The sequence below is a fragment of the Candidatus Woesearchaeota archaeon genome (assembly GCA_030651375.1).
In the GTDB taxonomy this organism is placed as follows: Archaea; Nanobdellota; Nanobdellia; order Woesearchaeales; family UBA12501; genus JAUSFM01.
The window spans coordinates 1-55,537 of record JAUSFM010000011.1 but is presented as its reverse complement, the minus strand read 5'-3'; the positions used below and the strand labels follow the sequence as shown (position 1 = coordinate 55,537).

The window sequence follows — 55,537 nt, the reverse complement described above, 5'->3', positions numbered from 1 at the left end:
ACATAACTTCATAGAAAATCATTCTACAACTGATGAAGTACCCTCTGAAAGAGCTGGAGTTAATTTAGAATTAGGAGAAAACAGATGGCTGGATTTGATTAGGAAAGCATCTCTTAACTCTTGAACCTTTCAATTTTTTCTTCGGTTACTTTTGCCCTTTATATTTTGGATCAAAGTCCACTGTCCATTCAATTCCGTATTTGTCTCTAAACATTCCAAAATAGGAACCCCAAGGACTGTCTGCTATGGGCATTTCAATTGTCCCGCCTGCCGAAAGTCCGTTGAATAATTTATCTGCTTCTTCTTTGCTTTCTGCACTAATTGAAATTTTTGATCTATTTTCGTTTTCGTTTACCCGTCCCATACTTTCTGGAACGTCATTGGCCATTAAAACGTTTTTGCCAATAGGCAAAGCAATGCGCATTATTTTATTTGCTTCATTTTCTGCTACGGGGAATTCAGGGCTTGATAAGTCTTTTAAACGTATGATTTTTTCGAACTCTCCGCCAAATACTGATTTGTAAAACGTAAATGCTTCTTCGGCATTTCCGTTGAAGTTAATGTAAGGATTGATTGTTGCCATAATGTTATCTTTGAAAATTAAAGCTTATATATTTTTCGTTCCGAAACGATATTTCTAGTTTTTTTACCTGACGATAACTTAACAGCTTTTTTTTCGTTATCTTTATATACCTCTCCCTCTCCCATTCTTTAATGAAAATAACCTGCCTTGGCGTTGGCGAAGCGTGGGACATCATCCCCAACAATTCGTATCTTGTTTCTTCCAAGAGCCGCAAGACAACTATGCTTCTCGACTGTGGATTTTCGATTCCACCGGCGCTGTGGAAACACGACGCTGACCCAAGTTTGCTTGACGCTATTTTTATCAGCCATCCACATGCTGATCATTACTTTGGACTTCCTGCACTGCTGGGCAGAATGTGGCAGGATGGCCGGACAAAACCCCTAGCGATTTTCTGCGGCAAGGGAATGAAACAACAAATCGCTGCGCTTCTCGAAGCCGGCTACAAAGGGCTCGCCGCAATAATCACCTTTCCGATAACATTCACTGAAGTTTCGCCCGGACAAAAAATTACATTCCAAGAATTCAAGCTTGCCTTCGCCCCAACCATTCATCCGGTGCCAAATCTCGCCGTCAAAATTGAATGCGAGAAAAAGGTGCTCTGTTACAGCGGCGACGGGCAGTACACGGAACAATCTGAACTGTTGTACCAGCATGCTGATCTGGTTATTCACGAATCATTCACCTGGGACGCGGATGTTGAGGGCCATGGGAAAATGAAAGAGCTGCTGGTGATGGCAAAACGCGCCAAAATAAAAAAAATTGCGTTCACGCATATCCGCCGCGATGTGCGCAAACAACTTGCCATGATTAAAAATAGCATCAAGGAAAACCAGCCCAGTGTCCCTGTTTTGTTTCCTGAAGTGGGCGATATGATTGAAGTTTGAATTCTAAAACTGTAAGAACTCCATACATTTACCAACATCTGCTTCTGCAACCACAAAAATCGTGTCCGTCCAGCAGCTCATGGTCTCGCAGATGTTCACGCCGTGGTCGCTGAAGAGCGCATACAGGTGCGCCATGACTCCAGGGGTGCTTTCCATGCGTTCCGAACTTTTGAGAACAATCATTGCAAGGTCTTTTGAAACCCGTATCAAGTCATGCTCGAACAGTTTCTTCAGCTCGTCAAGATATTTTTCTGTGGTAATGATAGTGAACGATGATGTTGCCTCGAGTGCGTAAAACGTGTCTGCCTTTTTCCGAATCTTTTTCTCGATGTCAATCAGGTTCTCAACATAAATCTGCTTGTCAACGATAACAACCACTATTTTATTCTTTATCTCAAGCTGGCTGTGCTTGAGCAGCGTTTTGATAGCTTCTTCAGCGCTTTTTTCTTTGCGTATTTTTTCCGCAGCGCGCCGGCAGGCGATGAGCACCGCTTCCATACGCACACGCTTGAGCCCTCTGTCTTTGATAATGCTGCGGGCAAGGCGCGAAAAGTTGACAACACCTTTTTTCAGGCAGTCGCGGATGCTGGCGTGCTCGCGCAAATAGTCTTCCGTAAGCTTGGTAACACTTGCCATGGCTCCTCAAAACATACTCAATTATATATATTTTTCGTTTTTGTTCTATTTCAAACAAATCTGTTTATTTTGTTTGAAATCAATCGGTACCTTTTTAAAACAAGGTGCGCATCCGATTGTTTTTCACCATGGCACAAACTACGGCACCAGAAACTATCGATAGAATTATCAGCCGTATCGGCATCCAGTCAACCACCTACTGGAAACGCATGCTTGAGACATTGCCTCCCCATGAAATAGGCGTTGTCAAGGCAAGCGGAAAACTTCTTGCGAATTCACATCTTAACCAGCTTGCTGCCGAACTTGCGAGCCTTGCTTCACAAACTGGATTTTATCTTCCTGTGCTTCTGGGAGGAGGCGTTGATTATGACGCGCTTCCAGCATATGTAGGGTCACGAAAAGTCAATGGCCTCCGTGTGACATCGGATGAGCTCATTGCCCAAATGCTTCCCATTGTATGGGCAAATCAAGTGCGCGTTGCTGATGCGCTTCGTGGTGCAGGCATTGATGCGTTGGCTATCCCGCTCGATGCCGTTCGGGTGAAACGGCACGCATTAGAATATGACCGTACACTCGGAGCTGATGTTGATTTGGGCTATGTCGGCGATGTTGTTAGTATCGACACCAAGCCAATCATCACTGCAATCTACGAACAAAAAATTCCAGTCATTTCACACCTCGGGTTATGTCCCGATGACAGAAAATTGTACAATATCAACGCAACGACACTTGCGGCTGAGCTCGTCAAGGTGCTCGGCGCAAAAAAACTGATTATCCTCGGCGATAAGCCGGTGCAGGATGGCGAACAGGTGGTTCGCACCTTTTTTTCGCACCGCATTTTTGAGCAGATGGTTGCTGACGGCAGAATTAGCGGCGGCATGGTGACCAATATTGAAGAAGCTTTTGGATTGCTTAAATCGTTGGGCCCTGACCACAGCGTACAAATCACGACGCTGAAATATCAAAATGGCGGTCAGGGAAGCGACACAACCAGCCAGCTCGAATCCACCGGCCTGCTTGAAGAACTGCTTGGTGAGGGCAGCGGCACAAAAATAATGATTCCCTCACCGGTTGTTGCGTATCCATTGCTTGCATCTGCAGTTGACATGGAGCAGCTGCGTACCATGATTAATGCCGCTTTCATGCACCAGCAGCGAAAAGCCCTGCGTGCTGACTATTTTGCCATGCTGGCGGACAAAGACCCGACGATTTATCTTGATGCAGGAAAACGTGGCGGCGCCGTGACCTATCCTCTTCCTGCATTTACTGGCTGTGAATATCTTTGCAAACTCTTTACTCGGCCGGATTACGAAGGCCTTGGTGTCGCGGCGAGTATCATGGAAGCGGTTGTTCTCCAGCGAGGGGCAGTCGCATGGCGGTCCTCACAACCATCACGATTATATGAAAGTGTCATTCGTTCGTATGGTGGATTTGAAGAAAAAAGCGGAAACTACACCGTCTACGGCGTCGGCATTCCCGACGACAAAAAAGCAGATGTTATCCTGCGCGTGGTCTCGATTCCGGCTACGCTGCAAAAAGTGGAGGGAACACCATGAGCGAACAATCAACAAACAAAGTCGTTCTCGCCTACAGCGGCGGGCTCGATACATCCGTTATTTTGAAATGGCTGATTGAACAGGGGCATCAGGTTGTTGCCGGCATAATTGATGTCGGGCAGGATGAGAATTTTGCAGCGGCAGAAGCAAAAGCGCGCGCCATTGGCGCAGCGGATGTGCATATTGTTGACGCACGCCGTGAATTTGTCACCGATTTTGTATTTCCTGCGCTGCAAGCAAACGCAGTGTATGAAGGTCGCTATCTCATGGGAACATCACTCGCACGGCCGATGATTGCAAAACATCTTGCAGAGATTGCGAAACAGGAAGGAACAAACGTGCTTGCCCACGGCGCCACCGGAAAAGGAAATGACCAAGTGCGATTTGAGCTTGCATGGTATTCAATGGTTCCCGGCGTGCGCATTATTTCACCGTGGAAAACGCCTGCATTTCTCGCGGAGTTTCAGGGACGCCCTGACATGATTGCGTATGCGCAACGCCATAATATCCCGGTCAAAGCAACCACCGCCCAACCCTGGAGTGAAGACGATAATATTTTTCACATCAGCCACGAAGCAGGCATTCTTGAGGATCCGTCACGCGAAGCGCCCGAAGAAGTGTATTCCCGATCCATGTCGCCAGAAAAAGCACCCGACCTTGCAGTGCGTATTCAAATCATGTTTGAAAAAGGAATTCCTGTGCGTGTTGTTCATTCATCTGCGGTTGACATCTCAGAGGTTCATCCATCAAAGGTTGTTGATATTCGTAACGACCCCGTTGCACTGCTCAAATATCTTAACCTCGTCGGCGGCGCGCATGGCATCGGCAGATTGGACATGGTTGAAAACCGGTTCGTCGGCATCAAATCGCGCGGCGTCTATGAAACACCCGGCGGCACCATTCTGCACGCGGCGCACCGCGACCTCGAAGGAATCACTATGGACCGCGAAGTGATGCGCATTCGCGACACGCTTATTCCGGAAATCGCAGGAAAAATCTACAACGGTTTTTGGTTCAGTCCGGAGATGCACCTTCTTTTCGGCATGGTTCGTTCCAGCCAAGAGTATGTCACCGGCACCGTAACGATGAAACTCTACAAAGGAAACGCCATGCCAGTTGCGCGTGCATCACCATGGTCTCTCTACGATGCGGCAAAATCAAGCATGGATGTTGCCGGCGGATACGACCAAACCGATGCAGCAGGATTCATCCGCGTCAACGCGAACCGTCTCACGGTAAGTGCCCAACGAGACCAAGCATATACCCACAAAGAAACCAGCAGACTTCTTGGGCAAGCAGGGGCACGGACGGCCGAAACGACCAGAAGAAATCGATAAATCCCCTCTAAAAACTATTTATTTTCTCTACTTCTTCATCTTCCGTTCCGTCTCCGCAATTAACATCGTCGTCTTGAGCACTGTGTCCGGATTCAGAGAAATTGATTGGATGCCACATTCAACGACAAACTGCGCAAAATCAGGATGGTCAGACGGCGCTTGGCCGCAGATGCCGATGTATTTTTTCTTCCGGTTCGCGATGTCAATGACATGGTGAATCAGCCACAGCACTGCTTCGTCCCGCTCGTCGTAGATATGCGATACGAGCGACGAGTCTCGGTCAACCGCGAGTGTAAACTGTGTTAAGTCATTGCTGCCAATCGAAAATCCGTCGAATAAATCAAGGAATTTTTCAGCCAGCAAGACATTGGAAGGCACTTCGCACATGCAAATAATTTTTAATCCGTTAGCGCCCTGTTTGAGCCCATTCTTTTTCAGCTCGGCAATAATCGCATGCGCCTCGTTCAGCGTTCGGCACATGGGAATCATCACTTCAAGATTGGTCAGCCCCATTTCTTCGCGCACTTTTTTCACTGCTTTGCATTCAAGTGCAAATGCCTGCTGATAATTTCCCGTATAGTATCGTGATGCGCCGCGCCAGCCGAGCATGGGGTTTTCTTCCTTTGGTTCATAGAGCTGACCGCCGACCAGATTCGCATATTCATTCGATTTGAAATCGCTGAACCGCAGAATAACTGGTTTTGGATAGAACGCTGCGGTAATCCTTGCAATGCCTTCTGCCAGTTTGTCGACGAAAAATGCGGCTTTGTCATGATAGCCGGGCGTGAGGTCATTGATCTGTTTTTTCAGGTGCTCATCTTTTATTGTGTTGAAATGCAGAAGCGCCAGCGGATGGATTTTGATGGTGGAGTTGATAATAAATTCCTCACGGGCAAGGCCGATTCCATCATTCGGAATAAACGAAGAGGTAAACGCAATCTCCGGATTTGCAAGGTTCATCATAATTTTTGTTTTTGTCTTCGGCAGTTTCTTCAGGTCGTGTTTTTTGATTTCAATTGGCAGGATGCCTTCATACACCATACCCTCATCTCCTTCGGCGCACGATACGGTCACCGGCTGTTTGTCCTTGATAATCTCAGTTCCTTTGTCTGTGCCGACAATGCAGGGAATACCGAGTTCTCGTGATACGATCGCTGCGTGGCATGTTCTTCCACCACGATTCGTTACAATTGCTGATGCAATTTTCATGACCGGTTCCCAATCCGGATCCGTCATATCAGTGATAAGCACTTCACCTTTTTTGAACTGATTGATGTCCTTTGCTTCTTTGATGACTCGTGCAGGGCCCTGGCCGATTTTTTGTCCAACCGCACTCCCTTTGAGAATTATTTTCCCTTTCTTTTTCAGCACATACTCTTCCATTATCGTTGGGTCTCTCTGGCTCATCACGGTTTCAGGCCGTGCCTGCACGATAAAGAGCTGGCCGCTTTTTCCATCCTTTGCCCATTCAATATCCATAGGCTTGAAGTGGCCCGCTTTTGCCGAGTAATGGTCTTCAATAATGCATCCCCACTCCGCAAGCAGCAGAACTTCTTTGTCGGTGAGCACGAGTTTTTTTCGATCTTCCAGAGGGGTTGGAACATTTTTTGTCGTCGATTTAATGCCCTGCATATCATAGAGCATCTTGATACTTTTCTCGCCGCAGGTCTTGCTGATAATTGATGAGAATCCTTGTTTCAGCGTCGGCTTGAATACATAAAACTGGTCGGGGTTTACGGCTCCCTGCACCACATTTTCTCCCAAGCCATACGCGCCGGTGATAAACACGGCGTCCTTGAATCCGCTTTCAGTGTCAATGGTAAACAGCACGCCGCTGCACGCGAGGTCACTTCTCACCATTTTCTGCACGCCGATTGACAAGGCGACTTTGAAATGGTCAAATCCTTGGTCAACGCGGTAGGAAATTGCGCGGTTGGTAAACAGCGAGGCAAAGCAATTTTTACATGCGTCGATGAGATGGCTGACACCGCGAATGTTCAGATAGGTTTCCTGTTGTCCTGCAAAACTTGCCGTCGGAAGGTCTTCTGCCGTCGCGCTGCTGCGCACCGCCACATCAGTGTCTTTGCCGTATTCCTTGCAGAGTTTCTGGTACGCTTCACTCATTGCCTTCAGAAGTTCCGGCGGAAATTCTGCAGCGCGGACGAGATTGCGCAGTTGGTGGCCTTTTTCCGCCAGTTGTCTCGTGTCTCTTGTGTTGAGCCCGGAAAGAATGCTGCGCATTTCATGTTCAATGCCCGCGTGTTTGATAATCAGGCGGTACGCGTGTGCGGTAATCGCAAATCCGTTTGGTATGCGCACACCTTTTTTTGTCAGATTTTGGTACATATCACCCAACGAAGCATTTTTGCCGCCGACAAAGGGCACGTCTTCTATCTGCACTTCATCAAACCAGAGAATAAGCTCTTGTTCACGATCCCTCTTTTTTCCAAACAACATACTGCTCTTTAGCGTGTTGTGCTATATAAATATTTACTCTGAACTATTTGTTCCGGTTGTCGTTGCATTTCCCGGGAACTGTGCTCTGATGGTTTCTTTTGTTTCCTCAATAGTGTTTCGTGTTGTCTTGAAAAATCCGATTGCCTTGCCAATAGGTGCAGGCACACTGCCAGCAACAGCGCTGGTGACTGTGGTCTTGATAGTTCCGAGTCGTGTATCATCTCCCAATCCGATGGTAAACGCAACAATCATCCCTACCATAAGCACAAATCCAATGAGTGCCATTGATGCGGCGATGCGCGTAACCGATTGGAATGTTTTAACGAGCACAAACAGCCCGCCAATAATCAGGGCTGCAAAAAAAAGAAACATGAGCGTGCTCATATCCATCCCGTCCGTACACTCAAGTACATCAATGCTGCACCAGCAACCAGCAGTGTTCCCCACACTTGCCGGTTCCACTCAAATATTTTTTTGCCATCAAAATTGCCAAATGGTATCAAGTTAAATAGCGCAAGCATCGCGTTAATCGCCAGCCCAATTCGCAGTGCGTACAGGTTTGTTGCCTGCAGCGCCGCAAAAAACAGAAGCGCCAAGAGCACATTAATCAGCGGCCCGGCAAGTGAAATTTTTCCGTTTTGCTCTCGTGAAACGCGCCCCTGAATCATCACCGCTCCCGGCGCGGCGAAAATAAATCCGAAAAACGAAAAAAAGATTGCAAGGAGCAGCATCGTGTCAAATGAGCGGAATTCCGCAAATAGGCCATACCTCTGTGCCACAATTTTATGGCCCATTTCATGCAGGAGAAACCCAACACCGACGGTAAACGCTGCAGTAATAAGGACGGTAAAAAAGTGGGGCGTGAGGCTCAATCCATGATTAAGCAGAATGCCAAAGGCAAGTGAAATCGCCGCCCATGCTTTGACAAGATCGAGCACTTCACGATTTGAAGTAGTGAAAAACCGATGTACACGTTGGCGGTGTGTTGAGAGGTATGCCATGCGTTCACACTTATTCGTATTTCCGTTGCCGGTGGCCGGGCATCTTGGGAACTTGATTGATGTTGACTGCCGTGCCCGTTCTCACTTCAAACATAACATCCATTTTTGGCTTGAGCTGAAACCGCGGCTTTTGGCCAACCTCATATTTTTTTCCCTTGCCGTAAATAAGAATTTCTTCACCTTGAAGCTGTACAACGCCTCGTTGTTTTGGCATACTGTTCACCTCACGTATCTCCTGTCTATCCTGCTGTATTCTAATAGCTTGTTTGTATATAAATTTTTTCATCCTTCCTTGCGTATCTTCGCCACAAAAAACCCTTCGCTGTCATTGTCCTGCGGCCAGATGCGCAGGCATTTTTTTACGTCGTGATTGTACGTTTCTCCGTTCCACACAAGAAATGGCTCTGATCGTTTAATGTCCAATGCTATTTTCTCGAGCCGAGCGTTCGGGTACTGGCTCAGCAGCCATGAAACAACGCCCTCATTTTCTTCTGGCTCGCAGGTGCACGTCGAATACACCATCGTGCCGCCTTGTTTCAGTTTTTCAAATCCGACACCCACAAGCTGTTTTTGAATCACTGCCATCCTTTTGACCAGCCCCGGGCTCCAGTCTTGCAGTGCACGGTAGGATTTGCGTATCGTGCCCGTGCCTGAACAGGGCGCATCGACGAGCACACGGTCAAATTCAATCGGTATTCGCCTAAATGATTGGCCGTTCATTTTTGTGATGAGCGTATTCGTCAGTCCGCACCGCTGTACATTGATGCCAAGCGATGAAAGGCGCTGTGTTTCAGTATCATTTGCGACAATGGCACCGCTGTTTTCCATATACTGCGCTATCTGTGTTGTTTTTGAGCCCGGGGCCGCGCACATGTCAAGCACCACGTCACCGTGCTGTGGGTCAAGCACCACGGGCGGAATCATTGAAGCGGCTTCCTGCACATACACATACCCGAGTACGTGCTCCGGCAGATTGCCTATATCCCGGCGCTTCCTCAGTTCACCTTCGGCGTTTATTTTTCCGCGGTGCTCGATCCAGAAACCTTCCTTGCACCATGGCACTGGTGTGAGAATCCATTCCTTTTCAAGCCGTTTTTGTATCTCTTTCACCGATGCCTTGATCGTATTCACCCGAATTGCCTTTCTGATAAATTGCATGGAACAGTGCATAAACTCGTCATAGTTAGTCAACTGTTTGTATCGCTCAATAAACAGCGGTTTTGGCTCGATACGAAGTGCAGGGTGTGTCATGGTGTTATGCGTGCTCTTTTGTTTTGTTTTTTGATGTAATAGGGATCTTCTCTTTTTTGACGAGGTAGACGAGCTCGTTTTCATACGTCAGCGTCGTGAATGAATATCCCAGGCGGCGCAGCATTTTCTGGAACCATGCCCGACGCGGCACGTTCATTTTTTTTCCGGCGATAGTCATGGTGGAAAAACTTGCGGCAAGCCAATGGTATTTCGTGTTTTTGATGAGGTCTTCAACAGTTTTCTTTTTCAGCAGGTCAAACAGCTTTAATGCGAACAGCAGGTCATATTTTTTTCGGTACAGCACTTCCCGCTGTTCTTTTTTTTCCAAATCAATGCTGTGCGCCTCAAGCTTTGTCTGGTGTGTTGTTTTTTTGAAATAGTTCCTAATAAATGCAATATCCTTTTCATACAGCTCAACCGCTGCATAGTTTTTTGGGGAATGGCCCATCCACCGAAGCGCAAGCGGATTAAAGCCGCAGCCAATATCAAGTATGCTTTCTGCTTTTCCTACGGCCCTGAAAATATCTTTGAAAAACTGTTTGTAGTGCGGCAGCCGTTCCCTCGTTGAGGCGTGCAACCCCAGAAGCGTTGGCAGGATTTGTTCAACCGATTCGCCGGTTTCTGTTTTTGTATCGCGGATATGGCGTTCAAACACCGTCTGTGCGGATTCGGTGTCTCCGTGCTGAAATAATCCATACGATGAGCGAAGCCCTGCACGGATTTTTTTAACCAGCGCACGTATTTCGGCACTGCGCTCAATCAAATCGAATTTTTTCGCTGAAGCGGCTGTTTCGCGCGTTTTTTTGTCAAGAAGCAAGCACTGCCTGATTTTTTCCGTGCAGAAGGCCTCATCAACATTTTTGAATTCTTTTTTTTCTTTTATCTTTTTAGCGAGTGCGCGAATGATATCGTCGGAAATCGTGGCGTTGTAGATAATCATACGCTCTAAAAATCGCTGTTTCTTCATAAACTTTTCTTTTTTTTCAGCAAACCATTTTCAAAAACGCAATATTTATAAAGAAAAAATCATATATAGTATAATTAACACATTGTATTATCACAATGCTGTGATCGAAATAAAAGAGGTGATTTTTTTGGCGCGACGAAAAGCAAGCAGAAAATCAACGCGGCGAGCAACAACGCGAAAATCAACACGACGAAAATCGTCAAAGCGTAAATCAACACGAAAACGACGATAAGTTAGTGTTTTATTCTTTTGTTTTTTTATTTTTTTTCTTATTCTTTTTCGTATGCTCAAAATTCAGATAACGAGCGCTGCGGCATGTGCTTCTTTTTCCGTTCTTTCTTTTCTTTCTTCGGTGCTTCTTTTTTCTCCTTCTTTTCTTTCGTTTCTCCCATACCTTCTGCTTTTTCCAATTGGGGAATGCCATATACCCCGTCATAGCCGGGAGTGACCGATACTGCTCCCTCTCGGTTCTTAATGATTGCATCGACAATTTTTTGGTGCGTGTGTTTCTCTAATTCTTCTCGTGAGGCGTTAAAAATGATATTGTACTCTGTTGAAAATGCTTTCTGCAGTTTATAAAACTCAGCAAATACTGTTTTTGTTGCCAAACCCTTGCCAATCACCGCAGCGAGAATCTCTGAAAGCGGCATGAGTGAGTGAAAGGGCGGCGCATTTTTCCGAATAAACCCTTCGGGGCGGTCTGCTAACTCTTCAACACGGTACTGCACACCAATCGTCATTTGTCGCTTGCATTTCGGACAGATACCCTTATTTTTTCTTGTTTCTGCTGGCTTCATGCAGACGTTGCACGCGCGGTGGCCGTCGAAGTGGTACTTGCCATAGTTTGGGTCAACTTCGATGGTTCCAGCAAGCCCATCGCCGGTTCTGATGGCTTTGAGAATTTTTTCGTAGCTGATTGTTTCCGGCATGCCGTCAATAAGTGTTGCTTCCCTGCCGAGGCGCCATGGCCAAAAGCTATGCGCGTCTGAAAACGAAACAATCTGAAAGTTGTCGAGCTGGCTGAGCCTCCAATTCATTGGTGGATTGCTGCTCAACCCGGTTTCGATGGCGTGAATATGCTTGGTGTATTCGCCGAAGCATTCCTTGATTGAATCAAAGCCGGAATTCGAGCCGAACAAGCTGAACCACGGCGTCCATGCATGCGCCGGGATGATTTCAATATCCTTGCTGATTTCCCGCAGTTCTTCAACGAATTGGATGCAACTCATGCCAAAGATTGGCCTACCGTCGTAATCAACGCGGCCATGTTTTTTCAGCTGTTCGGTAATCTGTTCAGCCACCTCGATGCTCGGCGCAAGAACCACATTGTGCACTTTTCTTCCCTTGTTTGCGTGCGTGTAAATCAAGGAAATTTCTGTTGACAAAATAAATTTGAAGCCAGTTTTTGATTCGAGAACGCCGCCGTTGCCCGTGGTATTTTCACTCAGGCTTGTTTTGATTTCCTCAATCCATTTTGGATGCGTGAAGTCACCCGTGCCGAGCAGGTCAACGCCTTTGATTCTCGCGTATTTTTCAAGATTTTTCAGGTCAAGGTCAGTGGAACACGCGCGGGAATGTTTTGAGTGAATGTGAAGGTCGATGATGGAGTTGTTGTGCATGGAATGCGAGAACGGCGCAGGGTATAAAAAGATTGTTGGGGTGCACCCAAAACTTTTTATATATTCGTCGGATGGGAAATGCCATGAAAGTCAAAACCGTCGTTGAGTCGCTCGAATCGTCAAAAGAATTTCAGGCATGGCGCGCCAAAGACAAAGACTCATTTCTCGTGCACCTCTTCATGATCGTTGACAAGGAAAACATCAAATGGCACGTTGGGTATTGTAATAAAAAAGACAAGATTACCACCTTTGACATTGCCGAAAAAATTCATGTGCACGCGCCGGAAAAGGCATTCAAGAAACCCGGCAGCAAAATCCAAAAACTCGACCTTGCTGCAGTGAAGCTGGACATCGCTGACGTGCTTGAGCGCATTCATCGCCTGCAGCAGGAAAAATATTCTGCGGAACTGCCGGTGCGGAAAATTGTGATTCTCCAGCATATCGACGAGGGACAAGTATACAATGTGACCTATGTGACTGCTGGATTAAAAACGCTCACGGTTAAGCTTGATGCTGCATCCGGAGAAATAAAAGCTGAACAATTGCAGTCGATGTTTACGTTTACGGGAAAAGATATAACAAAACAGTAAACTATATATTAAAAACTATATTTCCCACTATCACATACTTTAAATACCGCGTTCCACAAAAATAATCATAACGAATTGTCAAAGGGGGTTCATGATGCGCGTGAAAATCCATCGGGTCGACAAAACCTTGCCCCTGCCGCACTATTCTCTTCCCGGCGATGCTGGCATGGATCTTTATGCAGCAGAAGACGGTGTTCTTAACCCCAGTGAGTACAAACATTTCTCCGCAGGCATCCGCATCCAGATTCCAGCGGGTTACGAATGTCAAATTCGCCCACGATCAGGCCTCGCGGCAAAACACGGCATCAGCATTGTCAACGCACCCGGCACGGTTGATTCCGGCTATCGCGGCCTTATCGGCGTTCTTCTTATTAATCTCGGCAAACAGCCATTCGTCGTCAAAAAAGGCGACAAGATTGCGCAGGCGGTTTTCAAGCAGGTTGAATTTGCCGAGCTTGTTGAAGTTGAAGACCTCGACGTTTCTGCGCGCGGCGAAGGCGGCTATGGCCACAGCGACAACACTGGGCCTGGATTTACGCTTACGACAAAATATCAGCAGGAAAAAGTATTAATGCATTAAAAGTAATGCGAAGTACATTGTACAAATTGCAATGTACCAAAAAAAGAGGTGTACACATGACTGCAAGTTGGGAAGCACAGAAAAATTGTAAGCGCCTTGGCTCATTTTTTGAAGACCGCGAAGAACTTGAAGAAGTTTCTTTAACTACCCGACATTAATACTTTCTTTTCATATTCCTTTTCTCTTTCACTCTTTTTTTACATTCTCTTTTTTACTGCGGCAAGGATATCGTTGAACACATCCTCTTTTTTGCGGTGCGCATTGATGAATGTCCAGCCCAGTTCTTTGCCAATTTGGCGGTGGCGCTCGAGCACTTTTTCCATGAGCGCATCATTTTCTTCGTGAATATGCCCCTTTTCTTTGGCGTCCTGAAACCGCGCGCCATCCAATACCATCGCGAGGTCTTCCTGCACCAAGTCTGCGTTTAATTTTTTGAGATACGCATACTCGGCGCCCTTTGCACTGCCCCATACAAGGCTCGTGCCAATATAATCTTCGGCAACAACAATCATCCCTTCCTTGAGCATTTTTTTCAGCTGCGGCTCGAATTCCTTGCGGTTTTCGTAATACAGCTCTTGAAATTCTTTTTCAGAAATACTTTTTTCTTTTCCCTCACGAAGAATGCCATTAATGCGCTTGCCCGTTGGGCTGTCGTAAATAGGATACTTCAGGTATGTCGCGTTGTGGCCTTCTTTTTTTAGTCCCTCAACCAGCAGTTTTGCCTGCGTGGTCTTGCCGCTGTTGTTGCCGCCGTAGATGACGATGAGTATTCCGTTTTTTTCGCTCGCCATGCACTTCCTTTTGCCGTGCGGGATTTATTTAGTTTGTGGTTCTCTAGAAGTTTGTAGTGTGCAGTTTGCTGCGTGAAGTTTTCAGCAACGTATTGCAAACTCCAAACTTATGGTCGTTCTTCCTGCACCTGTCGTGCTTCGGCAGCGTTCTCACGATAGTCCTGCCATGATTCGCCAACGTCACTGCGCCATTCCCCAAGGCGCTCGGTGATATCTTTCACTGCATCAGCAGTTGAGTCATAGACCTCACTGCCCAGCTGTCTCTGTGCATCATCAAGCATCTCTGCCGTTTTTGTATTGCCGAGGTAGCGCTGAACTGCCGGCGAATTTCCTGCATAATCTCTAAAAAAATAGGCGCCTGCGCCGATAGTTCCGACGACAACTGCTGTTCCAACCAATTTTCCGATAAGTCCCATAGTCTCAACTCCGTAAAGTGATAGCATAAAAAATACTTGGTAAAATAAGAACTTATGGTGTAGCGGAAACTACACACTCATGCCGATTGTTTACGCTGCCATAACCTTCAGCAGCGCCGGGGCAAAATAGTAGAATAAAAACAGGTTCATGGGGACGTTGGTGGCCAAGAATGCCCCCACCTTCATGAAATTGCCGCCGAGCATGAAAACTGAAAAAAAGGTCGTAAGAAACGTATGAAACACAATCGCGATGAGGCCGACAGTAAAAATGTTTCCGCCTGTTCCCACCATGCCCGCAACGATGCCGATAATCACATATGACGGCACCACCACCAGTCCATAGATGGAAAAACTTTGCTGGGCAATCAGTTTCATCACACTTGACAACAGCCCGACGAGCAGGCCGACCTTCCAGCCGAATGCCATGCCACAGAGCACTGCCGCAAGCATCGTTAGATCAATGCCAAACAAAAATTCTTTGAACGGAAACAGCAGAAAGCCGAGGAGCGTGTTGACCAGCACAAACGCCAGCACAAAAAAAACTGCCTTGTTCAGCAGAAAAATAAGGAGAACGAACGCAAGGAGCGCAAAGATGATGAACATTTTTTTGTAATCTTTCCTGCTCCAGATTTTGTCAGTTATTTTCTTGAGGTCCATTGATTCCTTGTTCTCTTTTTCGTTTAAATATTTTTAGGTCGTTTAGGTCATGGCCTTGAGCAGCCACGGCGCCACCGACACAAAAAGAAAGGCGTTACACACCAGGTTGGTGGCGATAAACCATCCGCACTTCCACACCTTGCCGCCCATCATAAAAATAAAAAAACTGCTGATAGCACTGTATATAACTGACAGGCCAATACCCAGTGCCATGAGGTTTGCCGACGGAAATTGGCCCGCAACAAATCCGCTCAAGCCGTACAGCGGGATAAACACGAGCGCAAACAGCGGGCTTGCTCCCTGAAAAAAAAGCATCACCACCGCAGTTGCCACGCCGGTCAACACACCTGCGCCCGAACCGAATGCAATACCCGACAGCACCGTTGGCATCATGACCATTTCAACACCAAACAATAGGAGCCGTAGCGGCCCTCGCAACACCATACCTGCAATCATATTGGCTGCCAGAAAGATGACAAGGAAAAAAAGCGATTTCTTGAACATAAAGAAAACGGACATCGCGGTGAGAAAAAGGATAAAATGAACTGCATAGCGGAGCCGGCGGTGATGGTGGTACTGGCGAGAAAACTGCACCAGTGTTCCGTACCATGAGGCCTCTTTTTCGCTCTGTTCCATAGATTCACCTGTTCACGTAGTTAGGTATAGATTGGAAATTGATTGCACAACGCAACAACATCAGCGTGTATTTTTTTTCTCAACGCTTCATCAGTTGGATGCTCAATAACACGCGCGATCCATTCGCCAATCTGTTTCATCTCTTCCTCTTTCATGCCTCTGCTGGTGATGGCGGGCGTGCCGAGGCGGATGCCAGACGGATTGAATGGGCTCTTTGTGTCAAACGGAATCATATTTTTGTTGCAGCACATGCCTGCCTCATCAAGAACTGTTTCTGCTTCTTTTCCGGCGATGTTTTTGTTTGAAAGGTCGATGAGCATGAGATGGTTGTCAGTGCCGCCGGATACCAGCCGGAAGCCATTGTCCATCAGTGTCGTGGCAAGTGCCTGCGCATTTTTCACAATTTGTTTTTGATACACCCCGAATTCCGGTTTCAGCGCCTCGCCGAATGCTACCGCTTTTGCCGCGATAACATGTTCGAGCGGCCCGCCTTGCATACCGGGAAACACCGCTTTGTCAATTGCCTTGGCATGCTGTTCCTTGCAGAGAATCATCGCCCCTCTTGGCCCCCGCAGGGTTTTGTGCGTTGTGGTCGTTACCACATCGCTGTACGGCACCGGGTCAGGATGAATTTTCGTAGCAATCAGGCCGGCGATATGCGCCATGTCAACCATAAAATAAGCACCGACCTCGTCGGCAATTTCCTTGAACGGCTTAAAATCAATGAATCGCGGATACGCAGATGCGCCTGCCACGATCAGTTTTGGCTTGTGGAGAAGCGCTTGTTTTCGTACCTCATCAAAATTGATGGTTTCAGTTTCTTTGTCAACGCCGTAAAAAACAAAATTGTAAAAAGTTCCAGAAAAATTTATTTTGTGGCCGTGCGTCAGGTGGCCGCCATGGTCGAGGCTCATTGACAGAATAGTGTCGCCAAGCTTGAGAAGTGCAAAGTACGCTTCCATGTTTGCCTGGCTGCCGGCGTGCGGCTGCACATTTGCATGGTCTGCGCCAAACAATTTTTTTGCGCGGTCAATGGCAAGCTGTTCCGTGACATCAACAAATTCATTGCCGCCATAATACCGTTTTTTTGGGTATCCTTCGGCATATTTATTCGTAAGCCATGAGCCCGTGGCTTCCAGCACTGCTTTTGAGACAATGTTTTCTGACGCAATCAGCTCAATGACGTTTTGCTGGCGCACGAGCTCCTGAACCATTGCTTCATACACTTCAGCGTCCTGTTGTTTGAGCTGTTCAAGCATCGTATGCTCATGTGCAGAACATGGTGTTTAAATAGTTTTATCTGATAAAAAAGTAGAAAGAAAAAACTAAATAAAATTAAATGTTTCTGACCTTTTTCAGCGATTTCGGAATCATGAGTCCGACACCGTTCAGCTCTTTTGCCACTGGCCGCTGCTGGCCAAACGGTATGCTGCTCATTTCCTTGTGGCTGTATGCCGCAAAATCAACCTTGGCGCCGTAAGCCAGTTTTCCAGGAAAGTCATAGAAATCTACCTGTCCACCTGCTACTGGTTTTATAGTGCCGCGGGATTTTCCATTTGCAAACTGAACCTCAATGAGTGTTCCTCGTGCCATGCAATCACCTCAACTTTTTGCTGTTTTATTTTTGATATTCTATTTTAAAGAATAAACCCTCTGTTCTATAAAAAGTTTGTGCTACTCAAGGAGCGCCGGTTTATCGTGTTCATAGGTGCGAATGGTGAATTTTTCCCGGGTGTCCTCCTTCGTCATATTCCACTCTTTGCCCCAAGCAGGGAAAAAAACATCGCCTTTATGGGTGCCGGGAATGTGCGAGAGAATCATCTCGTGCGCGTACGGCATTGTTTCAGCATACACCTGTGCGCCGCCGATGATAAACACCTTTGTTCCTTTTTCCTGTGCTACAGCGAGTGCCTGGCGCAGCGTGGTGCAGGCAACCACTCCCGAAGTTGGCGCAAACGCCTTATTGCGCGTGAGCACGATGTTGAGCCGGTTGGGCAGCGGCTTGCCGATTGATTCATACGTTTTTCTTCCCATAATTACCGTGTGGCCATCCGTGGTTTGTTTGAAGTGGCTGAAATCTTCAGGAATATGCCACGGCAGATGGCCTTCCGAGCCGATAACATTATTTTGGTCTATCGCCGCGATAAGAATTATTTTCACTGATTGGTTTGGAGTTTTGTTCATGATCACACCGCGACGTCAAATTTTATTTTTGGATGGGGATTATAATCGACAATTTTGAAATCTTCAAACTGCAATTCTTTGAGCGGCTTTTGTGCAACTTGAATTTTTGGCAGTGCCCGCGGCTCTCGGGTCAGCTGTTCCTTCAGCCCGTCGATGTGGTTCTCGTAAATGTGCGCGTCCACAATCGTGTGGGCAAATTCGCCGGGCTCAAATCCGGTTTCCTGCGCAAAGAGCATGGTCATCAGCCCATAGCAGGCGAGATTGAATGGAATGCCGAGCGCGATGTCACCGGAGCGCTGGGTGAGGTGGCAGTTGAGCTTGTTGCCGATAACATTGAAGCAGAATGTGTAGTGGCATGGTGGGAGCTTGCTTTCTGCGGCGTTGCCCGGATGCCATGCGCTCACGACCATGCGCCGCAAATTTCTGGTGGTGGGATTTTGTTTTATTTCCTTGAGCGTGTCGAGGACGTACTGGATTTGGTCAAATGTTTTCTGGCCGGTTGCCGGATCGGTGGACATCCATTTGGTGCCCCAGTTTTCTCCATCAAGCCCCCTTTCCGGTACGGGAAATCTTCTCCAAAATCGTCCGTACGCAGTTTCGAGCCGCCCATCTGCATCTGCCCACGCATCCCATATCTTTGTTTTTGTGCGGAGATTTTTGATATGCTCCTCACCCGTCAAGTACCAGAGCAGTTCATGAAGCATGGAGTTGAAATACATCTGCTTTGTTGTCAGAAGTGGATAGCCCTTGCTCAAATCCACTTTGTAGAACGCGCCGAAATAGCACAGCGTGTCAACGCCAGTTCTGTTGGGCTTTCGCACTCCTTTTTCAAGAACGGTTCGGACGAGATTGAGGTATTCGTGCATCGTATCACTCTTTTCCTATCTCTTTTTATTCTCTTGTACGTCGCGGAAGAATGGATGGTTTATATTGTTTGTTGTTGCCCATGCATCAATTCCAAAAAGAATATAAACAACCTCTGTTTATTCCTTCATATGATCTATGAATTATCGGAAATCAAGAACCTGCGCAAAAAGCTTGGCTTGTCCCAAAGTCAGCTCGCCCGACTCGCAAGTGTGTCCCAGTCCATGATTGCGAAGATTGAAGCCGGCAGATTGGATCCTGCCTTTTCCAAGGCAATGTCGATTTTTACGGCGCTCAACAGTTTGGCACATGCAAAAGAAGTAAAAGCAAAAGAAGTGATGAACAAGAAAATCATTTCGCTGGCGCCGGATGACACGGTTCGGGATGCCGTTGCAAAAATGCAGAAGCACGAGATTTCACAGCTTCCTGTTATCGACCATCACATCGTCATTGGCATTGTGTCTGAATCGACGTTGCTGGATGCGGTGGTGAACAACAAATCCGCTGCGTCGGTAACCGATGTCATGGCCAACGCACCGCCAACAGTGTCTGAAGACGCGACAATTACCGTTGTATCAAACCTGCTAAAATATTTTTCTGTGGTGCTTGTTGTGTCAAAGGGAAAACTCGTTGGGCTGATTACCAAAGCCGATGTCTTGGGAAAGATGGTTTAAAGTTTCTTCTTTTCCGTCTTGTCAGAAATAATTGCGCTGTTGCCCGTCGGGTCTTCAATCGTGATGGTTAATTTTTCCTGTCCCCACATGACGCGGGTTAATTTTTTGAGCATGTTCTTTGCTTTCTTTTTTAACTCTTCATCTTCCTCGTCGTCGCGTAGTCTTTCGATCTGCACTTTCACCCGATTCAAAATCCCTTCAATATTCGTAACGTACCCATTCGACGCCGGCCCTGGCGTGATGGTTGTAATGTGAGGAATTTTGATGGTCGCTTGCGAGCTGCGCACCACGCGCACTTTCATATCCTCTTCAGAAGAAATTTCAAACAAGTATTTGCACGGCTCTTTTGCCTCAACACTTTCGACGTCTGACTTGTGGTACTTGCACGCGCCGCAGGACATCGAGAACATGAAAATCTTGCCGAAGTACGGCACTTCTGTTTCGCGCTCCGTGAGTATCAGCGCTTTTTCGTGGCAGAATGGACACGGCTCTCCCTTGACAAAAGCAGGCGCTTCTTTTTCTTCTGCGGGTTTTTGTTTTTCTTCTTTTTCGTCAGCCATTCATTTTGATACGCTAAGAAAGATATATAAAGATTGTGAAAAACCGAAAAGTTATTAAAACAAAAAAAGATTAATAAATTAATAAGATTCGTATTCTTCTTCACGAGTCTGCTGCTGATTTGCATTTGCAGGAGCAGACCGCGTCTCGCGGTGGATGCGGGCGAACGAAGGCGTGACACAAATCCAGTCTTCGCCAAAGCCGGCAATGTCACCATCAATCGCATCGCATGTTTTCTTGAGCTTGTTGATCGCGCGCTTCAGCTCGACAATGTCCGAATCCTTGAGCGGCTTGATGTTGACGAGCGCAATAGTATATCCTTCGCGCAGAGAATCAAGCACGTTTTTGGTGCCGGCAAAATCTTCGAGCACAAACGGGCGCACCGTGACTTTTGACTGACCATGTTCTCCAGAATCAGTAGAAAGTTCTACATACCCCTCATCTTCATCAGGCATATTCATAGTCTGAGGAGAAGAAGGCTTCATCATATCTTTCAGTCGCATGAAAAAACCTTTCATGGTCTAACCCTCCACTTTTTTAGGCTGTATCTGGGTTGTGAAATTCCATCACACACGAACCCTTCCCAACATGAATTGATTGTGATAAACTACTGGAAAATGAAATAACGCCGGTATATATAAAGTTTTCGCTGATGAATCAGCTACTCATCTTTGCCCTGCCATCGCCATACCAAAGCTTTATAAATTCTTGGCTATTCTCTCGATAATTATGGGACGCATTAAGACACAACTGGTCAAGCGAAAGACGTATGAATTGCTTCGCAAATTCAGCGGAAAGTTTTCAACGGATTTCGATACTAACAAACTGCGCGTGAACGAATTCATCCCTGATGCTTCTAAGAAACTGCGCAATACTATTGCAGGGTATCTCACTCGCCTTGTCAAGAAAAATCAAGACTTGGCATAATCCTATCCTGCACCGCGGGGGTGGCTGATGGTTGAGCGCGATTCACGAGACACGACTGTTTTTATTGGCACCAAACCGTTCATGAACTATGTCACCAGCGTGGTGATGCAGTTTACCGGCAAGAACGCGCGTGAAGTATGCATCAAAGCACGCGGCAAATTTATTTCCAGTGCCGTTGACGTCGCCGAAGTTGTCTCAAAACGATTTCTCCAAAACCAAGTGGAAGTGAGCAACATTCGCATTGATTCTGAATCTTTTAAGAATCAGGACGGCAAGGACATACGCGTGTCGATTGTGGAGATACTGATGAGGAAGAAATAATTTCACAAACCTTTTTATACAAAATCATTCTTTCTTACGCAGTACTGGGCCTGTAGTCTAGCCTGGATAGGATGGCGGGCTTCGGACCCGCAGACCCCGGTTCGAATCCGGGCAGGCTCGTTTCGTAATTCGTGGGTCGTAGGGTCGTACCTCGTATTCGTGCGTAGCGTTGTTTCCTCCGGAGGAGGAAACTCGTTGCCCAAGCTTTTTTTGCGGAGCAAAAAAAGATTGTTTCGGGCAGGCTCGTTTATTTCAATACCCCCAAGGTGTATTTCATGTCCAAAAAAGAACAGCCAAAACAAAAGGAGCAAACCGTCGGCATCACCGTCAAGAAAGCCGATGATAGCGGCGAATGGTACAGCCAAGTTCTTACTAAAGCAGACCTCATTGATTACACCGATGTCTCCGGCTGTTACATCTACAAGCCGGCATCATACTCCATCTGGGAAAAAGTGCAGGTATTTATGAACAAGCACTTCGCTGCGCTCGGCGTCAAGAATTCCTATTTTCCACTCTTTATCCCTGAAAAACTTCTGCAGACCGAAGCAAAGCACGTCGCCGGCTTCACGCCCGAAGTTGCATGGGTCACGCACAGTGGCGAGACCAAACTTGCGGAACGCCTCGCCATCCGTCCGACATCAGAAACAATAATGTACGCAGCGTACAAAAAATGGATACGCAGCCACCGCGACCTCCCGCTGTTGTTGAACCAGTGGAACAACGTCGTGCGCTGGGAATTCAAAAATCCAGTCCCATTTATCAGAGCCCGCGAATTTTTGTGGCAGGAAGGCCACACCGCGCACAAGAACAAAGAAGACGCGCTGAAAGAAGTGCTCACCATTCTTGACATTTACGAACAAACGTATCGCGAGCTCTACGCGATTCCCGTCATCAAAGGCGTCAAAACCGACAGCGAAAAGTTTGCAGGGGCCGACATGACCACTACCTTGGAAATTTTCCTGCCCAGCGGCAAGGCGATTCAGGGGTGCACGAGCCACTTTTTGGGGCAGAATTTTTCAAAAGCGTTTGACATCACATTTTTGGATGAGAAAGAGCAGCGGTCAAACATCTGGCAAAATTCGTGGGGTTATTCCATACGTTCCATCGGCGCGATGATATTGATGCACGGCGACGACAAAGGACTGGTCATGCCGCCGGCTGTTGCGCCTGTTCATGTGGTCATTGTTCCCATTATTTTTGACGACACCAAAACAAAAGTGCTTGCGGCCTGTGAAAAAATAAAAAAAGAACTGGAAAAAGACGGCCACGTTGTGCATCTTGATGACCGCGACGAATGCAGTGCCGGCTGGAAATTCAATGAGTGGGAACTCAAGGGCATTCCCCTGCGCATCGAAGTTGGGCCGAAAGATATTGACAAACAACAAGCGGTGCTCGTGCGCCGAGACACGGGAAAAAAAGAATTTGTGAAACTGAAAGATCTCGATGTCGCTGTTACAAAAACACTGCATGACATCCAACTCAATCTCTATGAAACCGCGCGCACGTTCCTGAAAAACAGCATTGTCATGGCAAAAACAGCCAGCGAACTGAAAAAAGCAATTGACGCAAAAAAAATGGTTGAATGCTCATGGTGCGGAAGCGCTGCCTGTGAAGAAAAATTCGGCAAGGAATCCGCTGCAAAAATACTGTGCATTCCCTACATTGACAACGACAGCAGTAAAGGGACAATTCCCGCACAGGGCAACTGCGCGCTGTGCGGCAAAGCAGGAAAGCACGCTGTCTATGTGGGGAGAAGTTATTGATGGCAGAATCTGCACAACTCTCGTCTGGAGGCATAGAACTCTTGTTGGATCCTACTCTTGTTGCGACGGTTGCACCGGCGATTGTTGATGGCCGGAATGACATGGAATTCATTGCGCGAGATATCGGCGAAACACTTTCTGCTTTTAATGCAGCAGTCTCCGCAGTGCGCGGCGAGTACACTGCGGTGGTCCATCAAATCCGAGAAGATGCTATCTGGAAACAATGGGGAGATTCTTGGGTTCAATCATCCATTGTTGGTTTTGGCACCAGTCGTGCCGTGCTCTACCTTGGGCGGATTGATCGGCTCAACTTGCAGAGAACGGATGACGAATACAAAGCACACATCGGTGTACAATTTGAAGATGACCGTGCCATTGTCCATGACGATACGCTTGAATTGCGCTCGTGTTCTCTTTCGTTGTCTGCACGTGAATTTTGGGCAGGTAATAACTGGCGTAATGAACTTATCATTGATCCTACAAACCGATTCTACCTCAACTGTTCCCGTGTCTTCATCGCTCCCGGCTACGACGCTACTGAAAAACTGCTGCGCCGGATTGGCTTTCAGGGCGACTGGACGCAGGATCTTCGGAGCTTGTATGCTTCAATGCAAAAACAAATTCCAGCAATTGAGCAAGCGGCGCAAGGATTCTTTTTCTAACAACGCAAAGGCTTAAATACCTCCCTGCTTTTTAAACACCTTGTGTGCTGAGATGGAAACAAACCGACCTACTAATCGTACTACGCTCTCTGATCTTGCTTTTGCGCTCGAAGCAAAGCCAACGGTGCTGATGAGAACTATAGTCTCTTCTGATGTGCAGGCGAGGCCGCGGCGCTACAACACGTTTGGATTTACCGGCAGAGTATCACGCGCAAGGTATACAGCATATGAATCTTCTCTTCGTGCTTATTTCAAGGAACCGTTCAAGGATGAGGGTGAACTCGTTGTTCCTGAACTTCTGCCGAGAGAGCTTTTTCCTTTTATCAACGCGCCGATGGGAGATTTTGCAGAAGCTCCTAAGATAGCACAACCAACAGAAGGTTCGTCTTTAGTCTACCCCCTTCTTGGCCGTTCCCAGCCCCGTTCTTTGCGTCCTGCGCTTGACCTCAGAAATGATGAGGCTCTCTATGCGCGAGTCGAGCGGCATCAGGGAACACTGACCACTGTTGAGCTTGCCAAAGTCCGCCCGCACCATGCAAATCCGGATCTAATGACCATCTCTCTATCCAGTTTCTACGCACTGTCGAATTAAACAATACTCAAACAATCAAACTCCACCACCAAAAATTTTATATACTCATCTCTCTCAATATTTTTTTTTGATGAGAGCTGATTTAGAAAATATCGTGCGTTTATTCTGTCCTGACGGCTCTTTTGCCTTGGTTCCAGCATCAGTGCAGCTTTCGCGCCCGAATGGCTCGATGGTTGTTATTCTTGAAGAACGCCAACATGCTGCTTTTGATGGTGCCGGTGATGGTGCACATGGTGCGAGTGCCTCTGTTTCAGTTGCCTATCAGTTTCTGGTTGAGAGCATGCAATATTGTGTTGTAAGAAACACTCTTCGCGAGAAATTTTCTAATTTAAAACCTGAAGGTGTTGCGGTTCGCCATAATCTTAACCTTCCAGAAAGCTATGTTCCCTATCTCACGCTGCCGGTTATTGATGCATCTGGCGACCCTGTCCCGCAGCCCATTGGCAGTGAGATCATGGAACCAGCTGTTGATGTCCGTCTACTCAACGCAGGCAATGGATTTTACGGGCGAGAAATAAAAGACGGCGAGCGAGTGACCGGTGTCGAGTATGTGAAAACGTCCTATACCGGCGAACGAGGCGTGATAAAACTACTTGTGGTCGGAATTTACCGAAACGAAGAAACTATAGCTGCACCAGTTCTGAAATAAATAGGTAGCGGCATAATCTATTCTCTGTTCATCTGTTTCCTTGGAAAAATCCTGCAGAAGTTAGATATGATCGTTCGTCTGTTTGGTCACTTGATAAAGAAGGTGTGCGGATTGATAGTTGATTCTGTGCAAGTAGTTCTCGTGTTGCTTCGTACATCCGATTTGATTCCTCTCTCTGTCTCTCTGAAACTTTTACTAACGAAGGTTCTCCCGACAACAGTTGATTCTGTGAACCTACTGTTCGTGTTGCTATTTGCGACTTCGCTAAGACTTGAGCAAGTTCTCTTTCCTGTTGTCTCTTCACTTCTTCGTATAGGTCTACCATTTTTTCATCTGTTTCCGTTAAAAAATCCGCCATTCATTCGGTAGGGGCGATCAGAGTCTTGGTGCAGTTCTATAACTGGTTTACTTCTTGGAAGCATTGCTTGGCGTTGCTCTTCTTGGCCTATAATATAAGCAACGGTTGATTCTTGAGCTTGTCGAGTAGTATCTTCATAAACTGCACTGGCTGCTCTTCCAAATCGTAATTTTTCTATACTCTGCTCAAACTCTATATCTCTTGCGAGTTGTCGTCTTTCGTTGTCAGTTAGTTGTGCCATAGTTTTGACCTATACGTTTAGGCTTATAAACCTTAGTTGTCTCTTGTACCACTATATAAACATTCTGTTATTTTAACCCCTCTTCAGGGGCATCTTTAAAATAAATGAATAACCGTCATCTTTATATATCTCCTCTTTTCTTTGCATCGTATCCCGTAGACTAACTCTGGAAACAGGTTAGGAGGGCACCATGGATAAACAACTTATTCAAAAAGCGCTCGACGAACTGAAAAAACAGGAGAAGCGCAAATTTGTACAATCCTACGACATTGTTATTACTCTCAAAGCGCTTGACCTCAAAAAGACCGAGAATCAAGTTGACTTCTTTGCCACGCTTAACCATCCACGCACCAAGACGGCACGCATCTGTGCATTGGTCGGCCCTGAATTAAAGGCAGACGCAGAAAAAATTTGCGAAACCGTCATTGAAGAAAAAGATTTCGACCAATACGCTAAGGACAAGAAAAAAACAAAAAAACTTGCCGAGGCGCACACCTTCTTTATCGCACAGGCAAACATCATGCCGAAAGTTGCATCAGCATTTGGTAAAGTGCTCGGCCCGAAAAAGAAAATGCCGAACCCAAAAGCAGGATGCATTGTGCCGCCGAAAATAAACCTCAAGCCGCTGTACGACAAACTCCAGAAACTCGTTGCGGTTGTTGCCAAAGAGCGGCCGGTTATTCAAATAACCATCGGCACTGAAACAACGCCGGACGACCAGATTATCGACAACATTCTCGTGCTCTACGCGCAACTTCTTTCTCACCTTCCTGCGGAAAAAAATAACATCCGCCGCATCCTGCTGAAGCTCACCATGGGCAAGCCGGTCAAACTGGTGTAACAATGGCAGCCACTACCTACAAAGCAAAGGCGTCTGCAGAAAAACAGACAACCGTGAAGCAGTTAGTTGGCCTGTTCAAAAAATATCCGATTGTTGCAGCCGTCAACATGGAAAACCTGCCGGCGCCGCAGCTCCAAAAAATTCGGGAAAGCCTGCGCGCTGACGTTGTTATCTTCATGGCAAAACGCCGGCTCATAACGCTCGCCATCGAATCCGTCAAAAAAGAAAAGCAGGGCATCGAACAGCTCGAGCAGCACCTGCAAGGCATGCCTGCATTGATGTTCACCGCAAAAAATCCATTCACGCTCTACAAAACACTGCAAAAAAATAAATCCAAGGCGCCTGCAAAAGCAGGGCAGACTGCACCGAATGACATCAAAGTGTCAGCCGGAGCAACACCATTTGCACCCGGCCCAGTCATTGGAGAACTGGGAAGCTGCGGCCTCAAGACCGGCATTGAAGCCGGCAAAGTCGTTATCAAAGAAGACAAAGTGGTGGTCAAAGCCGGCGAAGTGGTCAGCGCAAAACTTGCAGGGCTCCTCGCACGGCTTGGCATTGAGCCGATGGAAATAGGGCTCAACGTTACTGCTGCCTACGAAAATGGTGTCATCTTCACGCGCGACATTCTCGGCGTTGACGAGAAAGAATACCTCGACAAGATTAACACCGCGGCGCAATGGGCACTTAACCTCGGCGTTGAAGCAGGTATTTACACGCGAGATGTCGTCGAGCTCATGATCAGCAAAGCATTCAACGATGCGAAAGGGCTTGCGGTTGAACAAAGCATACTCGCAGATATGGTTGTGGGCGACGTGCTCGCGCGTGTCGAACGCCAGGCAGCCTATCTCAACCAACAAATTCCACAATAAGAACAGAGAAAGAACCGAGAATAAACAGAATAAAAAAGGAATAGACCAAACAAATAACCAACCAAATAAAATCATACTGGAGGGAAACCCATGGAATACATTTACGCAGCATTACTGCTTCACAAGGCAGGCAAGAAAATAGACGAGGCCTCAGTCAAGAAAGTGCTTGAGGCAGCAGGCGCAAGCCCGAACGAGGCGCGTGTCAAGGCACTCGTCGCTGCGCTGGATGGCGTCAACATTGACGAAGCCATCAAGAAAGCAGCAGTCGCACCCGTCGCAGTTGCAGCAGCTCCTGCAGCAGCTGGCCACGCAGGCGGCGATGGAAAGAAAGACGAGAAGAAGAAAGAAGACGATAAGAAGAAAGAGGAAGAGGCAGCAGCCGGTCTTGGCGCGCTCTTCGGCTAAATCTTTTTTCTTTCCTTTTTTTCTTTTTTTCATTTTCAATTTTTCCGTGTTTTCAAACACGGCAATGCAATGGACAACCGATGACCTATGGGGGAAACAGACGTTCAACAAACACTTTTTGAGGCAGTAAAAAAAGATGAAGCCTCAGCAACTACTCCCGATACTTCTCAGCATACTGTTTCTTCAGAATCACCAGCGCCTGCAGCCGAGCCCATTTCTGTTCCTGAAGCGTTGCAGCCGTTACCTACCAAACCAACACCACCGCTTCAGCCTACTCATCATCATGTTTCGGCTTCCGAGCCCGAGAGCCAACCGCTACCACCCACTGCAGACAATGCGTTCGTGGCGCGCCGACCGCTGACCCGTGAGGAACAAAACAAACTCTTTGGCCAGATGGACGAGTGCAAAAAAACTGTTTCCCAGCTTCGGGGCCAGCTTATTTCTCTCAACGACAAAAAACGCGCAGCGTTCATGAAAAAAGACGAGGTCTCAAACAAAATACGGGCACTCATCAGTGAAGTCAAGAGCGCACGCAGCGAGCGCGACAAGCTCACGCATCTGGTGCATGAATCAAAAGGCCGGCGCAAAGACTTGCAGGCGGATGTTCGCGTCAAAATTGAGGAAATACAAAAACTCAACAAAGAAAAGCAGGACCTTATCCACAAGCACAACCTCTCTGATGACCCCTCGCGCATCAAAAAGGAAATTGATGACCTCGACTACAAAATTGAAACCGAAGCACTCTCCCCATCAGAAGAAAAACAAGTAATGAAAATCATCAAAGAGAAGAAAAAAATCTATGAAGAGGCAAAAGGCCTCAGCAGCATCTTTGAAAAAATTCACGCGCTCTCAAAAGAAATTGAAAAAGCAAAATACAAATGCGATGAGACGCACAAAAAAATCCAGAGCAGGGCCGCGAACAGCCAGGAAAAGCACCAAACAATGGTAGAAACCGTCAAAGGGCTCGATGAGCTGCGCACCAAGGAAAAAGAAGCTGGTAAAAAATTCTTCGCTGTCAGAAAAGAATTCGATGAGGTTAATGACCAACTTCAGATAAAACTAATGGAACTCGGGCAGATGCAGTCACAGGTCGGCGCCATCAAAAAGGAAACCTTCCAACTCCACAAGAAAAAAGAAAACGCGACACTCACGCAAAAGAAACAAGCAGTCGAGCAAAAGCTCAAGCAGAAAAAGAAGCTGACGACTGAAGATATTATCGCGATGCAGGGATGAAACCACAATCATTAAAAACATCTTTCTCCATAATCTCTCCATGCCATCCAAAAAGAAACCCGTTCTCATTCCAACCGATGACATGAGTGATTACGCACTTATACGCCTGTTTGACCATCGATATCCAAAAACACAGCGAAAAATCAGCATTGGCTACTTGAAAATGAATGACAAGCCGCTGTACTATGCACTGCGCAAGCGAAAGCTGGTGCTGCAGGCGCTCCAGCATGAGCGCACCTGGCCGGATGAATGAGCCGAATAAAACAGAAAACTATTTAAACCACTCCTCAACAAAACGCTTCTATGAAACGCAGTTCACGACGCTGGAAGAAAAAAGGCCAGATGCGCTGGAAATGGCAGCGCAAGCGCATGAAAAAAGAGAAGCGGCGACGCGCAGGGAAATAATTAATTAATATTCTTTTTTTCGCCACAATGTTTATATACTCCTTTCACTCTCCTCATTACAGATTTTGTGATGGAGTGACCTACTACGGGACAAGCGCAACCAGTATCTTTCGAATCGCCCAGCATTGACGCCGTTGTTTCTACACTTACTCAACTAGTTGATACCTATGCGCGCCGGCCGGAGTATGGCGGTGTCGAACTTATGCAGCCTCATACCAATTCTGATGCCAGTGTATTTGTTGGCTTCTATTTTAACGGCGCCTCTGGAAGCACTCATTTGTACGTTCTTAGGTACTATCCTGCTACCGGCGAATGGTTCCACGGCAAACATTTTGTTCCTGATCCAATCTCAGCATCGCGACAAGCACTTGAAAGAATTCCAATTGGGCGGGAACAAGAAATTCGTGAAGACCCTCAATCTGTATCCGCTTTTATGCGAACCTCTGCATCGGCTGAAATCTTGGAACGGTCATCCCGTTACGAACGTGAGTTGCTGGGATACCGTGCATAATCATTTTCGTTACCTTTATAATTCGTTATATCTTTTGTTTGTTCATGTTTGAAATCGAACGCAAATATCTTCTTCGCGAAAACGGGCAGGAGTTTGCGACGCCTACTTTTTTTGAGCTGTACTCAACCATTGATGCGCTGGTTGCTGACGTGAAATCGCAGGCTCTATTACTCCGCCAAGGATATCTTCTCCATCAAGAGGGCATGCTGCTTGCTGAACAATTATTTTCTCTTCAGGCCTTCATGATTAGCGAACCGGAGTTTCGTCTGCGTATCTACGATGGCAGATACTTCTTCACGGTCAAAGATAATGAGCTCGGCAGTCGATTTGAAAAAGAAACACTCATTCCCGAGAACATTTTTTCATTGCACTGGCCAAAAACTGAAGGACATCGCATCCATAAACAACGCATCAAGCGCGCGTATCGCGGCCGCACCATTGAATTTGACGTCTACGCTGACCGCGACCTTGTTGTTGCCGAGGTGGAATTCGGGGATCCGACTGAAGCAGACCGGTTTTCTCCGTTGGGCAAGAACGTTACCTATGATGCAGCATACAAAAACCGGAATTTGGCGCGGTGACATAGATTTGTTGGGTATTCCTCTTTCCCTTTTTACCCTTATTAGTGATACAATCAAAACTGAACTCTTTTTCTCGTCGAACAATCCTCGTCAAAAACGAAACCTTTAAAAGCAACCTACTTTCCCATTAGTCTGCACTTGCACATATCACCCCCTTTTCCCATATCTTCTGGGAATCCTGCGAAAATACCTGACGTCACGTTCACGTATTGGTACAACGCTCGAACGAAACCAAATACTTTGATAGTGACAAATAATTAGTTTCAGTCTTCTAGATCGACAGGATCGTAACGAACGTCGCGGGGCGGCTGTTTAGACAGTCGCTACAAAAACCGTTCAAAGAATACCCGTTGATCCTGCGGGAGATTGCTGCTATCAGGATTCGATTAAGCCATGCATGTCACGGGGTCGCAAGACACCGGCAAAATGCTCAGTAACACGTCGATAATCTGCCCTTTAGTCTGGGACAACCTTGGGAAACTGAGGCTAAACCCGGATGGGAAATAATCCCTGGAATGGGTCTTTTCCGAAAAGCAATGCTGAAGGATGAGTTGGCGGCGGATTAGGTAGTTGGTGAGGTAAAGGCTCACCAAGCCAAAGATCCGTAGGGGCCCTGAAAGGGGGAGCCCCGAGAAGGACACTGAGATACTGGTCCTAGCCCTACGGGGTGCAGCAGGCGCGAAAACTCCACACTGCACGCAAGTGTGATGGGGGAATCCTGAGTGCTTATGTTTTACATAGGCTTTTGCCAAGAGTAAAAATCTTGGCGAATAAGTGGTGGGCAAGACTGGTGCCAGCAGCCGCGGTAACCCCAGCGCCACAAGTGGCAATCGCTATTATTGGGCTTAAAGCGTCCGTAGCCGGCTTGGTAAATTTCTTGTGAAATTGTCCTGCTTAACAGGACAACGTGCAGGGAACACTGCCAAGCTCGGGACCGGGAGGAGTCAGAGGTATGCTGGGGGGAGCGGTAAAATGTGATAATCCCCAGTGGACCACCTGTGGCGAAGGCGTCTGACTAGAACGGATTCGACGGTGAGGGACGAAAGCCAGGGGAGCAAAACGGATTAGATACCCGAGTAGTCCTGGCCGTAAACGCTGCAAACTAGGTGTTGCGCAAGCTATATGCTTGTGCAGTACCGGAGCGAAAGTGTTAAGTTTGCCGCCTGGGAAGTACGGTCGCAAGACTGAAACTTAAAGGAATTGGCGGGGGAGCACTACAAGGGGTGCGGCGTGCGGTTTAATCTAATTCTACACAGAGAATCTCACCAGAGGCGACGGCAGGATGATGGTCAAGCTGACGACTTTACCAGACAAGCCGAGAGGTAGTGCATGGCCGCCGTCAGCTCGTGCTGTAAAGTGTCCTGTTAAGTCAGGCAACGAGCAAGATCTGCATCCACCATTGCAAACAGGTCCTTTAGGATGACTGTGCACATTGTGGGGACTGCCCTGGAAACAGGGAGGAAGGTGCAGGCTACGGTAGGTCTGTATGCTCCGAATCTTCTGGGCTACACGCGCGCAACAATGGTATGGACAATGGGCTGCAACACCGAAAGGTGAAGCTAATCCTCGAAACCGTACCCAAGTACAGATTGAGGGTTGTAATTCACCCTCATGACGTTGGAATCCCTAGTAATCGGACGTTATCAGCGTCCAGTGAATATGTCCCTGCTCCTTGCACACACCGCCCGTCAAACCACTCGAGCAGGGCTCAAGTGAGGCTCAACCATCTTGGTCGTTCCGAACTTGAGTTCAGTGAGAAGGGTTAAGTCGTCACAAGGTAGCCGTAGGGGAACCTGCGGCTGGATCACCTCCTTTTTTCTTTTTTTATAAAAAAGAATTAATTTTCTTTTTTCACTTTTTTCTTTTTGTTCTCAAAAGACCTAAAAAGAAAAACAAAAATATTTTATTGTTCGAGCGTTGTACTATTTTTTTATTTTCACAATCATCATAAATCCGGGCGCGTAGCTCAGCTCGGTAGAGCACCCGCTTTGCAAGCGGGGGGCCTCGGGTTCAAATCCCGACGCGTCCATAACAACCAACATTTTTTTTGCTAACGCAAAAAAACTGTTGTGGACGACGAATACGTCGAGAAAAATATCACAGAAAATATCCCACTCATCACTTATATGAGGCGGGTTCGAGACATTGCGTTTCGAATCTTGGTGAAACAGAGGACCGTGCGGCGAGAGTCGTGCGGATTGCACCTTTCTGTTCATGAACCGCGAAGGGTAGAGAAAAACGAGACCCTATCAGGTGGATGACTCGGCTCTCAGAACCGAAGAAGGGCGTGACAAGCTGCGATAAGCTCCGGCGAGGCGCACGTAGCCGTTGAACCGGAGATCCCCTAATGAGACTTCTCACAAACTCCGAAAGGAGAGGGAACGCAGGGAATGGAAACGTCTTAGTACCTGCAGGAAAAGAAATCAATCGAGATGCTGTTAGTAAGGGCGACTGAACACAGCACTGGGCAAACCGAATCTTGTGCAGAAATGCATAAGGCATGTGGTGTTGTAGGACCATCATTAAAACCTGAGCATGTGGATGCACAGTTTCCTGGAAAGGAACGCCAAAGAGGGTGATAGCCCCGTAGCAGAACACATGCAGGTGGAGATGGTATCCTGAGTACCGCCTATCGGATATTAGGCGGGAATCTGGGAGGCATCAACTTCCAACCCTAAATATTCAGAGAGTCCGATAGCAAACGAGTACCGCGAGGGAACGTTGCAAAGAACCCGTAAAAGGGAGTGCAAAGAACCTGAAACCTGATAGGCATAGAATGCTACTGCTTTTCGAAGTTGTAGCGTCCGTTTAGAATAACGTGCCAGGGAGTTTATTATAGTGGCAAGGATAATCCGCAGAGGAGCATCCATAGGGAAACCAATACGCCCGCAAGCAATGAGGGGCACGGTGTGAAAGCGCCGCAAGTCACTAGAGTCAGACCCGAAACCGCGCGATCTAACCCTGAGTAAGGTGAAGCCCGAGTAAAATCGGGTGGAGGCCTGAAGAGGTGCTACGAGCAAGTGTTCTTCTAACTTGGGGTTAGGGGTGAAAAGCCAATCGAGCGCGGTGATAGCTGGTTCCTACCGAAGTTGGCCGTAGTCAAGCCTCGGAGGAGACAGTAGGAACGGTAGAGAGACGGATCGGAGATTGAGGCCTCGAAAGGGGTCGGTTTCTTGTCCAACTCCAAATGTTTCTACGTCTTAGAATCCGGGAGACGGGGCGCCGGGGTAAGCTTGGTGTCCAAGAGGGGAACAACCCAGACTACAGTTAAGGTCCCTAATACTGGTTAAGTGTGAACGGGTGAAGGGTGTCTATGGTCGAAGACAGCGAGGAGGTTGGCTTAGAAGCAGCCACCCTTTAAAAAGTGCGTAACAGCTTACTTGTCAAGATCATGGGTCCCAAAGATGGACGGGGCTAATCCAGTTACCGATACTGTAGGCCTCCGCAAGGAGTGTGATAGGTAGGTTCTCTGTTCGGGCAGAAGCATCTCCGTGAGGGGGTGTGGACCGTGCAGTGATGAGAATCCTGGTGAAAGTAAGATCCGAGCGGTGTGAGAATCACCGCCACCGAAAGGGCAAGGGTTCCTTGGCAATGCAGTTCAGCCAAGGGTAAGTTGATCCTAACCGACCTCGTCATTCGAGTCTCGGGAAAGGGCAACAGGTTAATATTCCTGTACTATCGGCGTATGTGTGGCAACACAAGCTTTGTTTCTGACATTTTGGGCTAAGCTGACACGACTTGTCTGTTGTGCTAAGAGGAATACCTCATTGGAGTGCCGTTATGGCGAGAAGGTGATGAAATCCTCGAATGGTATTGCGTATGCAGTATTCAGCCAACGCCTGGAATCCGTGAAAAGGGAACAATGAAAAATCGCCGATAATCGTACCAAGAACCAGCACAGGTGCCCCTCGGTAAGAAACCTAAGGTGTCAGGGCAATAATTGGGTTAAGGGAACTCGGCATATTAGCCCCGTGCCTTCGGCATAAGGGGTCCCTGCGGTTGTGGATGTATGTCTGCGATTGCAGGGTGCAATATCAAGGTTGGTCCGACTGTTTAACAAAAACACAACTAACTGCTAGCCCGTAAGGGTGTGTACAGTTGGTGACGTCTGCCCAGTGCCCGTAATTCAAACTCTGTTCCAACGGAGCTAAGATCGGGTAAACGGCGGGAGTAACTATAACTCTCTTAAGGTGAATTATGTTGCCTTAAGCCCCGTGTGTTAAACAGAAGCGTCAAAGAAAAACGTGGGATACAAATTTGGCTATATGCTGGAACGTCTCGATAAAATGTTGGTAGTCGTTTGTTTTGGCGACAAAACAAATTTCTGAAAATCCAACACGGAGAGATAATCAGCAGGAAAGACTTCTCATCGAGAAGAATCCTCAGAGACTATATGCCAGAACAATCAAGTTTGCCAACGCCGAGCGCGAAAGCGCGAGGCAAATGACTCCGAGCGAAGCGAGGAGTCATTCCGTTCGCAAACTTTTTGCGCGCAGCGCAAAAAGGTTGTAAGATATAGTCCGACCCGTGCAGCGATGTACGGACGCGTTCAGAAATGGGCGCGCGCCATCCAATGGGTGGTCAGTAACTCTTCGGAGTGAAGCAACAGAATGAGCGTAATACCTTGCCGGTTGAATGCCGGCTCGCATGAATGGCGCAACGAGATCGACACTGTCCCTAGCTCAAAGCCCCTGAAACCATTGTTCTGGTGCAAAGACCAGAGATTTCCAGTGGGAAGCGAAGACCCCGTGAAACTTTACTGTAGCTTATTGCTGTGATGCAAGTTGTGATGTGCAGCGTAGATGGGAGTCGTTAAAGCATGGTCGCCAGGTCATGTGTAGACAACAATGAAACACCATCCTTCATGACTTGCATTGCTCACTCGCAATGCGAGGACACCGGTAGGCGGACAGTTTGGCTGGGGTGGCACACCGATGAAACGATATCATCGGTGCCCAAAGGTTGGCTCAGTCCGGTCAGAAATCGGACGTGGAGTGCAAGGGCATAAGCCAGCCTGATTGGATTCCGAACAGTAAGGAATCCAAACACGAAAGTGTGGCCTAGCGAACCAGTATGTCCTCCTTGATGGGGGCTACTGATGACAGAAAAGTTACTCCGGGGATAACAGAGTTGTCGCGCCCGATAGTTCCTATAGACGGCGCGGTTTGCTACATCGACGTCGGCTCTTCCTATCCCGCGCGTGCAGAAGCGTGCAAGGGTGGGGGTGTTCACCCATTAAAAGGGATCGTTAGCTGGGTTCAGAACGCTGTGAGGCAGTTTGTTTGATATCTACTGGAAATGCGGGATGTCTGAGGGGAAGGACCTTCTAGTACGAGAGGAACGAAGGTTCGCGGCCACTGGTCTTCCGGTTATCCGATAGGGTAGGCCGGGCAGCTACGCCGTATGCCGATAAGTGCTGAAAGCATCTAAGCACGAAGCGGCCCTCGAAAAGAGACATCATAGAACTCCCATAGAAGATGGGATTGATAGAGCGGGTGTGTACGCGCAAAGGTAACGATGCGCTCAGCTAGCCGCTACTAAAAGTTCATTTTTTCTCTACCCTTCGCGGTTTTTTTTTATTTTCTATTTTATTGACTGAGGAGCGGGAGCGCTGTTCTGAAGAAAGGTTTAAATAGGGGTTTATTGTATTTAAACGCTATCTTCCTTATGAATAAGTGGGTCCTGCTAAAATGAAAATATATTTGGGAAAAAAGAAAAAAACAGATTATTACTGGGATCCTTCTCAAGAAATTAATCAACATTTGTTAATCGTTGGTCAAAGTGGATCAGGTAAAACTTCTTGTATAAAAACAATTTTATTTTCATTGAAAAATTCTAACGTTCCGCTTATAATACTAGATTTTCACAATGAATATGGAGATGTTGCTGAAAAAATTGATTTTATGGGGGATTATTTTATCAATCCATTAGACCTTATGGGAATAGGTCCAATTGAGCAGAGCGAACGAATAACGGAGATAATAGACAATATCTATCTTTTGGGCGTAAGGCAAAGAAGATTAATAATGCGGGCAATAGAAGAAAGTTATCAATCAAAAGGCATAAAAAATAACGATAAAAAAACATGGAATAAAAATGCCCCAACTTTTAGAGATGTTGAAAAAATTCTTAAAAAATATGAAACTGATACAAAAACGACAGAAGAAAAAACCAGGGCAATATCAGTTTTTGATAGGTTACATCCTCTATTCAATAATCCTTCTTTTTCTGGAACTAAAAAAATAAAATTTGAAGACTATACCGATAAACGAATTTCCTTTCAACTTAAAAATCTTTTTTCAGAAGAGGTAAGAATCACGGTTGCTGAATTTATCTTGTATGGTCTTTGGCACTTTTTCTATAAACAAGGAGGTTCTGAAACTCCACTTTGTATAGTGCTTGACGAATCACATCGACTAGCTTACAAAGGTTCACCGGTTGACACACTTCTTAGGGAAGCGAGAAAATATAAACTGTCTGTTATAATATCGTCTCAAACCCCCGCTGATTTCAGCCGAGAAATACTTGCTAACATAGCAACAACCATATCTTTCAACCTTCCAAATCCATTAGACAGAAACTTTATCGCTAAAAAATTAAGATGTAAAGAAAGTGATCTGAGTGAATTAAAACAACTTGAAATGCTTATAAGCTCATCAAAAGAAAATCGTTTTGACAAAATAATGATGACATATTTCTCTAATCTCAAAGAACAAAAATTAGAAAAAAAACAAGAACCTGTTTTTCGTGAATTAACAGAACGATTCAATCACAATCACATTCTTGGTGAATTAATACTCAATATTAAAGATATTAAATATGACTTAGTATCGAAAAAAATTGATTTTATTCCGTTTCTTTTATTTAAAACCGTATATGTTCATCAAGATATTCCGGAAATTAATTTTAAAAAAACATATGTTTGTCGTTTAGATAAAGATGTTGTCTTTTTCGAAAATATTAAATTTGTTGGAGAAACTAAAGAAATTGATGGTCCTAAAGCCGAACTCACTCTTGATTCAAAAACAGTTTTTTCAAAAGGACTTAACGATAGCATGGGGGAAATAATAGGGCAATATTTCTATCATCAAACAACACATTTTTATTCAAAAAACAAAAAAGAAGTTCTAAAAAATATATTTGATTCTTTACAAACTGAAATAAATGAAAAGATGGAAGATAAGTTGAATAAATTTCATAATAAAAAAGAAAGATTAGCATTAAAAATTGAAGAAACTAAAGAAAGACTTTCATTAGAAACCGAAGCTTTTAAAAATCTCACTGGAGGATTAGCAGAAAAACAATTGCAACAATTAAGGAAACAGAAAGTCGCCTTCGCGATGATTGTGTCTGAGGATAATAAATCACTTTCAAAACAAAATAAGATTGACAGACTTGACTCAACTCTAAAATTTCAAAAAAAATTATTGGAACAGGTAGAATTAGAAAAAGATAGATACATTAAAAAAATTGAAACCGATTATATGAACAAATCAGAGAAACTACTTACTTCTTTTGAAATAAAACCCGAAAAAGAAATGTTTTCTATATGTGACGTTCAATATCTTTTTGCTCCAGTTTCAACAGTTGAGTTTAATCTGCACGCAGAAAAAAATTCTAAAAAATTAAGAATCAACTACGATTGGTTAGGAATAAACGAACTTGGGAATTGTTCTACTTGCTTTAAAAAAATAAAAAAGGATGTGTACGTTTGTTATTCTTGTGCTAAACTAAATTGTGTAGATCATGGTTATTCATGTGTAATCTGTCAAAAGAGGGCATGTAAATCACATTTAGTCAAATGTCATGTATGTGCTAAGTATGTTTGTGAAGAAGATATGCGCACTTGCCCCGGGTGTAAAAATGAAATCTGTAAAAAAGAAATTGTAAAATGTCAAAGTTGTAATAAAAGCGTCTGCAAAAACTGTTTGAGATCTGGGAAGCTATTATTTTTTCGAACTGGAGTTATGAGCAGATGTATCTTTTGTGACGCATAATTAAAAAATATCCCCTCTGGTTATGATCCACATCCTCGTCCGCCACAAAGTGAATGATTCTCGTTCTGAAAGAATTATAATCCTGAATTAACATGCAGCGTCTGTTGGTCTTGGCGCTGTCGTAGGTTATCCATTTCAACGGCGAGCGTTACAAGATTTTTTATCATTTCTTGAGTGGAATCCGCTGGATTGAGCAGGTTGACTTGTTCTCCATCAGTGACGTATCCCTCGTTGTGTGCATAGAACCACTTCGTTATGTCTTTTTCTTCTGAACCGGCAGCAATATATTCTATGCCTCGGCTATCTTGCGCTAGTACAATAGTCCATGTGCGATTGGTTTTTTTGTCAAAGGGTGACATGTTTTGTTTGATGACTTCAGTTAAGGTTTTTTGTGCCTCTGTCGGTAATTCCTGAATGGTATTTACCCTATACACGTTAAATGTTCCCTCACGTTGGCCTATCATAACTTCTCTTAATTGGTCAGAATATTTTTGAACAACTTCATCACGAAGAGCGCGGTACTCATTTCCGAATTCAAGACTAATCGGGGTACTTTCACCATTTATTCCAAGATTCATACCGTCCTTTGTTCCGTCAATAATATCAGGATTATTATCTGGTGCGCTTTTACCAGCCCCATCTTGAAATATGTAGGATTCATTGCTGTCAAATTTGGCTTTTGCGTCACTGTAGGTTAATTTTGTTACGGTAAGTACTGCGTTGGTTGGTGTTGACTCAAACCGAAGAGACTGATAAGGATCAGAATCTATTGATTGAAGTGGAAGAGTATGATGGGAAATTTCAGCAGGTTGGGTGGGTGGAGGAGTTATCGGTAGGACATTTGCAGGAACCGCTGGAGCACTTGGCGCTGCGTGATTGGTAGTGGCAAGAGGCAGCCAATGGGGAGCAAGCTCTTTTACCAGATTCACACAATTATAATTTGTTGAGCATTCGTTGTGTTGGTCCCGCGATAGGTCATAGCATTGGTCTGCACTCAATCCATTTTCTCGGCAAGAAGTAACAAGATTCATAGCAAAGACAGCAGAATCAGCATCAGCCAAGTGTTGTGGGGGTGGTGCAGAAGCTGAAGTACGCGGTGCTATAAATCCAAAAATCAGTGCAAGAGTTGGGACGGTTATTCTCATAATTAGGGAAAAACTAACGGGGGTATATAAACCTTTCTATATTCGCCACTAATGGATGATTACTAATATGTGCCGGCGTTATCGGCGAGCCGGAAGGATGGTTCTTTGAGGATGTTGAAGAGTTTTGAGGCATTAAAATAACAAACTTTATATAGTAATTATTACTAATATTCTCTACTATGGGCATTGCGAAAATAACTCGGAACTGGCAGGTCACCATCCCAAAGGATGTACGAGAACTCAAAGGCCTCGAAGAAGGAGGCAGTGTCATCTTTGCAATAGAAGGTGACCGCGTTGATATCCTCAAACTGAACAAAGACGTTATTAACGCTGCCGCAGGTTTATGGACCACTACAAAAGAAACGGGTGTTGAATATGAAAACCGGATGAGAAAAACATGGGAGCCCCGAAGAAAACGTGAGTTTCAATGATGCTCCTTGATACCAACATTTTTATCGATCATTTAAGAAAGCATGCTCCTGCCATCCGTTTTTTTGAATCCATTGCTGACGCTGATGATGTTATCTTTTCTGCAATTACTGAAGCCGAGCTTATTGCCGGGAAAGAGTGTGCCGATGCACGAAAAAAAGAATTCACGCTCCATTTTCTACACCGCTGGGAAAAGATAATGGTTACTAATCCTATTGCGGTTCTTGGAGGTGATTTGTCTCGAGATTATGGCCTCGCTCTTCCTGATGCATTAATCGCCGCGACAGCACTTGTTTATGATGCTGAACTTCTGACAAAAAATATAAAACATTTTCAGGTGGTTCCAAAACTACACGTGCGAATGCCGTATTAATTCTTCTCTTCAAACTCCAGCGCCCCCGAATTAATGCGGTATCGTTTCTCTGTCTGTTTCGGCTTCTTTATAAAGAAAGGTTTAAATACCGTCGGCTATTTGCTTCTCCGTATGTCCGATCTCGTTCGCGTGTGTGCCGTGGCATGGAGCCGCATTGGCCTTGATGGCAGATTGCTTCTTGACCTGACAAGCTCACGTCGAATTCAAGGCATACTCGAATTTGCGCCGCTGGGCGGCGCATTGGAATTTCATGAGTCTGCGCGCCCGTTCTTAAAAAGCATTGACGCAGAGTTTGAAAAGCCAGAAACAAACGACCTTCGTTTGTATCTTCCTCCAGAAAATTTTCATGCATTTAAAGACTGGTACAGACGTGGTGAGGAAAGAGAAACATCACCTGTTCGTGAACTTCGTGAAGAATTAACCTGCTATGGTCTGCCTGATTTTTCAGACGACGCTCTTCAGGTTGAGCGCGTGCAGCGAATTTGTGACCATTATACTACTATTCGCGAAGGTGTTGCTATCCATGCAACTAATCGTTTGGGTGAAATATTTGAAGTTCGTTTTGTTCCGGAATATGAACAGTATCTCCGCACAGAATTAAAAAAACCGGGCACCATGCTTGCCCTTGCTTCAGAAAGAGAGATACGTGCACGCCAATTAGAGCGCGGTACGCCTATTGCAGATGCCAGTGCTTATTTGCTCAATGTGTCTTAGCTTCTTCAAACTCCAGCGCTCCAGAATTAATGCAATACCGCTTGAATGTCAGCTTCGGCCCGTCGTCAAACACGTGGCCCAGATGGCCGCCGCATTTCGCACACAACACTTCAACGCGTTCCATGCCGTGGCTCGTGTCTTTTTCAAGTTTTACTTTTTTATTCTTCGCGTCAAAAAAGCTCGGCCAGCCGGTGCCGGAATCGAATTTTGTGTCAGAAGAAAATAATTCACTGGAGCATCCTGCACAGGTGTACGTTCCTTTCTTTTTGTTGTCCACAAATTTTCCTGAAAATGCAGGCTCGGTGCCTTTCTCATACAGGATGTGGCATTGGGCAGGAGTTGGTTTTTTCATGGATATAAAAAAGAAGAATAAGAATAAAAATGTTATGCATCATAATACAAGTGGAACTCCCACGGATGCGGCCGGAGCCGTATCGCGTCCACTTCTTCAGTCTTCAATTTGATCCATGTATCAATCAGGTCTTTGGTGAACACCCCTCCGTCGAGCAGGAAGGCGTGGTCTGCCTTGAGCGCTTCGAGCGCATCTTTCAGTGAGCTGGGCACTGATTTTATTTTTGCCGCGGCTTCTCCTTCAAGCTCGTACAGGTTCACGTCGGTTGGCTCGCCCGGATCAATTTTGTTTTTCACTCCATCAAGCCCGGCCATCAGCATGGCCGCGAACGCAAGATACGGATTGCAGCTGGGATCCGGTGTCCTGAATTCAATGCGCTTTGCCTTTTCACTCTGCGAGTATAAAGGAATTCGCACTGCGGCGCTTCTGTTGCGCTGGCTGTACACCAGATTCACCGGCGCTTCGAAACCCGGCACGAGCCGTTTGTAACTGTTGGTGCCCGGCGCGATGAAAGCGCACAGCGCCGGCGCATGTTTCAGCAGGCCGCCGATGTACCACTTCGCGGTCTGGCTGATGCCTGCATATCCCTGTGCATCAAAAAACACATTTTTGCCGTCTTTCCAGATGCTCTGGTGGCAGTGCATGCCCGAGCCGTTGTCGTTGAAAATCGGCTTCGGCATGAACGTTGCGGTCTTGCCGTGGGATCGTGCAACATTTTTGACAATGTACTTGTACAGCATCAGCTTGTCTGCCATCTGCACCAACGAATCAAAGCGCATATCAATCTCGCACTGGCCAGCGGTGGCGACTTCGTGGTGGTGCACTTCAATGTGAATGCCGCATCGTATCATTGTTCGGATGATGTCATTGCGCAGCTCTTGCAGCGTGTCACTGGGCGGCACGGGAAAATATCCTTGTTTGTGGGGGATTTTGAAGCCGAGGTTTGGATTGTCTTTTTCGTTTTCTCTGCCGCTGTTCCAAATCCCTTCTTCAGAATTGATGGCATGACAAGAACTATACTCATTCTGGCTGTAGCGTACGCTGTCGAAGATAAAAAATTCCGCTTCAGGCCCCCAGTAGCTGATGTCACCAACGCCGGTTTTCTTGAGGTGCTCTGCTGCTTTCTCGGCGATGTACCGCGGGTCGCGTGAATATTTTTCTTTGGTGACTGGATCTTTTATTGTGCAGATAAGACTAATCGTTTTTGAGGAGAAAGGATCGGTAAAGGCTGTTGAAGGGTCGGGCATGAGGAGCATGTCGCTTTCATTGATTTCCTGAAACCCGCGAATGGAACTGCCGTCAAAGCCAAGGCCGTTTTCAAAGGTGTCTTCGCTCAATTCAGTTGCCGGAATGCTAAAATGCTGCCAAATACCATGGAGGTCAACGAATTTGACGTCAACCATGTCGAGATTTTCATTTTTTATTTTTTGAAGAACCGTTCGAACATCAGACATACTATCACCACCTGTTTTTTTCTACATTCCGTTACCTGTTTATATAAAATTTGTTTGCCTCGTATATGTATTCTGGAATAGATACGATGGACAAGAACAGTATCAGGTGACGATGTGATGCCTACTCCATCAACAGCATCAGTGCCATGAAGCCAATACCCACGGCAAACGCGCAGAATTGCAGCAGCGATTCTTTTGCTCCGGCATCCTTATGCAGTTCTGGAATCAGGTCAGAGCCGGCGATGTAAATAAACACGCCTGCAGCAAACGGAATGAAAAACGCGGTGAGATTCTCTGCTGATCCGCTCAACAAGAGCGCAATTATTGCGCCCAGAACTGCAGTGAGCGCAGTGAGGAGATTAAAAAATAACGCTTTCATTTTGGAAAATCCGCCGTGGAGCAGCACGCCAAAATCGCCGAGCTCTTGCGGAATTTCGTGGAGAATGACGGCGATGGTGGTGGTAATCCCCACCGGGATGCTGGCAAGGTAGCTCGCGCCGATGATGAGGCCGTCGATAAAATTATGCACCGCATCTCCATACAGGTTCATGAGCGCGAACGGGTGGTGATGCGCGGTTTCCATGTGGATGTGGCAGTGTCGCCAGCGGATAACCTTCTCAACAACAAACATAAGTCCAATGCCGCCGAGTACATACAGCGACAACTGCACGGTGAGGCCCCCTGCATGTTCCACAGCTTCCGGAAGGAGATGGAGGAACGCGTCTCCGAACAAGGCGCCCGCAGCAAAGCTGACGAGGTAAATAAGCACTTTTTTGAGCCGGTTGGATGTAATCGCCAGTGTTATCAACCCGACGAGGGAAATAAGGCTGACTACCAGAACGCTGATGATCGTGTATACCCAGATGGATGCCATACCTACTCGTAAGAAACCGATATTTTTAAATATTACTGATATTCAGTATCAATAATGGGCAGAATCTCGCGGAAAACAAAACAGAAACAGCTGCTCACGACGCTGGTCAGCGGTACGCATGCTTTTTTCACTGCCCCTGACTTATTCAAAAAGGCACACCGCAGGGATGCCGATATCGGCATAGCAACTGTGTACCGTTTTTTGAAAGAGTCACAGGCCGCCAGCACACTGTGCTCGTTTTCATGCAATGGAAAAATAATCTACTCAACTACCTTTACCAGCCACTGCCACTTTATCTGTGAAAAATGCGGCGCCACCTCTCACTTTGCCGTGAAGGATATTGGTTTTCTGCAAAACAAACTCAAAGGAAGCATTTGCCATTTTCAGATTGAAGTTACGGGCATTTGTGAGGAGTGCCAATCAATCGTTTCACAACAATCTTTATAAATCCAGCATTACTTTATTCCCTCATTAATCAACATGGGGGGTTTGAACAATGAACAAACAACATTCTTTTCTGATGATTGTTTCTGTTGCCCTGCTGCTCCTGCTCACAGGATGCACAGTGCAGAAACGCAGTGAAGTCACCACGCAAAATTACAAGCTCGGCTTCATGGGCCCGCAGACCGGTGATGCCGCGTCCATCGGTGTTCCGAACCGAGAAACAGCAGAACTGGCATTGGAGGAATTCAATGCAAACAGCGACAAGAAAATAGACATTGTTTTTGAAGACGACCGCTGTGAAGGAAAAACCGCGACGACTGTTGCGCAGAAATTGATTGATCAGGACAAAGTATCCGCAATAATTGGAACGCTGTGCTCGTCTGCATTGCTCGCCACTGCGCCGATTGCAGAGCCGGCACAGGTTGTTATGCTTTCCTACGGTGCGACAAGCCCGAAAATAAAAGATGCAGGAGACTATGTCTTCCGTGTCGTGCCTTCTGACGCTGGCCAAGGGAAAAAGGCAGCTGCATTAGTCAAGGGATCAGGCGCCAAAAAAGTTGGTGTCTTGTTTAGAAATGACGACTGGGGCGTTGGCATCAGCGGTGTCTTTGTTAACGAAGCAAAAAAGCTTGGCCTTGATGTAACGGTTGAGTCTCTTGAGCCGGGCAGTAACGATGTACGTACCCAGCTGACCAAAATAAAAGAGTTCAATCCCGACGCAATCTATATGCCTCTGTTCCCTGCCGAAGCGCCCATTGTGCTCAAGCAGATTAAAGAACTTGGCATTACGGCAACACTCGTTGGTGCGGATGCGTCCAAAGACGACACCGTGCTCACGAATGCGGGCGACGCGGCTGAAGGATTTACCGTGACGCTGCCTGCGGTTCCTGAATCTGCAGAACTCACGGCGCTGAATGAAAAATTCAAGGCAAAATACAACAAGGATTCATCAGCGTACAACCCTGAAACATGGGACGCAACGATGATTCTGCTGAATGCCTGCGCCAAGACCGACTGCACAGGATCAGCCATCAAAGACTACCTCAACCAGATGGGCGAATACAACGGCGTATCAGGGACCTTTGAATTCGATGAATTCGGTGAAGTAGAAAAATCCTACGACCTCTTCGTCGTTAAGGATGGCAAATTTGTGAAGCAGGAATAAACTTTTAATTATTTTTTTATTTTCTTTCTCTTCTGAGCATTGTTTCTATCTCTGGTACTTTTGCTTCACATATTCTGCTATCTTCCGTTTTAATATAGATCTTACTTTGAGTATCAGATATCCTCCAACTATTATTGTAATCAGAAATGTTATTAGTTCTATTGGTATCTGCATTGCTCATCACCTTTTGAGGATATACTGATCAGTTTTTCTATCCACCAAGATAAAGTGTCTTTATAATTGCCCACAGTATGTACAACAGTAAAGCAGCTAGAATTATCTCTTTCAAATTAGCTACAAGATTTAATTTTGCTTTTTTGGATAAGGTCATTATAATCACTTGTTATCTATCTTTGTTTTTATATATTTTATGTCTTTTTGAAGTTCTAAAAAATATTTTTTGATAAAATCAATTTTATCCTTTAATTGCTCAAGTAAATGCCAATAGACTGCAAAGAATATTACTGCTACCAACACAAATATCCATAGGTCAAATTTTATGGTCAATCCAGTTATACTAAGTAAACCATACACTATGGCTAGAGCAGCTAGACTCTTCCATATCTTACTCCATAAACTCATTTTTGTTTTTTCTTTATTACTCATCCAACCGAAAATATTCAGGAGTTATATAAATCTTTTGACAGTTCATTTCTGTTTTTCAAGGATCATCTCAAACTTAATCTCCTTCAAAAACTATTTAAACCGGCTTCTAAACCAACGTATTCATGTCTCTCCTCGCCCAGCTCATTGCGAACGGCATCATTGCAGGAGCTATTTATGCGCTCGTGGCACTTGGCTATACGATGGTGTACGGCATTCTGAAATTCATTAATTTCGCACACGGAGAAATTTTGATGATGGGTGCGTATTTTGCGTACACGGGTGTGCACGTCTTTGCGCTTCCGTTATGGATGGCAGCGGTTATTGCCATGGCACTTGCAGCATTGCTGGGAATCATCATCGAGCGCGTTGCATATCGTCCGCTGCGGTTTTCCGGGAAAATTGCGCCGCTTGTTACGGCAGTGGCGATGTCATTGCTGCTGCAGAGCGTTGCGCTTATCATCTGGGGTGGTGACATTCGAACACTGCGCACCGGCAATGTGACGGTGGGCCGTGAAATTCTCGGCGCAATGGTCACGAACCATCAACTCGTTATCATCGTCACCACCGCCATTGTCTTGGCATTTCTTTTCCTCTTCCTGAAATACACAAAAATGGGCAAGGCAATGCGGGCAGTAACCGACAACCTTTCACTTGCATTAACCCTCGGCATCAATGTTGATAGAGTTATCATGTTCACCTTCGCGCTTGGCTCTGCACTGGCAGCGCTTGCCGGTGTGCTTATCGGCGTCGAGCAAACGATTCAGCCGACGATGGGTGTGGCGTTGGGCATTGCCGCATTTAGTGCAGCGGTTGTCGGCGGTATTGGGAACATTCATGGCGCCGTGCTTGGCGCCTTTGTTATTGGCCTTGCAGAAAATATTGGTATTTGGTTCATCCCGTCTGGCTACAAACCTGCAATCTCATTCCTTATACTCATTATCATGCTTATCTTCAAGCCCACCGGCATTCTCGGCGAGTCAAAAGAAACCGACGTGCGGAAAAACGAGGCATAGCATGGGATATTTTGAACACCTCGGCATCCTCATCTGTATCTATGTGATACTCAGCGCCAGTTTGAATATCATTCTCGGATTCACGGGCATGCTCAACCTCGGCCACGTCGCGTTTTTCGGCATTGGCGCGTACACCTCTGCATTGTTGGCAAAAGTGCTGGGCTTTTCATGGCTCGCCTCACTCGCCGGCGGTGTGGTACTTGCGGGAGTTGCCGGCCTTTTGATCGGTATTCCCTGCCTGCGGCTGCGCGGTGATTATCTGGCGATTGCAACGCTGGGCTTTGGTGAAATTGTTCGTTCGCTGATGAAAAACTGGTCGTCTCTTACACGCGGACCACTCGGTATTCCCGGCATTCCCAAGCCGGAATTATTTGGTTTCCGGTTTACTGACACGCAGGATTTTCTCATCCTCGCGATTGTTGTCACCAGTATTGTTGTCTTTCTGATTCACCGCATTGTCCATTCGCCCTTCGGCCGCGTGCTGCGCGCAATCCGCGAAGACGAAATTGCCGCGCAGTCCCTCGGTAAAAACGTCGTCAGGTACAAGCTGTTTGCGCTGACGATTGGCGCAGCGTTTGCCGGTGTCGCCGGCAGCTTATATGCGCACTACATCACCTTCATTGATCCGACAACCTTTTCCTTTTTTGAAACCGTGCTCATGGTTGCCATGGTTGTGCTCGGCGGCATGGGCAGTCTTGCCGGTTCCATCATCGGTGCGATTATTCTCGTTATTCTTCCTGAACCTCTGCGTTTCATCAAATTGCCAACGGATATCATGGCAGCACTGCGGGACATTATCTACAGCGTTATACTTATTTTGATGATGCATTTCAGACCAAATGGACTTGTTAGCGAGGGCTCGCTTCGAAAAAAAATCCTGCACTGGTGGCACCGAGTGCGGGGGGTGTCTGCATGAGAAACATCCTTACAGTACGCCATCTTTCAAAAGATTTCGGCGGCATCAAAGCCGTTGACGCGTGTTCTTTTTCTGTTCCTGAAGGAAAAATTGTCGGCCTCATCGGGCCGAATGGTGCGGGGAAAACAACCGTTTTCAATATTATCACTGGCTTTCTTACTCCGACCAGCGGGCACGTCTTGCTCGACGGCGTTGCGATTGGCGGTAGTTCCCCTGACAGCGTTGCACGCCGGGGCATCAGCAGAACTTTTCAATCCATTCGCCTGTTTCCAAACATGACCGTCATTGATAACATGATGCTCGGGCGAAAAAATGAGCGTGAAGGAATTGCCGATGCGCTCTTTCGCATCCCTTCGCTTGCTGCTGAAGAGCGCCAGCACGAAACACAGTGCATGTCGTTCTTGGAATTCGTCGGGCTTACGGCAAAAAAAGATGAGCTGGCAAAAAATTTGAGCTACGGCCAGCAAAAACTGCTTGAGATTGCACGCGCATTAGTTGGCGAGCCTGAAATTCTGCTTCTTGATGAGCCGGCTGCTGGCGTCAATCTGACAATGCTCGCAAAAATCAGCGAGCTGCTGAAAAAACTGCGGCGTCAGGGAAAAACAATACTTCTCATCGAGCACAACATGGAATTTGTCATGGGTCTGTGCGACACCGTTGTCGTCTTGGACTATGGCAAGGAAATTGCAGTTGGAACTCCCGCGCAGGTGCGGAAAAATAAAAAAGTGCTGGACGCTTATCTTGGCGGCATTGACACAAAAATTGTGACGTAAGATGAAAAAAACAAACCAAAAACAACAACGAACGGGAAAACCATTGCTTGAGATTGCTCATCTCGACGCATGGTACGATCGCGTACAAGTCTTGCATGATGTTTCACTGAAAGTGTATCCGGGCGAGATGGTCTGCATCATCGGCCCGAATGGCGCGGGAAAATCGACCGTGCTGAAAAATATTTTTGGGCTGGTCAAGAAAAATCATGGCAATATTATTTTTGACGGAAAGCACATTCGAACATGTGCGCCCGATAAAATTGTCCGTCATGGTATAGCTATTGTGCCGCAGGGGAGAAGTGTGTTTCCGAACCTCACAGTGCGTGAGAATTTAGAACTGGGCGCCTACATCCGCGACGAGCCGATTGAAAAAGAAATCGAAGAAATTTTTTTACGCTTTCCCCTACTTCACCAACGGCAGAACAAAAAAGCAGGCCTTCTTTCCGGCGGCGAACAGCAGATGCTTGCGATGGGGCGTGCATTGTTGATGAAGCCGCGCTTGTTGCTGCTTGATGAACCTTCTCTCGGTTTAAGTCCCCATCTGAAACAGCAGATTTTCAAGAAAATTGTTGAAATAAACCGGAAGGATGGCATCTCTGTTCTGGTTGTTGAACAGAATGCGCGGCTGAGCCTTGCCTTGTCGCACTATGCCTACGTTTTGGAATTGGGAAAAAACCGTTTGTCGGGCGACGCGAAAAAATTACTGCACGACAAGCGCGTGGCGAAGCTGTATTTGGGCGGGGCTTAATCCTCCTCAATCCATCCATAACCCTTCTCTTCGAGCTGGTCAACCAGTTCGCCGGTGCCCGATAATGCGATCTTTCCATTAACCATAATAAATAATTTGTCAGGTTTGACATATTCAAGAATCCGTTTGTAATGCGTGATAATCAAAATGCATTTCTCCGGCGTCATGAATTTGTTGACGCCTTCAGCAACCGTGCGTAGTGCGTCAATATCAAGCCCTGAATCCGTTTCATCCAGTATCGCAAGCGTTGGCTCGAGCACTGCAAGTTGAAGTATCTCCGCCCGTTTTTTCTCGCCCCCAGAGAAACCCTCATTCAAATATCGCGTCGCGATATTTTTGTCCATCTTCAGCAGCTCCATTTTCTCATGCAGCAATTTCTTGAAATCGAGGACTGAAATCTTTTTGTTTTTGACACTATTTAGTGCACTCCGCAAGAAATTTGAAATCGTCACACCGGGAATTTCGCAGGGGTACTGGAATGACAAAAATAATCCCTTCTTCGCCCGTTCATCCGGTGACAGTTCAGTCATCTCCTCACCGTTAAAAAATATCTTGCCGCTGGTTACCTTATATTTTGGGTGGCCCATTAGTACATTCGACAACGTGCTTTTTCCTGAACCATTTGGCCCCATGAGCGCGTTGATGGTTCCGAGTTCAAGCGTGAGGTTTACTCCTTTGAGTATCTCTTTGCCGTCCACGGCGGCGTGCAAATCTTTTATTTCAAGCAGTGCCATGTTCACATCTGTACTGTTTTCTGAATTGTTTCCAGCGCCAGCAACGCGCACTTCAGTCGCACCGGGCCGATAGGAATCATGAGCATTTCTAAGACGTCACCAGTGGTCATTTTCACGACGTCGGTTTTGCTCATTCCCTTTACCTTGTCGGTGACAAGCGATGCCGATGCCGTTGAAATCGCACAGCCATGGCCCGTAAAACGAACATTCTCAATTTTTTCGTTTTTCATCACCACCTGCATGGTTACTTCATCACCGCATAGCGGATTATTTTCCGTGTGGCAGTGCGTTGCTTCCTGCAACATGCCAAAATTATGCGGGTGCTTGAACAGGTCAATGATATGTTCCTGATACAGTTCTCGTGCGAGTGTTGCTTCCATAGTCATTCACATTGTTCCTTCAAAAATGAATTCAGTCACTTTCTTGCGGTCATTCGGTGCTTCCCCCTTCTGCATTTCAGGAGCAAGATCTTCTTTTCTGCCGTGTTTACCAACTGCAAACATCGCTTCAATAGTGTGGTCATCTGGAATCTTCAATTCTTTGTGTGCCTTGTCGTAATCAAATCCTTCCATTCCGTGTACTGCAAGCCCTTTTAGCGTGCCCTGCAATGAAAGGTTTTCCCACGCAGCGCCGGTATCAAAGCTGTGGGTGCGTGCTGGCTTTCCATTGTGGTCAAATGTTTTTTTTGAAATAATGACGACGAGCGCGCCAGCATTTTTGCACCAGCCCTTGTTGAAGTCAACCAGCAGGTTAAACAGCGTGTCCCAGTGCGGCGTGTTTTTCAGCGCATACACAAATCGCCACGGCTGGTTGTTGTACGATGATGGCGCCCAACGCGCTGCTTCAAACAGTGTCATTAGTTCTTCTTTGCTCACTGGTTCATTACTCATGGCGCGGGGCGACCAGCGCTTCACAAATAATTCATCAATTGGATGATCTGTTTTTCTCATGGTTTCACCTGAATAGTTTTTGTATTTTTTTAAGTGCATTAATAAACCTATCGATGTCTTTCGTCGTGTTGTACAAATAAAAGCTTGCGCGGGCAGTGCCTGCAATGCCGAGCTTGTTCATCAGCGGCATGGCACAATGGTGGCCGCCGCGAATGCAGATGCCCTCATCGCTCAATACCGCGGCGACGTCGTGCGCATGGATATTCTTGAAGTTGAACGAGAGGATGCCGCTGCTGTTTTCGATGCCTGCGTTGTAGATGGTGATGTTCTCTACTTTTTTTATTTTTTCCAGTGTGTATTTCAAGAGTTCTTTTTCATGCGCCTCGATGTTTTCCATGCCAATTTTTTTCAGATACTCGATTGCTGCGGCAAGTCCGATTGCTCCAGCAATATTTGGTGTACCGGCTTCAAATTTCATCGGCACGTCGTTCCATTCAGCATTTTCGTAGGTGACTTTTCGAATCATATCACCGCCGGTGTTGAATGGCGGCATTTTTTCAAGGAGTTCTTTTCTGCCAAACAGCACGCCGATACCGGTTGGTCCACACATCTTGTGGCCGGAAAATGCGAGGAAGTCACAGCCAATCTTTTTGGCGTCAATCGGCATGTGCGGCGCACTTTGGGCAGCATCGACAATGAACAATGCCCCTTTTTCGTGCGCGATTCGGCATATCGTTTCAACATCATTTATTGTGCCAAGTGCATTTGAAACATGCCCGACTGAAACAATCGCTGTTTTTTCTGATATCTTTTTCTTTGCGTCCTCATAGTCAAGCGTGAAATCCTCTTTCATCCGAATGAATTTCAGCGTCCATCCTTTTCTCTTTGCAACCTGCTGCCATGGCACGAGGTTCGCATGGTGTTCCATCTCGGTGAGCACGATTTCGGTTCTTTCATCTTTGCCGGTGAATAATTCAGGCAGCGTGAAGGCAAGCAGGTTGAGTGATTCTGTTGTGCTTCTCGTACAGATGATTTCGTCTGGCCGAGCGTTGATAAATCCAGCGACTGTTTTTTTTGCGTCTTCATACCTTTGTGTTGCTTGTTCACTCAACGTGTAAATACCACGGTGGATATTCGCATTGTCTTTTTCATAAAATTCTTTGATTGCTTGGATGACCTGTTTTGGTTTTTGGGTGGTCGCAGCATTGTCTAAGTAAACCAACTTCTTGTCGTTCATTTTCGTTCGCAAGAGTGGGAAGTCTTTGCGCAGCTCTTGGGTTTGTTGGTCGGTTATCATGCCAGCGCCTCGCGTATAGTTTCCCGCACTTTTTCTTTGAGCGCCTCATCAGTAAATGTTTCAATCACTGGTGTAAAATATCCTTCAACGATAAGTTGTTGCGCGTCTTTTTTTCCTAGCCCCTTGCTCATGAGGTAAAACATTTTTTCCGGGTTAATGGGGCCGACGGTTGAGCCGTGGCTGCACTTGACGTCATGGTTGTTGATTTCAAGATTGGGAATGGCATCTGCTTCTGCGGTATCACTCAAAAGCAGGGCGTCTTGTTTTTCGTATCCGTTGGAGCCGGCTGCGTTTATGCCGATATGTACAAGTCCCCTGCTAAGTCCTTTTGATTGATCGTTGAGCACGCCGCGGGTGAAAATATCTGAAGTGGTGCGGGGTGCATCGTGGCGTGACGAGGTAAAAATATCATATTTTTGTTTGTGGCGGGCAAGATAGAGCACGGTATTTTTTGTCGAAGCGCCTTCTTCAGCCAGTGATGTCACAATCTCGTTTTTGGTGTATTCAGTTCCGAGGCGAACATCAACCCAATTAACAGTTGCATTTTTGTGCACACGTGCTTTTCGTTTTTCAATGGCAATGCTTTTTCCCGTGCCGTGTTCAAGCGTGATGATTTCCACCGTGCTTCCTTGTTGTGCGATGGCGCGAATGGTTTCTGCGCAGTAGCCATCGGTTTCGTATTTTTTGGTGATGACTATTTTTCCCTTGCTCTGTTGTTCGGCGAGAATGAGAATGGTTGTTATGTGGGGTGTTTCGATGATGTCCGTATTGATTTCGATCGATTGTGTTTGTTCGCTGTTTTTGGGCAGTACAATCAACACAAAGTCGTTCATTCCCGCTTGATTGAGATAATACAGTTTGTTTTCGTCGTCAGCGTCTTTCCATTCATCACTAAAAAAAGAAGCAAGAAAAGCAGTGTAGGGACTGGAAAAGACTTCCGCGCCTTCAAACACCTGCGCGTTTCCAGTATTCACCTTGATAATCCTGTGCGGTGTTATCTGCTTTGTCACAATCCTCTCAAAGTCAAACATTGGATCAATCGAAATGCTCAATCCGTGGCGAAATAATGGAAGAGCGGTCTTGATTATTTTTTCTCTTGCGTCCTGTCGGTATCGAACAAGCCATTCCGGTTCGTTTTCAAAAAAGGGCGATATCTTTGTGTGCATAGTGTCACCAGAATTATCCGAGCGAGCCTTCCATTTCCAATTCAATGAGTCGGTTCAGCTCGACGGCATATTCCAAAGGGAGTTGTTTGACAATCGGCTCAATAAAGCCGGACACAATCATTTGGGTTGCGGTGTCTTCATCAAGTCCGCGGCTCATGAGATAAAAAATTTGTTCTTCGCTAATTTTTCCGACGGTTGCTTCATGCGCAATTTCGGCGCTGCTGTCTTTAATGTCCATGTACGGGTACGTGTTTGATTGTGATTCGCTGTCCATCATCAGCGCGTCGCACTTCACGCTTGAGGTCGCGTTTTTTGCGCTGGGCTTGATGCTTAACAAGCCGCGGTAGCTCGTGATGCCTCCTTCTTTGCTGATAGATTTTGACAGGATGGTTGAGCCCGTGTTTTTTCCGACATGAATTGTCTTGCAGCCCGTGTCCTGATTTTGTCCTTTGCCTGCAAAGGCGATGCCGATAAAGTCTGATTTTGAACGGTCGCCAAGAAGAATTGAGCATGGGTACAGCATGGTCACATGGCTGCCCATGTTGCCGTTGACCCACTCAATCACTCCGTCCTCATACACCACTGCACGCTTGGTGTTAAGGTTGTAGGTATTCCTGCTCCAATTTTCAATGCTTGAGTATCTCGCGCGTGCGCCTTTGAGAACGTGAATTTCAACACAGCCGGCGTGCAGGGAATTTTCCGTGTATGATGGTGCAGAACATCCTTCGATGTACTGCACTTCTGCTCCTTCATCGACAATGATGAGCGTGTGCTCGAATTGTCCTCCTTTTTTTGCGTTCATTCTGAAGTATGCCTGCAAGGGGCTTTTGAGTTTGACCCCCTTGGGAATGTAAATAAATGTTCCTCCTGACCAGACCGCTGCGTGGAGCGCTGCGAATTTATGGAGCCCCGTTGGAACACAGGTTGTCATGAAATATTTTTTCACGAGGTCAGGATATTTTTGGAGCGCTTCATCACAGTCCAGAAATACAACACCTTGGTCTTCCCATTCTTTTTTTAGATTGTGATAGACTACCTGTGATTCGTATTGCGCGCCCACACCAGCGAGCGCGTTTTTTTCCGCTTCAGGGATGCCGAGCTTGTCAAATGTTTTCTTGATGTCATCAGGCACATCATCCCACGTGCGCGCATTTTGTTTTGCATCAGGCAGCACAAAGAAATGAATTTTTGAAAGGTCGAGTTCGTTCAGTGACGGGCCCCAGTCAGGCATTTTTAGTTGGTGGAATAATCGCAGCCCTTCGAGCCGCTTTTGCAGCATCCAGTCCGGCTCGTTTTTCTGTTTTGAGATAACATACACCAATTCTTCAGTGATGCCCTCCTCTGCCTTGAACGTGAGATTTTCCTCATTAAAATGGTCATAGGTCTCCCTATTGATTTCGAATGTTTTCATGTCTTCGAATGTTGCTGTTTTGGTGTTGGGCACTAACTGGGTTATTTGTGTCATGTTCCCCTCAAACTTAACTATAGTTAAGAAAACGACGGATTGTATATAAAGGTTACGGACGAATTAACGGTACTGCTGCGCCGCCAGCTTTATAAACCTCTTGTTATACGCACGTTCTTATTGGGCGCGTAGCTCAGCCTGGTAGAGCACAACGTTCGCAACGTTGGGGCCTCGGGTTCAAATCCCGACGCGTCCATAACAACCAACATTTTTTTTGCTAACGCAAAAAAACTGTTGTGGACGACGGACGGCGTTTTTTCCTCCGGAAAAAACGGCGCTTCGCGCACACGATAACCATATTTGCCACACAACGTGTTCGGTGGGATGAGCAACGCGAAGCCCACCCGGCACAATACAAGCTTTTGCGCAGCAAAAGATTG

60 protein-coding genes, 3 tRNA genes, 2 rRNA genes and 1 pseudogene are annotated in these 55,537 nt (G+C 46.4%); 34 read left to right on the top strand and 32 right to left on the bottom strand.

Annotation, left to right across the window (positions count from 1 at the left end; all coding sequences use genetic code 11):
• Positions 1–145 precede the first annotated feature (145 nt).
• The gene (locus tag Q7R76_03700) at positions 146–583 is read right to left on the bottom strand and encodes a VOC family protein (GenBank protein ID MDO8642663.1); all 438 of its coding nucleotides are present in this window, start codon (positions 581–583) and stop codon (positions 146–148) included.
• Positions 584–714: 131 nt separating this feature from the next.
• Between Q7R76_03700 and Q7R76_03695 the strand changes: the two genes are divergently transcribed.
• Entirely contained in the window at positions 715–1,470 is a 756-nt protein-coding gene (locus tag Q7R76_03695) for a ribonuclease Z (GenBank protein ID MDO8642662.1), read from the top strand.
• Positions 1,471–1,473: 3 nt separating this feature from the next.
• Here Q7R76_03695 and Q7R76_03690 read toward each other — a convergent pair whose 3' ends face one another.
• Positions 1,474–2,106 (bottom strand): hypothetical protein, encoded by a 633-nt coding sequence (locus Q7R76_03690; GenBank protein ID MDO8642661.1) that lies wholly within the window; start codon positions 2,104–2,106, stop codon positions 1,474–1,476.
• Positions 2,107–2,234: 128 nt separating this feature from the next.
• On the opposite strand from Q7R76_03690, the gene Q7R76_03685 reads away from it, so the two are divergent.
• Together Q7R76_03685 and Q7R76_03680 are read left to right on the top strand one after the other, a co-directional pair.
• Positions 2,235–3,662: a hypothetical protein gene (locus tag Q7R76_03685; GenBank protein ID MDO8642660.1), complete on the top strand. Its 1,428-nt coding sequence runs from the start codon at positions 2,235–2,237 to the stop codon at positions 3,660–3,662.
• A pseudogene (locus Q7R76_03680) lies at positions 3,659–4,915 on the top strand (argininosuccinate synthase). Before Q7R76_03685 ends, Q7R76_03680 begins: the two are co-directional and overlap by 4 nt.
• A 111-nt stretch (positions 4,916–5,026) precedes the next feature.
• Here the strand turns inward: Q7R76_03680 and ppsA are convergent.
• The 7 genes from ppsA to Q7R76_03645 form a co-directional block, all read right to left on the bottom strand.
• Positions 5,027–7,456: a phosphoenolpyruvate synthase gene (gene ppsA, locus Q7R76_03675; GenBank protein ID MDO8642659.1), complete on the bottom strand. Its 2,430-nt coding sequence runs from the start codon at positions 7,454–7,456 to the stop codon at positions 5,027–5,029.
• A gap of 33 nt (positions 7,457–7,489) precedes the next feature.
• Positions 7,490–7,840, bottom strand: coding sequence for a hypothetical protein (locus tag Q7R76_03670; GenBank protein MDO8642658.1), 351 nt, complete (start codon positions 7,838–7,840; stop codon positions 7,490–7,492).
• The gene (locus Q7R76_03665) at positions 7,837–8,457 is read right to left on the bottom strand and encodes a metalloprotease (protein ID MDO8642657.1); all 621 of its coding nucleotides are present in this window, start codon (positions 8,455–8,457) and stop codon (positions 7,837–7,839) included. Before Q7R76_03665 ends, Q7R76_03670 begins: the two co-directional genes overlap by 4 nt.
• 10 nt (positions 8,458–8,467) lie before the next feature.
• The gene (locus Q7R76_03660; GenBank protein MDO8642656.1) at positions 8,468–8,671 is read right to left on the bottom strand and encodes a hypothetical protein; all 204 of its coding nucleotides are present in this window, start codon (positions 8,669–8,671) and stop codon (positions 8,468–8,470) included.
• Between the two features lie 68 nt (positions 8,672–8,739).
• Positions 8,740–9,708: an NOL1/NOP2/sun family putative RNA methylase gene (locus Q7R76_03655; GenBank protein MDO8642655.1), complete on the bottom strand. Its 969-nt coding sequence runs from the start codon at positions 9,706–9,708 to the stop codon at positions 8,740–8,742.
• A 4-nt stretch (positions 9,709–9,712) separates the two neighbouring features.
• Positions 9,713–10,648 carry a hypothetical protein gene (locus Q7R76_03650; protein ID MDO8642654.1) on the bottom strand — a complete coding sequence of 312 codons (936 nt, stop codon included), beginning with the start codon at positions 10,646–10,648 and terminating at the stop codon, positions 9,713–9,715.
• A gap of 314 nt (positions 10,649–10,962) precedes the next feature.
• The gene (locus Q7R76_03645; protein MDO8642653.1) at positions 10,963–12,294 is read right to left on the bottom strand and encodes an endonuclease Q family protein; all 1,332 of its coding nucleotides are present in this window, start codon (positions 12,292–12,294) and stop codon (positions 10,963–10,965) included.
• Between the two features lie 83 nt (positions 12,295–12,377).
• On the opposite strand from Q7R76_03645, the gene Q7R76_03640 reads away from it, so the two are divergent.
• The gene (locus Q7R76_03640; GenBank protein MDO8642652.1) at positions 12,378–12,884 is read left to right on the top strand and encodes a hypothetical protein; all 507 of its coding nucleotides are present in this window, start codon (positions 12,378–12,380) and stop codon (positions 12,882–12,884) included.
• A 94-nt stretch (positions 12,885–12,978) separates the two neighbouring features.
• Positions 12,979–13,464, top strand: coding sequence for a dUTP diphosphatase (gene dut / locus Q7R76_03635; GenBank protein ID MDO8642651.1), 486 nt, complete (start codon positions 12,979–12,981; stop codon positions 13,462–13,464).
• Positions 13,465–13,661: 197 nt separating this feature from the next.
• Here the strand turns inward: dut and Q7R76_03630 are convergent, their stop codons facing one another.
• From Q7R76_03630 to thyA, 8 genes are all read right to left on the bottom strand, one after another.
• The gene (locus tag Q7R76_03630) at positions 13,662–14,255 is read right to left on the bottom strand and encodes a hypothetical protein (GenBank protein ID MDO8642650.1); all 594 of its coding nucleotides are present in this window, start codon (positions 14,253–14,255) and stop codon (positions 13,662–13,664) included.
• A gap of 107 nt (positions 14,256–14,362) precedes the next feature.
• Positions 14,363–14,671 (bottom strand): hypothetical protein, encoded by a 309-nt coding sequence (locus Q7R76_03625; protein MDO8642649.1) that lies wholly within the window; start codon positions 14,669–14,671, stop codon positions 14,363–14,365.
• Between the two features lie 90 nt (positions 14,672–14,761).
• Entirely contained in the window at positions 14,762–15,328 is a 567-nt protein-coding gene (locus Q7R76_03620) for a hypothetical protein (protein MDO8642648.1), read from the bottom strand.
• A 42-nt stretch (positions 15,329–15,370) separates the two neighbouring features.
• On the bottom strand, positions 15,371–15,964 hold the full coding sequence (locus Q7R76_03615) for a hypothetical protein (protein ID MDO8642647.1): 594 nt from the start codon (positions 15,962–15,964) through the stop codon (positions 15,371–15,373).
• Between the two features lie 20 nt (positions 15,965–15,984).
• Positions 15,985–17,223, bottom strand: a complete 1,239-nt coding sequence (gene glyA, locus Q7R76_03610; GenBank protein ID MDO8642646.1) for a serine hydroxymethyltransferase — start codon at positions 17,221–17,223, stop codon at positions 15,985–15,987.
• A 76-nt stretch (positions 17,224–17,299) separates the two neighbouring features.
• Positions 17,300–17,557, bottom strand: a complete 258-nt coding sequence (locus tag Q7R76_03605; GenBank protein ID MDO8642645.1) for a hypothetical protein — start codon at positions 17,555–17,557, stop codon at positions 17,300–17,302.
• Between the two features lie 81 nt (positions 17,558–17,638).
• Complete coding sequence (locus tag Q7R76_03600; protein ID MDO8642644.1) at positions 17,639–18,148, bottom strand: dihydrofolate reductase; 510 nt, start codon at positions 18,146–18,148, stop codon at positions 17,639–17,641.
• Positions 18,149–18,150: 2 nt separating this feature from the next.
• Positions 18,151–19,014, bottom strand: coding sequence for a thymidylate synthase (thyA, locus tag Q7R76_03595; GenBank protein MDO8642643.1), 864 nt, complete (start codon positions 19,012–19,014; stop codon positions 18,151–18,153).
• Between the two features lie 129 nt (positions 19,015–19,143).
• Here thyA and Q7R76_03590 point away from each other — a divergent pair, with 129 nt between their 5' ends.
• Positions 19,144–19,686 carry a CBS domain-containing protein gene (locus tag Q7R76_03590; protein MDO8642642.1) on the top strand — a complete coding sequence of 181 codons (543 nt, stop codon included), beginning with the start codon at positions 19,144–19,146 and terminating at the stop codon, positions 19,684–19,686.
• Here the strand turns inward: Q7R76_03590 and Q7R76_03585 are convergent.
• Positions 19,683–20,246: a ZPR1 zinc finger domain-containing protein gene (locus Q7R76_03585; GenBank protein ID MDO8642641.1), complete on the bottom strand. Its 564-nt coding sequence runs from the start codon at positions 20,244–20,246 to the stop codon at positions 19,683–19,685. The two genes, Q7R76_03590 and Q7R76_03585, sit on opposite strands and share 4 nt — an antisense overlap.
• A gap of 78 nt (positions 20,247–20,324) precedes the next feature.
• A complete protein-coding gene (locus tag Q7R76_03580) occupies positions 20,325–20,747 on the bottom strand; it encodes a cell division protein SepF (protein ID MDO8642640.1) in 423 nt (140 codons plus the stop codon).
• A gap of 226 nt (positions 20,748–20,973) precedes the next feature.
• Between Q7R76_03580 and Q7R76_03575 the strand changes: the two genes are divergently transcribed.
• The 7 genes from Q7R76_03575 (at position 20,974) to Q7R76_03545 (ending at position 25,158) form a co-directional block, all read left to right on the top strand.
• Positions 20,974–21,171, top strand: a complete 198-nt coding sequence (locus Q7R76_03575; protein ID MDO8642639.1) for a 30S ribosomal protein S17e — start codon at positions 20,974–20,976, stop codon at positions 21,169–21,171.
• 27 nt (positions 21,172–21,198) lie between these two features.
• Entirely contained in the window at positions 21,199–21,492 is a 294-nt protein-coding gene (gene albA, locus Q7R76_03570) for a DNA-binding protein Alba (protein ID MDO8642638.1), read from the top strand.
• Between the two features lie 46 nt (positions 21,493–21,538).
• A tRNA-Arg gene (locus tag Q7R76_03565) sits at positions 21,539–21,612 on the top strand.
• 155 nt (positions 21,613–21,767) lie between these two features.
• Positions 21,768–23,255, top strand: a complete 1,488-nt coding sequence (proS, locus tag Q7R76_03560; protein ID MDO8642637.1) for a proline--tRNA ligase — start codon at positions 21,768–21,770, stop codon at positions 23,253–23,255.
• Positions 23,255–23,917 carry a hypothetical protein gene (locus tag Q7R76_03555; protein MDO8642636.1) on the top strand — a complete coding sequence of 221 codons (663 nt, stop codon included), beginning with the start codon at positions 23,255–23,257 and terminating at the stop codon, positions 23,915–23,917. Before proS ends, Q7R76_03555 begins: the two co-directional genes overlap by 1 nt.
• Before the next feature lie 52 nt (positions 23,918–23,969).
• Positions 23,970–24,509 (top strand): hypothetical protein, encoded by a 540-nt coding sequence (locus Q7R76_03550; GenBank protein ID MDO8642635.1) that lies wholly within the window; start codon positions 23,970–23,972, stop codon positions 24,507–24,509.
• Between the two features lie 70 nt (positions 24,510–24,579).
• Complete coding sequence (locus tag Q7R76_03545) at positions 24,580–25,158, top strand: hypothetical protein (GenBank protein MDO8642634.1); 579 nt, start codon at positions 24,580–24,582, stop codon at positions 25,156–25,158.
• Between the two features lie 28 nt (positions 25,159–25,186).
• Here the strand turns inward: Q7R76_03545 and Q7R76_03540 are convergent, their stop codons facing one another.
• Together Q7R76_03540 and Q7R76_03535 are read right to left on the bottom strand one after the other, a co-directional pair.
• Positions 25,187–25,483, bottom strand: a complete 297-nt coding sequence (locus Q7R76_03540; GenBank protein MDO8642633.1) for a hypothetical protein — start codon at positions 25,481–25,483, stop codon at positions 25,187–25,189.
• A gap of 4 nt (positions 25,484–25,487) precedes the next feature.
• The gene (locus tag Q7R76_03535) at positions 25,488–25,757 is read right to left on the bottom strand and encodes a hypothetical protein (protein ID MDO8642632.1); all 270 of its coding nucleotides are present in this window, start codon (positions 25,755–25,757) and stop codon (positions 25,488–25,490) included.
• Positions 25,758–25,947: 190 nt separating this feature from the next.
• On the opposite strand from Q7R76_03535, the gene Q7R76_03530 reads away from it, so the two are divergent.
• The 11 genes from Q7R76_03530 (at position 25,948) to Q7R76_03480 (ending at position 38,599) form a co-directional block, all read left to right on the top strand.
• The gene (locus Q7R76_03530; protein MDO8642631.1) at positions 25,948–26,598 is read left to right on the top strand and encodes a hypothetical protein; all 651 of its coding nucleotides are present in this window, start codon (positions 25,948–25,950) and stop codon (positions 26,596–26,598) included.
• A gap of 2 nt (positions 26,599–26,600) precedes the next feature.
• Positions 26,601–27,467 (top strand): 50S ribosomal protein L10, encoded by an 867-nt coding sequence (locus Q7R76_03525; protein MDO8642630.1) that lies wholly within the window; start codon positions 26,601–26,603, stop codon positions 27,465–27,467.
• A gap of 90 nt (positions 27,468–27,557) precedes the next feature.
• Positions 27,558–27,872, top strand: coding sequence for a 50S ribosomal protein P1 (rpl12p, locus tag Q7R76_03520; GenBank protein ID MDO8642629.1), 315 nt, complete (start codon positions 27,558–27,560; stop codon positions 27,870–27,872).
• 87 nt (positions 27,873–27,959) lie between these two features.
• Positions 27,960–29,105, top strand: coding sequence for a hypothetical protein (locus tag Q7R76_03515; GenBank protein MDO8642628.1), 1,146 nt, complete (start codon positions 27,960–27,962; stop codon positions 29,103–29,105).
• 40 nt (positions 29,106–29,145) lie between these two features.
• Positions 29,146–29,358 carry a hypothetical protein gene (locus Q7R76_03510; GenBank protein ID MDO8642627.1) on the top strand — a complete coding sequence of 71 codons (213 nt, stop codon included), beginning with the start codon at positions 29,146–29,148 and terminating at the stop codon, positions 29,356–29,358.
• A 354-nt stretch (positions 29,359–29,712) separates the two neighbouring features.
• The gene (locus Q7R76_03505) at positions 29,713–30,021 is read left to right on the top strand and encodes a hypothetical protein (GenBank protein MDO8642626.1); all 309 of its coding nucleotides are present in this window, start codon (positions 29,713–29,715) and stop codon (positions 30,019–30,021) included.
• 44 nt (positions 30,022–30,065) lie between these two features.
• Positions 30,066–30,602, top strand: coding sequence for a hypothetical protein (locus Q7R76_03500; protein MDO8642625.1), 537 nt, complete (start codon positions 30,066–30,068; stop codon positions 30,600–30,602).
• A gap of 343 nt (positions 30,603–30,945) precedes the next feature.
• Positions 30,946–32,415 (top strand): 16S ribosomal RNA (locus Q7R76_03495).
• Positions 32,416–32,557: 142 nt separating this feature from the next.
• Positions 32,558–32,631, top strand: a tRNA-Ala gene (locus tag Q7R76_03490).
• Positions 32,632–32,831: 200 nt separating this feature from the next.
• Positions 32,832–36,163: ribosomal RNA gene (locus tag Q7R76_03485) — 23S ribosomal RNA — on the top strand.
• The 16S and 23S rRNA genes sit together here with 1 tRNA gene alongside, the layout of an rRNA operon.
• Positions 36,164–36,277: 114 nt before the next feature.
• Complete coding sequence (locus Q7R76_03480; protein ID MDO8642624.1) at positions 36,278–38,599, top strand: DUF87 domain-containing protein; 2,322 nt, start codon at positions 36,278–36,280, stop codon at positions 38,597–38,599.
• Positions 38,600–38,673: 74 nt separating this feature from the next.
• On the opposite strand, the gene Q7R76_03475 is transcribed toward Q7R76_03480, so the two are convergent.
• Positions 38,674–39,744, bottom strand: coding sequence for a hypothetical protein (locus Q7R76_03475; GenBank protein ID MDO8642623.1), 1,071 nt, complete (start codon positions 39,742–39,744; stop codon positions 38,674–38,676).
• 179 nt (positions 39,745–39,923) lie between these two features.
• Between Q7R76_03475 and Q7R76_03470 the strand changes: the two genes are divergently transcribed.
• The 3 genes from Q7R76_03470 to Q7R76_03460 all read left to right on the top strand — a co-directional run bounded on the left by Q7R76_03470 (position 39,924) and on the right by Q7R76_03460 (position 41,260).
• Positions 39,924–40,175, top strand: coding sequence for an AbrB/MazE/SpoVT family DNA-binding domain-containing protein (locus tag Q7R76_03470; protein MDO8642622.1), 252 nt, complete (start codon positions 39,924–39,926; stop codon positions 40,173–40,175).
• Positions 40,172–40,546, top strand: a complete 375-nt coding sequence (locus Q7R76_03465) for a type II toxin-antitoxin system VapC family toxin (protein ID MDO8642621.1) — start codon at positions 40,172–40,174, stop codon at positions 40,544–40,546. The genes Q7R76_03470 and Q7R76_03465 overlap by 4 nt, the downstream gene beginning before the upstream one ends.
• A gap of 111 nt (positions 40,547–40,657) precedes the next feature.
• Positions 40,658–41,260: a hypothetical protein gene (locus Q7R76_03460; protein ID MDO8642620.1), complete on the top strand. Its 603-nt coding sequence runs from the start codon at positions 40,658–40,660 to the stop codon at positions 41,258–41,260.
• On the opposite strand, the gene msrB is transcribed toward Q7R76_03460, so the two are convergent.
• The 3 genes from msrB to Q7R76_03445 form a co-directional block, all read right to left on the bottom strand.
• Positions 41,247–41,612, bottom strand: a complete 366-nt coding sequence (gene msrB / locus Q7R76_03455; GenBank protein ID MDO8642619.1) for a peptide-methionine (R)-S-oxide reductase MsrB — start codon at positions 41,610–41,612, stop codon at positions 41,247–41,249. The genes Q7R76_03460 and msrB overlap by 14 nt on opposite strands.
• A gap of 32 nt (positions 41,613–41,644) precedes the next feature.
• Positions 41,645–43,066 (bottom strand): type I glutamate--ammonia ligase, encoded by a 1,422-nt coding sequence (gene glnA, locus Q7R76_03450; protein MDO8642618.1) that lies wholly within the window; start codon positions 43,064–43,066, stop codon positions 41,645–41,647.
• Between the two features lie 121 nt (positions 43,067–43,187).
• Positions 43,188–43,940, bottom strand: a complete 753-nt coding sequence (locus Q7R76_03445) for a ZIP family metal transporter (GenBank protein MDO8642617.1) — start codon at positions 43,938–43,940, stop codon at positions 43,188–43,190.
• A gap of 54 nt (positions 43,941–43,994) precedes the next feature.
• On the opposite strand from Q7R76_03445, the gene Q7R76_03440 reads away from it, so the two are divergent.
• Together Q7R76_03440 and Q7R76_03435 are read left to right on the top strand one after the other, a co-directional pair.
• On the top strand, positions 43,995–44,387 hold the full coding sequence (locus tag Q7R76_03440; protein MDO8642616.1) for a transcriptional repressor: 393 nt from the start codon (positions 43,995–43,997) through the stop codon (positions 44,385–44,387).
• A gap of 49 nt (positions 44,388–44,436) precedes the next feature.
• Positions 44,437–45,549, top strand: a complete 1,113-nt coding sequence (locus Q7R76_03435; protein MDO8642615.1) for an ABC transporter substrate-binding protein — start codon at positions 44,437–44,439, stop codon at positions 45,547–45,549.
• 336 nt (positions 45,550–45,885) lie between these two features.
• Here the strand turns inward: Q7R76_03435 and Q7R76_03430 are convergent, their stop codons facing one another.
• On the bottom strand, positions 45,886–46,155 hold the full coding sequence (locus Q7R76_03430; GenBank protein MDO8642614.1) for a hypothetical protein: 270 nt from the start codon (positions 46,153–46,155) through the stop codon (positions 45,886–45,888).
• Positions 46,156–46,277: 122 nt separating this feature from the next.
• On the opposite strand from Q7R76_03430, the gene Q7R76_03425 reads away from it, so the two are divergent.
• The 4 genes from Q7R76_03425 to Q7R76_03410 are packed head-to-tail and all read left to right on the top strand — an operon-like array spanning position 46,278 to position 49,605.
• Positions 46,278–47,168 (top strand): branched-chain amino acid ABC transporter permease, encoded by an 891-nt coding sequence (locus Q7R76_03425; protein MDO8642613.1) that lies wholly within the window; start codon positions 46,278–46,280, stop codon positions 47,166–47,168.
• A 1-nt stretch (position 47,169) separates the two neighbouring features.
• The gene (locus Q7R76_03420) at positions 47,170–48,084 is read left to right on the top strand and encodes a branched-chain amino acid ABC transporter permease (protein ID MDO8642612.1); all 915 of its coding nucleotides are present in this window, start codon (positions 47,170–47,172) and stop codon (positions 48,082–48,084) included.
• Positions 48,081–48,857 (top strand): ABC transporter ATP-binding protein, encoded by a 777-nt coding sequence (locus Q7R76_03415; GenBank protein ID MDO8642611.1) that lies wholly within the window; start codon positions 48,081–48,083, stop codon positions 48,855–48,857. Before Q7R76_03420 ends, Q7R76_03415 begins: the two co-directional genes overlap by 4 nt.
• A 1-nt stretch (position 48,858) precedes the next feature.
• The gene (locus tag Q7R76_03410; GenBank protein MDO8642610.1) at positions 48,859–49,605 is read left to right on the top strand and encodes an ABC transporter ATP-binding protein; all 747 of its coding nucleotides are present in this window, start codon (positions 48,859–48,861) and stop codon (positions 49,603–49,605) included.
• Here Q7R76_03410 and sufC read toward each other — a convergent pair.
• Genes sufC through sufB form a run of 6 tightly spaced genes read right to left on the bottom strand, consistent with a single transcriptional unit; the run spans position 49,602 to position 55,157 of the window.
• On the bottom strand, positions 49,602–50,333 hold the full coding sequence (sufC, locus tag Q7R76_03405) for a Fe-S cluster assembly ATPase SufC (GenBank protein MDO8642609.1): 732 nt from the start codon (positions 50,331–50,333) through the stop codon (positions 49,602–49,604). The genes Q7R76_03410 and sufC overlap by 4 nt on opposite strands.
• A gap of 8 nt (positions 50,334–50,341) precedes the next feature.
• Entirely contained in the window at positions 50,342–50,719 is a 378-nt protein-coding gene (locus Q7R76_03400; GenBank protein MDO8642608.1) for an iron-sulfur cluster assembly scaffold protein, read from the bottom strand.
• Positions 50,720–50,725: 6 nt separating this feature from the next.
• On the bottom strand, positions 50,726–51,289 hold the full coding sequence (locus Q7R76_03395; GenBank protein MDO8642607.1) for a nitroreductase family protein: 564 nt from the start codon (positions 51,287–51,289) through the stop codon (positions 50,726–50,728).
• A 4-nt stretch (positions 51,290–51,293) separates the two neighbouring features.
• The gene (locus Q7R76_03390; protein MDO8642606.1) at positions 51,294–52,526 is read right to left on the bottom strand and encodes a cysteine desulfurase; all 1,233 of its coding nucleotides are present in this window, start codon (positions 52,524–52,526) and stop codon (positions 51,294–51,296) included.
• Positions 52,523–53,692, bottom strand: a complete 1,170-nt coding sequence (locus Q7R76_03385; protein ID MDO8642605.1) for a SufD family Fe-S cluster assembly protein — start codon at positions 53,690–53,692, stop codon at positions 52,523–52,525. The genes Q7R76_03390 and Q7R76_03385 overlap by 4 nt, the downstream gene beginning before the upstream one ends.
• A gap of 13 nt (positions 53,693–53,705) precedes the next feature.
• Positions 53,706–55,157, bottom strand: coding sequence for a Fe-S cluster assembly protein SufB (gene sufB, locus Q7R76_03380; GenBank protein MDO8642604.1), 1,452 nt, complete (start codon positions 55,155–55,157; stop codon positions 53,706–53,708).
• A gap of 122 nt (positions 55,158–55,279) precedes the next feature.
• Here sufB and Q7R76_03375 point away from each other — a divergent pair.
• A tRNA-Ala gene (locus Q7R76_03375) sits at positions 55,280–55,353 on the top strand.
• The last annotated feature ends 184 nt before the right edge of the window (positions 55,354–55,537 follow it).

Bases quoted from the DNA above. Each gene is read 5' to 3' on its own strand.
- Q7R76_03700 (MDO8642663.1), bottom strand. From the start codon at position 583: ATGGCAACAATCAATCCTTACATTAACTTCAACGGAAATGCCGAAGAA.
- Q7R76_03695 (MDO8642662.1), top strand. From the start codon at position 715: ATGAAAATAACCTGCCTTGGCGTTGGCGAAGCGTGGGACATCATCCCC.
- Q7R76_03690 (MDO8642661.1), bottom strand. From the start codon at position 2,106: ATGGCAAGTGTTACCAAGCTTACGGAAGACTATTTGCGCGAGCACGCC.
- Q7R76_03685 (MDO8642660.1), top strand. From the start codon at position 2,235: ATGGCACAAACTACGGCACCAGAAACTATCGATAGAATTATCAGCCGT.
- ppsA (MDO8642659.1), bottom strand. From the start codon at position 7,456: ATGTTGTTTGGAAAAAAGAGGGATCGTGAACAAGAGCTTATTCTCTGG.
- Q7R76_03670 (MDO8642658.1), bottom strand. From the start codon at position 7,840: ATGAGCACGCTCATGTTTCTTTTTTTTGCAGCCCTGATTATTGGCGGG.
- Q7R76_03665 (MDO8642657.1), bottom strand. From the start codon at position 8,457: ATGGCATACCTCTCAACACACCGCCAACGTGTACATCGGTTTTTCACT.
- Q7R76_03660 (MDO8642656.1), bottom strand. From the start codon at position 8,671: ATGCCAAAACAACGAGGCGTTGTACAGCTTCAAGGTGAAGAAATTCTT.
- Q7R76_03655 (MDO8642655.1), bottom strand. From the start codon at position 9,708: ATGACACACCCTGCACTTCGTATCGAGCCAAAACCGCTGTTTATTGAG.
- Q7R76_03650 (MDO8642654.1), bottom strand. From the start codon at position 10,648: ATGATTATCTACAACGCCACGATTTCCGACGATATCATTCGCGCACTC.
- Q7R76_03645 (MDO8642653.1), bottom strand. From the start codon at position 12,294: ATGCACAACAACTCCATCATCGACCTTCACATTCACTCAAAACATTCC.
- Q7R76_03640 (MDO8642652.1), top strand. From the start codon at position 12,378: ATGAAAGTCAAAACCGTCGTTGAGTCGCTCGAATCGTCAAAAGAATTT.
- dut (MDO8642651.1), top strand. From the start codon at position 12,979: ATGCGCGTGAAAATCCATCGGGTCGACAAAACCTTGCCCCTGCCGCAC.
- Q7R76_03630 (MDO8642650.1), bottom strand. From the start codon at position 14,255: ATGGCGAGCGAAAAAAACGGAATACTCATCGTCATCTACGGCGGCAAC.
- Q7R76_03625 (MDO8642649.1), bottom strand. From the start codon at position 14,671: ATGGGACTTATCGGAAAATTGGTTGGAACAGCAGTTGTCGTCGGAACT.
- Q7R76_03620 (MDO8642648.1), bottom strand. From the start codon at position 15,328: ATGGACCTCAAGAAAATAACTGACAAAATCTGGAGCAGGAAAGATTAC.
- Q7R76_03615 (MDO8642647.1), bottom strand. From the start codon at position 15,964: ATGGAACAGAGCGAAAAAGAGGCCTCATGGTACGGAACACTGGTGCAG.
- glyA (MDO8642646.1), bottom strand. From the start codon at position 17,223: ATGCTTGAACAGCTCAAACAACAGGACGCTGAAGTGTATGAAGCAATG.
- Q7R76_03605 (MDO8642645.1), bottom strand. From the start codon at position 17,557: ATGGCACGAGGAACACTCATTGAGGTTCAGTTTGCAAATGGAAAATCC.
- Q7R76_03600 (MDO8642644.1), bottom strand. From the start codon at position 18,148: ATGAACAAAACTCCAAACCAATCAGTGAAAATAATTCTTATCGCGGCG.
- thyA (MDO8642643.1), bottom strand. From the start codon at position 19,014: ATGCACGAATACCTCAATCTCGTCCGAACCGTTCTTGAAAAAGGAGTG.
- Q7R76_03590 (MDO8642642.1), top strand. From the start codon at position 19,144: ATGATCTATGAATTATCGGAAATCAAGAACCTGCGCAAAAAGCTTGGC.
- Q7R76_03585 (MDO8642641.1), bottom strand. From the start codon at position 20,246: ATGGCTGACGAAAAAGAAGAAAAACAAAAACCCGCAGAAGAAAAAGAA.
- Q7R76_03580 (MDO8642640.1), bottom strand. From the start codon at position 20,747: ATGCGACTGAAAGATATGATGAAGCCTTCTTCTCCTCAGACTATGAAT.
- Q7R76_03575 (MDO8642639.1), top strand. From the start codon at position 20,974: ATGGGACGCATTAAGACACAACTGGTCAAGCGAAAGACGTATGAATTG.
- albA (MDO8642638.1), top strand. From the start codon at position 21,199: ATGGTTGAGCGCGATTCACGAGACACGACTGTTTTTATTGGCACCAAA.
- proS (MDO8642637.1), top strand. From the start codon at position 21,768: ATGTCCAAAAAAGAACAGCCAAAACAAAAGGAGCAAACCGTCGGCATC.
- Q7R76_03555 (MDO8642636.1), top strand. From the start codon at position 23,255: ATGGCAGAATCTGCACAACTCTCGTCTGGAGGCATAGAACTCTTGTTG.
- Q7R76_03550 (MDO8642635.1), top strand. From the start codon at position 23,970: ATGGAAACAAACCGACCTACTAATCGTACTACGCTCTCTGATCTTGCT.
- Q7R76_03545 (MDO8642634.1), top strand. From the start codon at position 24,580: ATGAGAGCTGATTTAGAAAATATCGTGCGTTTATTCTGTCCTGACGGC.
- Q7R76_03540 (MDO8642633.1), bottom strand. From the start codon at position 25,483: ATGGTAGACCTATACGAAGAAGTGAAGAGACAACAGGAAAGAGAACTT.
- Q7R76_03535 (MDO8642632.1), bottom strand. From the start codon at position 25,757: ATGGCACAACTAACTGACAACGAAAGACGACAACTCGCAAGAGATATA.
- Q7R76_03530 (MDO8642631.1), top strand. From the start codon at position 25,948: ATGGATAAACAACTTATTCAAAAAGCGCTCGACGAACTGAAAAAACAG.
- Q7R76_03525 (MDO8642630.1), top strand. From the start codon at position 26,601: ATGGCAGCCACTACCTACAAAGCAAAGGCGTCTGCAGAAAAACAGACA.
- rpl12p (MDO8642629.1), top strand. From the start codon at position 27,558: ATGGAATACATTTACGCAGCATTACTGCTTCACAAGGCAGGCAAGAAA.
- Q7R76_03515 (MDO8642628.1), top strand. From the start codon at position 27,960: ATGGGGGAAACAGACGTTCAACAAACACTTTTTGAGGCAGTAAAAAAA.
- Q7R76_03510 (MDO8642627.1), top strand. From the start codon at position 29,146: ATGCCATCCAAAAAGAAACCCGTTCTCATTCCAACCGATGACATGAGT.
- Q7R76_03505 (MDO8642626.1), top strand. From the start codon at position 29,713: ATGCAGCCTCATACCAATTCTGATGCCAGTGTATTTGTTGGCTTCTAT.
- Q7R76_03500 (MDO8642625.1), top strand. From the start codon at position 30,066: ATGTTTGAAATCGAACGCAAATATCTTCTTCGCGAAAACGGGCAGGAG.
- Q7R76_03475 (MDO8642623.1), bottom strand. From the start codon at position 39,744: ATGAGAATAACCGTCCCAACTCTTGCACTGATTTTTGGATTTATAGCA.
- Q7R76_03470 (MDO8642622.1), top strand. From the start codon at position 39,924: ATGGGCATTGCGAAAATAACTCGGAACTGGCAGGTCACCATCCCAAAG.
- Q7R76_03465 (MDO8642621.1), top strand. From the start codon at position 40,172: ATGATGCTCCTTGATACCAACATTTTTATCGATCATTTAAGAAAGCAT.
- Q7R76_03460 (MDO8642620.1), top strand. From the start codon at position 40,658: ATGTCCGATCTCGTTCGCGTGTGTGCCGTGGCATGGAGCCGCATTGGC.
- msrB (MDO8642619.1), bottom strand. From the start codon at position 41,612: ATGAAAAAACCAACTCCTGCCCAATGCCACATCCTGTATGAGAAAGGC.
- glnA (MDO8642618.1), bottom strand. From the start codon at position 43,066: ATGTCTGATGTTCGAACGGTTCTTCAAAAAATAAAAAATGAAAATCTC.
- Q7R76_03445 (MDO8642617.1), bottom strand. From the start codon at position 43,940: ATGGCATCCATCTGGGTATACACGATCATCAGCGTTCTGGTAGTCAGC.
- Q7R76_03440 (MDO8642616.1), top strand. From the start codon at position 43,995: ATGGGCAGAATCTCGCGGAAAACAAAACAGAAACAGCTGCTCACGACG.
- Q7R76_03435 (MDO8642615.1), top strand. From the start codon at position 44,437: ATGAACAAACAACATTCTTTTCTGATGATTGTTTCTGTTGCCCTGCTG.
- Q7R76_03430 (MDO8642614.1), bottom strand. From the start codon at position 46,155: ATGAGTAATAAAGAAAAAACAAAAATGAGTTTATGGAGTAAGATATGG.
- Q7R76_03425 (MDO8642613.1), top strand. From the start codon at position 46,278: ATGTCTCTCCTCGCCCAGCTCATTGCGAACGGCATCATTGCAGGAGCT.
- Q7R76_03420 (MDO8642612.1), top strand. From the start codon at position 47,170: ATGGGATATTTTGAACACCTCGGCATCCTCATCTGTATCTATGTGATA.
- Q7R76_03415 (MDO8642611.1), top strand. From the start codon at position 48,081: ATGAGAAACATCCTTACAGTACGCCATCTTTCAAAAGATTTCGGCGGC.
- Q7R76_03410 (MDO8642610.1), top strand. From the start codon at position 48,859: ATGAAAAAAACAAACCAAAAACAACAACGAACGGGAAAACCATTGCTT.
- Q7R76_03400 (MDO8642608.1), bottom strand. From the start codon at position 50,719: ATGGAAGCAACACTCGCACGAGAACTGTATCAGGAACATATCATTGAC.
- Q7R76_03395 (MDO8642607.1), bottom strand. From the start codon at position 51,289: ATGAGAAAAACAGATCATCCAATTGATGAATTATTTGTGAAGCGCTGG.
- Q7R76_03390 (MDO8642606.1), bottom strand. From the start codon at position 52,526: ATGATAACCGACCAACAAACCCAAGAGCTGCGCAAAGACTTCCCACTC.
- Q7R76_03385 (MDO8642605.1), bottom strand. From the start codon at position 53,692: ATGCACACAAAGATATCGCCCTTTTTTGAAAACGAACCGGAATGGCTT.
- sufB (MDO8642604.1), bottom strand. From the start codon at position 55,157: ATGACACAAATAACCCAGTTAGTGCCCAACACCAAAACAGCAACATTC.